The organism is Novosphingobium sediminicola (genome assembly GCF_014196525.1).
Taxonomy (GTDB): domain Bacteria; phylum Pseudomonadota; class Alphaproteobacteria; order Sphingomonadales; family Sphingomonadaceae; genus Novosphingobium; species Novosphingobium sediminicola.
In genome coordinates, this window is the sequence record NZ_JACIDX010000006.1 from 230,687 (window position 1) to 276,743 (window position 46,057).

Consider the following 46,057-nt stretch of genomic DNA (forward strand, 5'->3'; position numbering starts at 1 on the left):
TAACGGGAGCGCGAGGGACGAGTCCCTCGCATCTAAACTTCCCTTCTTAAAACCCCCTCACAACGCCGCATTATTATAGCAATGCCACGTAAAGATCGCCGCCGCTCCGCGATGGGGCCGCCATTCTTCCGCCAAGACCCGCGTCTGCTTCTCGCTGGGCCGCTCCGGCAATCCCAGCAATTTGCCCAGCCCGATCTGCACGGCAAGGTCGCCGGCGGGCCAGATGTCGGGCCGCCCTTCGGCAAACAGCAGATAGATTTCGGCCGACCAGCGCCCGATGCCCTTGATGCGGGTGAGGAGGGCGATGGCTTCCTCGTCGTCGGCGGGCAGGGCGGTGAAATCGAGCTCGCCCGCCAGCACCATTTCGCACAGGGATCGCGCATAGCCTTGTTTCTGGCGCGAGAGGCCGCAGGCGCGCAAAGTGTCGAAATCGGCGGCCAGCAGCGCGGCGGGGTCGGCCTCCTCGCCCACAACGCCCACCATTTTGGCCCACATGGACGAGGCGGCGGCGACCGAAACCTGTTGCCCCACGATGGTGCGCAGCATGGTGGCATGGCCGCGCGCGCGGATGCGCGGTTCGGGCAATCCCACCCGGCCCAGCGCATCGGCAATGCCGGGCGTGGTTTGCGCAATGGCATTCAGCCCCTTTTCAATCGCTTCTGCCGAAAGTCCCATTTGCGCCCGTTTCATGAATGGAAATGACAAATTTTTGCGCAATTCGGCCAGTTGCAAAACCGGCGGCTTGCCGATAGCAGCCTTGCCCAAGCGCATGTTGCGCCGCGCTTTATACAACTGCGCTTCATACAGAGGGATTTGATATGCCGAAGCTGGTGATCGTCAATAGTGCGGGTGAAGAAAAGGAAGTTGAGGCCCAGACCGGCCGCACGGTGATGGAAGTGATTCGTGACGCGGGTTTTGACGATCTGCTGGCGCTGTGCGGGGGCTGCTGCTCTTGCGCGACGTGCCATGTGCATATCGACCCGGCCTTTGCCGACAAGCTGCCTGCGATCAGCGCCGACGAAGACGATCTGCTTGACAGCAGCGACCACCGTGACGGCAATTCGCGCCTGTCGTGCCAGTTGCCCGTGACCGACGCCATCGACGGTATGCGCGTGACGATTGCCGAGGCGGACTAAAAGCCTGACTTTAGGGGTGCCTTGCGCAAATGCATTGCGCGTTGGCCAAGGCCCCCCTACCTAGGGCGCCATGACGAAAGCGCCCGTTTATCAAAACACCCTCGATCTGATTGGCAACACCCCGATGGTCCTGTTGAAAGGGCCAAGCGAGGCGGCAGGTTGCGAGATCTGGGGCAAGTGCGAATTTGCCAATCCGGGGCAGAGCGTGAAGGATCGCGCCGCCTTGTGGATCATCCGCGATGCGGAACGCTCGGGTGCGCTCAAGCCGGGCGGCACGATTGTCGAGGGCACGGCGGGCAATACGGGCATCGGCATTGCGCTGGTGGCCAATGCGTTGGGCTATAAGACGATCATCGTCATGCCCGAAACCCAGAGCCGCGAGAAGATGGACACGCTGCGCGCGCTGCAGGCCGAGCTGGTGCTGGTGCCGGCGGCGCCTTTCAGCAATCCGGGGCATTTCGTGCATACTTCGCGCCGTCTGGCCGAGGAAACCGAGGGCGCGATCTGGGCCAACCAGTTCGACAATACCGCCAACCGCAAGGCCCATATCGAATCGACCGCGCCCGAAATCTGGGCGCAGATGGATGGGCGGCTTGACGGCTTTACCTGCGCTGCGGGTACGGGCGGGACGCTGGCGGGCGTGGGGTTGGGGCTGAAGGCGTTTGATGAAGGTATCACCATCGCGCTGACCGATCCCTATGGCGCGGCGCTCTACAATTATTACGCCCATGGCGAGTTGAAGGCCGAAGGGTCGAGTGTGGCCGAGGGCATCGGGCAGGGGCGGATCACCGCCAATCTGGACGGTGCGCCGATCGACACGCAATTCCGTATGTCGGACGAGGAGGGCCTCGAATGGGTCCGCCGTCTGCTGGCCGAAGAGGGTCTGGCGCTGGGTCTGTCGAGCGGGATCAATGTCGCGGGCGCGGTGGCGCTGGGGCGCAAGCTGGTGGCGCAGGGCAAGAAGGATGCGCGCGTGGCCACGATCCTGTGCGACACCGGGCTGCGCTATCTCTCCACCCTGTATAACAAGGCATGGCTTGAGGCGAAGGGGCTGCCGGTCTTTCCTTGGCTGGCGTGATGGAGTAAGATCCGCGCGATGACGGAGACTTCCAGCCCCAGCGATCCGGCGACCTCGGAATTTGAGCGCACCCCGCGCGAAATTCGCGCGCAAATGGTGCAGCGTTTGCAGGTAGGCCTGTTCGGCCTGTCGTTGATGCTGCTGCTGGTGGGGTTGGCCAATATCATCATGGACAATGCGCGGCGCAACGATGCCGCCGCCGCCAGCGCGCAGGCCAGCACCAGTGCCGGGGGCAGCAGCGATCCTCTGGCCGATATCGGCGTCATTCCTTCGCCCGATGCGGGCAAGGTGCAGGCGGGCGCATCGCCCCGCGTGACGCCCGCCGCGCCGCATTGATCGGCGTTCTTTTCCGCGTACGCTGATCGGCGCGGGAAAACCTGCCACTTTGGGGAAAACCTGCCACCGGCGGGAAACTGTGCCACCTGCGGCAAGGCCTGCCATGGGCGGGAAAATGCGCCACCGGGCGGCGCCCCGGCGCAACATTCGGGCAAAATAACGGGAATCACGCGGGATTTGCGAATCTCTCTAAGCGGGAATCGGCGGGAAGGGCCGTTTTCCACCCGTGGCTAACCTCGGGAAATTACGGAATTGACGTGCTCTCAGGCGTGGTTTGGTAATGATTTGGTAATAAATTGCCGCCGGGTGTAACGAGATATAAACCTGAAAAATAAGGTAAATTTCATTCTTTTCCACAAAGTGGCAGATTTTCCCGCAAAGTCCCTTTCCCGCCCGCAAACTCCGCGATAGAACATGATCATCGGGTAGAGTTTCAGCCGTCCTTTTGTGGGGGTTTGGCGTGGCCATGGCGCTGCGGCAATCGGCGAAGCTTTGCTCAATTCGGTGGGGCTTTCTTCGCAAAGGTAGTGGGTGGGGTGACTGGTTTCCCGGTCATTTATATGGGGCAGGGCTTCTCGCCGAAGGGCGACAAGGAGCGCTTCGTCCTGCCTGCCGACATCCGCAAGATCGTGGCCGAGGCCAGCGACAACATCAACGAGATGCTGGTGGCCCGCCATGAAGAATGGCCCTGTCTGTTTGCCTGCGGCACGTCCTATCGAAACCAGCTTGCCGAGGAAATCCGTGTGAAGCATGCCGCCGATGTGGCCGCCGGTCGCCCTTCTACCCGGGCGCGCGATGCGTTGGTCTTTGGCAATCTGACGCGCGTGGCCTTTGACAATTCGGGCCGCTTCATCCTGCCCGCGCATATGCGGGCGCAGGCCACGATCACGGACGGGCTCTATATCCACGGCACGATGGATTATTTCACGCTGTGGTCGCCCGAAGTGCTGATGGCGATGGCGGGCGATGAATGGATCGGCCCCAAGGCAAGCTGCGAGAGCTATCTGGCCGCAGCGGGCGGGAGGGCGCGCAAATGAGTCTTTTGGCTGCGATCCCGCATGACGCCCCGCATATTCCGGTGCTGCTCGACGAAGTCATCGGCGCGCTTGATCCGGCAGGCTTGCTTGATTTTTCGGGCAAGGTCATCGTCGATGCCACGCTGGGCGCGGGCGGCTATACGCGCGCGCTGTTGGCGGCGGGGGCCACGGTCCATGCGTTTGATCGCGACCCCGATGCAATTGCCGCCGCGCGCGAATGGGGCGCGGGCTATGACCGCCTGATCCTGCATCCGCGCCGCTTTTCCGAGGTGGGCGATGCCTTGGCCGAGGCGGGCGTGAGCGCGATTGACGGTCTGGTGGCCGACATCGGCGTGTCCTCGATGCAGTTGGACCAGCAGGGCCGCGGCTTTGCCTTTTCCAGCGATGGCCCGCTCGACATGCGCATGTCGCAGGAAGGGCCGAGCGCGGCCGATTTCTGCAATGAGGCGGCCGAGGAGGACATCGCCAACGTCCTCTACAATTACGCCGAGGAGCGCCAGTCGCGCCGCATCGCCCGCGCCATCGTTGCCGCGCGCCCGCTGGAAACCACCGGGCAACTGGCCAATGTCGTGCGCCGCGCGCTGGGCTATAAGCAGGGCGCGCCCAAAGACCCGGCCACGCGCAGCTTTCAGGCGATCCGCATCCATGTGAACGATGAGCTGGGCGAGCTGGAGGCTTTGCTGGCCACAGCCGAGAGCCTGCTGGGTCCCGGCGGGCGTCTGGCCATCGTCAGTTTTCACAGCCTTGAGGACCGCATCGTCAAGCAGTTCTTCAAGGATGCCAGCGGCGTGGCCAGCGCCACATCGCGCTATATGCCGGTCGCCGCAAGCGCGGCTCCGGCTGTCTACAGCCATATTTCCAAAGCCATTCGCGCGGGCGAGGTGGAGTTGAACCGCAACCCCCGCGCGCGTTCGGCCACTTTGCGCTTTGCCACGCGCACCGATGTTTCCGCTCGACCTGCTGGCTCCCGGAGGCGCCCGTGAATCTGACCCGTGATCGCATGCACACGATCGGCTGGGGCATGACCCTGGTGATTTGCCTTGCCCTGACGCTGGCGCTGACGTTCCGCGTCAATGCGGTGAAGAGTCAGGTGCGTTTGGCCGAGCGACAGATCACGCAGTTGAAGCAGGAAAAGCTGTTCCTGGAAACCGAGTTCGAGACGCGCGCCAGCCAGCAGCAGCTTAAAGCCTTCAACGATGTCGACTTTGGCTACAGCGCGCCCACCGTCGGGCAATATCTGGAAAGCGAGCGCCAGTTGGCCGCCCTTGGCAAGCCGCGTTCGCCCGATGCGCCCGATCCGATCCGCGTGGCTTCGGCTGATGCGGTCAATGCCTCGGTGCGCACGATGATGGCAGTCGAGGCCAAGCCCTCTTCGCCCTTCGCCGCGCTGGGCATGGGCGCCAAGCCGGAACCGGCCGCGAAGAAGGCCAAGAAATCCGAGGATATCTCCGAGCATCTGGCTCGCTTTTCCGGGCGGGCGGGGCAAAATGCGGGGCATCGTGAATGAGTATACTGGCGGCAGCGGGCATGGCGGATAAAGGCGTCACTTTGCAAGGGCAGGGCCCGGAAAAGGCCCGCGTGCTCAAGAATGTGCGCGCGCTGGCGCTGGCACAGGCGCGGTTTCGCGCGCTCTGGGTGCTGGTGGGCTTTGCCATGCTGCTGCTGCTGGCGTTGCTGCGCATTGCGCATCTGGGCCTGTCCGATCCGGGGCGTCCGGGCGGCGAGGCGATGGCGGGCCTGCCCGACCGGGGCGATATTCTTGATCGCAACGGCGTGCCGCTGGCGCGCGCCTTTCCGGCCTATGCGCTTTGGTTCAATCCTCATGCGATGGGCGAGGGATCGCCGCTGGTGCGTTCGCCCGCCGATCTGGCCGCCGCGCTGGTCAGGATTTTTCCCGATGAGGATGCCGAGGAACTGACCCGGCGCCTCGCCTCGGGCAAGGCGGGTTATCTGCGCCGCCGCATCCTGCCTGAAGAGGCGAACAAGATCCACGCGCTGGGCGAACCGGCGCTGGAATTCCCGCGTGAGGCCGAGCGTTACTATCCCCAAGGCACGATGGCGGCCCATATTCTGGGCTATGTCGACAGCAAGGGGCTGGGTCAGGTCGGCATGGAGGCGGTTTTCCAAAAGCAGTTGACCGATCCGGCGACGCGCGGTGCGCCCGCCGTCCTCTCCATCGACGCGCGGGTTCAGGGCGCGCTGGAGGATGAATTGATGTGGGGTATGACCCGCGCGCAGGCCAAGGGCGCGGCGGGCATCGTGATGGATGTGGACACGGGCGAAGTGATGGCGCTGGCCTCGCTGCCCAGCTTTAACCCCAACGCCTTGCGCCCGCAGGATATTTCCGACAGCGATCCAACCAAGCAGGCCAATATCTTCAACCGCGCCACCAACCAGACCTATGAGCTGGGCAGCGTGATGAAGCCGATCACCGTGGCCAGCGCGATTGATGCGGGCATCATCACCAATCTGGCGCGGCGCTATCCGGCGGACCATCCGCTGGAAATCGCCGGGATCACTGTGCATGACCACGAAAATTACGGCGCCAGCCTGAATATCATCGAGGCGCTGATCCATTCGAGCAATATCGTGCTGGCGCAGGTGGGCGACCAGTTGGGCGCGCAAAGGATGCAGACCACGCTCAAGGCGCTGGGCTTTTCCGAACGGCCCTATATCGAGCTGCCCGCGCGCGGCCGTCCGACCTGGCCGCGCGGCGACCGCAACGGCGTGTGGTCGCGCGTGACCACGGTGACGGCCTCCTATGGCCATGGTTTCTCGATCACCCCGCTGCATCTGGCCAGCGCCTATTCGGCCATGGTCAATGGCGGGATCTGGCGCCCGGCCACGCTGCAAAAGATCGCCTCCGGTCAGGCCCCGGCCGGTCGCCGCGTATGGCAGGCCTCGACCAGCGCGCGGATGCGCCAATTGCTGCGCTCGATCGTGGACGTGGGCACCGGGCGCAGCGCGAACGCTGTGGGTTACCGCGTGGGCGGCAAGACCGGCACCGCCGAAGTGGCCGACGCGCAGGGCTATCACCGCGACCGCGTGGTGGCCACCTTTGCCGCCGCCTTTCCGATGGACCGTCCGCGCTATGTCGTGATCGCCACGCTGGACCAGCCCAAGGCGAACGCCGCCACCAGTTTTCAACGAACCGCCGCATGGAATGCAGCGCCCATCGTGGGCCGGGTGATTCCGCGCATTGGCCCCTTGCTGGGCGTGATGCCCGATGCCACGCGCGACATTGATATCAGCGACATTGCCCCGCTGATCGCCAATGGAGACGGCGAATGAGATTAACCGACCTGATCCTAGGTGGAAACAAGGTGGAAGCCGGTGACATAGACGTCACCGGCTTTGGCGTTGGTGCCGGGAACGCTGTGGGTGACGTTGATGTCACCGGGTTTGCCATTGATAATCGCAAGGTTGCGCCGGGCAATGTGTTCGGCGCATTTGTTGGCGCCACCGTCAATGGCGAGGATTTTATCGCGCAGGCGGTGCGTGCAGGCGCGGTGGCCGTGGTGGCCCGGCCGCAGGCGCGCGGGGCGATCGAGGCGGCGGGCGCGTTGGCGCTGGTGGATGAGAATCCGCGCCGGGCCTTTGCGCGTTTGGCCGCGCCTTTCTATGCGCCTTTGCCCGAAACGCTGGTGGCCGTGACCGGCACCAACGGCAAGACCAGCACGGTCGAAATGCTGCGCCAGATCTGGCGCATGGCCGGACACAGCGCGGCCAGCATCGGCACGCTGGGCATCACCACGGCGGATGAGACGACCTATACCGGTCTGACCACGCCCGACATTGTGACCTTTTTGGCCAATCTGGCGGGATTGGCGCGTGAGGGCGTCAGTCATGTCGCCTATGAGGCGTCGAGCCACGGTCTGTCGCAATATCGCAGCGAGGGGCCGCGCGTGATCGCGGGGGCCTTCACCAACCTGAGCCGCGACCATCTCGATTATCACGCGACGATGGAGGATTATTTCGCCGCCAAGATGCGCCTGTTTGACGAGGTGGTGGTCGATGGCGGATCGGCGGTGGTCTGGGCCGATGATGCGTGGAGCGAGCAGGCCATCGCCCATGTCCGCGCGCGCGGCCTGCGTTTGATCACGGTGGGCGAGGACGGGGAGGCGATCCGCCTGATCCGCCGCGAACCGGGGCCTTTAGGGCAGGTGTTGACGATTGTGCATGAGGGCGTCGAGCGGCGGATCAACCTGCCGCTGATCGGGGCCTATCAGGCGGCCAACGCGCTGGTGGCGGCGGGACTGGCTTTGGCCAGCGGGTTGAACGCGGCGCAGGTGTTTGATGCGCTGGGCCGTCTGGCCCCGGTGCGCGGGCGGCTGGAGCGTGCGGCGATCAATGCGGCGGGCGCGCCGGCCTATGTCGATTATGCCCATACGCCCGATGCGCTGGAGGCCGCGATTGCCGCGCTGCGTCCGCATACAAAGGGGCGGCTGATCGTGGTGTTCGGCGCCGGGGGAGACCGCGATGCGGGCAAGCGCGCACCGATGGGAACCATCGTGGGCGAGCAGGCCGACATCGCCATCGTTACCGACGACAACCCGCGCGGCGAGGACCCGGCGGCCATCCGCAAGGCCGTGATCGCGGGGGCGCCGCAGCGCCTGATCGAGATCGGCGACCGGCGCGAGGCGATTTTTCAGGGGACAGCCCGGGCGAAAAGGGATGACATCCTGCTCATCGCGGGCAAAGGGCATGAGCAGGGACAGATCATCGGGCGCGGGCCTGATGCGCGTGTCCTGCCTTTTGATGATGTGACCGTGGCGCGTGAAGCGGCCGGGGAGAAAGTGTAATGGCGGCAAAAGCGAAACTGCGGGAATGGCCGGTGACGGCAGAGGACGGACAGCCTTTGGCGCTGTGGACTCTGGCCGAGGTGGCGGCGGCCACGGGCGGCGAGGCCTTTGGCGAGGCGCAGATTTCCAATGTCGCCACCGATTCGCGCGAAATCGTGGAAGGCGGCCTGTTCTTTGCCATGCGCGGCGAAGCGATGGACGGCCACAAGTTCCTCGACAAGGCTTTCGAGCTGGGCGCGGTGGCGGCTGTGGTGGAGCAGCCGATTGACCGGCCCCATGTGCTGGTCAAGGACAGCTTTGCCGCGCTTCAGGCTTTGGCGCGGGCGGCGCGGGGTCGCATCCTGCCCGAGGCGCGCGTGATCGGCGTGACGGGTTCGGTGGGCAAGACCAGCGTGAAAGAGGCGATCTTTGCCGCGCTGGAACGATCCAGCCATGGCCGCGCCCATCGTAGCGTCAAAAGCTATAACAATCATGTCGGCGTGCCTTTGAGCATGACGCGGATGCCGCAGCGCACGCTGTACGGCATTTTCGAAATGGGCATGAACCATGCGGGCGAGATCCGCGATCTGACCGCTCTGGCCCGGCCGCATGTTGCGTTGATCACCACGATCGCGCCCGCCCATATCGAAAATCTGGGCAGCGAGGAGGCGATTGCCGACGCCAAGGCCGAGATCTTTGAAGGCCTGCAGGGTTTTGAAGGGCATGAGGGCGGGATTGCGATCATCCCGGCCGATATTCCCCATTACGAACGCCTGCGCGCGGCGGCCATCGCCTGCGGGGCCGAGGTCATGTCCTATGGCCGGGCGCCGCATTCCGACATCCGCCTGCTCGATGCCTTGTCGGGCATGTTGGGCGGCACGCTGGTGACGGTGGATCTGGGCGATTCGCGGCTGTGCTATTCGGTCTCGGTGCCGGGCGACCATTGGGTGATGAACTCGCTGGCCGTGGTGGCGGCGGTGCGCGCGGTGGGCGGCGATCTGGGCGCGACCGGGCTGGCTCTGGCCGAGATGCAGGGGATGGCCGGGCGCGGTCTGCGCAGCGGGATCGAACTGGCCGATGGCGGCAAGGCACTGCTGATCGATGAAAGCTATAATGCCAATCCGGCCTCGATGCGCGCCTCGCTCTCGGTGCTGGGGGGCGAACCGGCCAAGCGGCGGATCGCGGTGCTGGGCGCGATGAAGGAACTGGGCGATTTCGGCCCGGCGCTTCATGCCGCGCTGGTCGAACCGATGGTGGCGGCCAAAGTCGATTATGCGGTGCTGGTGGGCGATGAAATGGCCGCTTTGGCGCAGGAACTGGGGAAATCCGGCCCCGACGCGCTTGGCAAGCCCATCCCCTTCGCCCATTGCAGGAACGCGCAAGAGGCTGGCAAGGCCCTGGCCGACTATGGGTTGGCGCAGGGCGATGCGGTGCTTGTCAAAGGATCAAACTCGGTGGGGCTGGGGTCGCTGGTCGCCACGCTCTGCCAAACCACGAATTGACGGGTCGCCATGCTCTATCTGCTTGCCCAATGGTTTCATTTTCCCGGTCTGGCCAACCTTATCCGCTATCAGACCTTTCGCGCGGGCGCGGCTCTGGCCACGGCGCTGCTGATTGGTCTGGTGATCGGGCCGCGCTTTATCGACATGCTGCGCATGAAGCAGGGCAAGGGGCAGCCGATCCGGGAGGACGGGCCCAAGACCCATCTGGCCAAGCGCGGCACGCCCACGATGGGCGGGCTGATGATCCTGATCGCGCTGATGGGCTCGGTGTTCCTGTGGATGGATCTGTCCAATCCGCTGGTCTGGGCCTGTATCGCGGTGACGGCGGGCTTTGGCCTGATCGGTTTCCTTGACGATTATGACAAGGTCAAGAAGCGTTCGACCGCAGGCGTGTCGAGCAAGGCGCGGCTGATCGGCGAGTTTCTGGTGGCGGGCGTGGCCAGCTGGATCATGGTCGCCCATATCGGCAAGACCGACCTCTATCTGCCTTTCTTCAGCAAGGTCTATGTGCCGCTGGGGCCGATCTATTTCCTGTTTTCCGCCTTTGTCATCGTGGGCGCGGGCAATGCGGTGAACCTGACCGACGGGCTGGACGGGCTGGCCACGATGCCGGTCATCATCGCTGCGGGCACCTTTGCGATCATCGCCTATCTGGTGGGCCGTGTGGACTATGCCGGATATCTGGGCATTCCCCATGTGCCGCGCGCGGGCGATCTGGCGATTTTCTGTGCGGCGATCATGGGGGGCGGTCTGGCCTTTCTGTGGTTCAATGCGCCGCCTGCGGCTGTGTTTATGGGCGATACCGGCTCGCTGGCTCTGGGCGGCGCGCTGGGCGCGATTGCCGTGGCCAGCCATCATGAGATCGTGCTGGGCATCGTGGGCGGGCTCTTCGTGCTGGAGGCGGTCTCGGTCATCGTTCAGGTGTTCTGGTATAAGCGCACCGGGCGCCGCGTGTTCCGCATGGCGCCGATCCACCATCACTTTGAACAAAAGGGCTGGGCCGAGCCTACCGTGGTGATCCGCTTCTGGATCGTGTCGATCGTGCTGGCGCTGATCGGCCTTTCGACGCTGAAGGTGCGATGATTACCGCGCCCGCCTCGACCGGGGCCTTTGCGGGCAAACGCTATGCCTTGCTGGGTCTGGCGCGCAGCGGGCAGGCGGCTTTGGCCTCGCTGCTGGCGGGCGGGGCCGCCGTGATGGCGTGGGACGCCAAGGAGGAGCCGCGCGCGGCCGCCGCCGCCGCCCATCCCGATGCCGTGGAGCAGGGGCGGTTGAGTTTTGCCGATCCGGTCGCGGCCGATCTGAAGGGCTATGACGGCGTGGTCGTTTCGCCCGGCGTGCCGATCAACCGTCATCCGATTGCCGATGCGGCGCGGGCGGGCGGTGCGCCGCTGGTCTGCGACATCGAATTGTTTGCGCAATGCCGCGCATGGCTGCCCGCGCATAAGGTGGTGGGCATCACCGGCACCAACGGCAAATCGACCACCACGGCTCTCACGCGCCATCTGTTTGAAGTGGCGGGCGTGCCGGTGTTGATGGGGGGCAATATCGGCCTGCCGATTCTGGGGCAGGAACCCTTGCCGTCTGGCGGGGTCTATGTGCTCGAACTGTCCTCCTATCAGATCGACCTGACGCAGAGCCTCGATTGCGAGGTGGCCATGTGTCTGAACCTCTCGCCCGACCATCTCGATCGCTATGAGGGCTATGCCGGCTATGTCGCCTCCAAGGCGCGGCTGTTCGGGATGCAGGCGATGGGCCATCTGGCGATCATCGATTATGCCGCCGAGATGGAGGATGACATCCTGCGTTTCGCGCCCGAGGGTCAGCCTTTCCAATTTATCGACGGGGTGGATCTGCCGGGCCAACAGGCCGACTGGCCAAGCCTGCAGGGCCCGCATAACCGCGCCAATGCGCAGGCCGCCGTGGCCGCCGTGCGCGCGCTGGGCGTGGATGACGCCACCATCGAGGCGGGGCTGAAGAGCTTTGTCGGCCTGCCGCACCGCATGGAGCGGGTGGGGCAGGCGGGCGGCGTGCTGTTCATCAACGATTCCAAGGCGACCAACCCGGCCTCGACCGCGCCCGCGCTGGCCGCTTTCCCGCCCGCCGATGGGCATAAGCGCATCCACTGGATCTGCGGCGGATTGCCCAAGGGCGACGATCTGGACGAATGCGCGCCGTGGTTCGGCAATGTCGCCGCGGCCTATACGATAGGCGATGCGGGCGCGCGCTTTGCCGAGATCCTCGACCCCTATATGCCCGTGGCCCGCGCCGAGATGATGTGCGAGGCGATCCGGCTGGCCCGTGAGGCCGCCGCGCCGGGCGATATTGTGCTGCTCTCGCCTGCCTGCGCCAGTTTCGATCAGTTCCGCGACTATGAGGCGCGCGGCGAGGCCTTTCGCCAGATTGTCGAGGTGTTGACGGCCCCTGAAAATGGAGACGGTTGATGGCCAGCCTGCCCCATGAAGATCCGGCCCGCTATGTCCCCGGTTCACGGGGCGGGGCCAAACAGCGCAAGACGCGGCGCACCGACTGGATCGTATGGTGGCGCGAGATCGACCGGGTGCTGCTGGTGCTGGTGCTGGCGCTGATGGCGCTGGGCACGCTGGCGGTGGCGGCGGCAAGTCCCGCCAGCGCGCGGCGCCTGTCGACGGCCAAGGTCAAGCTGGATGATCTCCACTTCTTTGTTCAGCATATCCGCTGGCAATTGCTGGGGCTGGTGGCGATGCTGGGCGCATCGCGGTTGAACCGCGAAATGGCGCGGCGCTGCGGCATCGTGCTGGGCGTGGCGATGATGGTGGGGCTGATGCTGGTGCCGATTGTGGGCACGAGCGTGAATGGTGCGAAACGCTGGCTCAATCTGGGCATTTCGTTGCAGCCTTCCGAATTTCTCAAACCCGCCTTTGCGATCACGCTGGCATGGGTGATCTCGTGGAAGCTGCGCGATCCGCGTATGCCGGTGATGCTGATCTGTACCGGGATCATGGGGCTGGTGGGCGCGCTGTTGATGCTTCAGCCCGATTTCGGATCGGCGGTGCTGTTTGGCGCGGTGTGGTTTGTGATGATGCTGATCGCGGGCCTGCCGGTGCGCTGGGTGCTGGGGGTGATCGGCGGGGGCGTGGCCTTGCTGGGCGCGGCCTATGCGTTTTACGAGAACGGACGCCATCGCATCGACGCCTTCCTTGGCGGCGGTACGGCCTTTGACCAGGTGGACCTTGCGCGCCATACGCTGGTGGCGGGCGGATGGACGGGCAGCGGATTGTGGCTGGGCACCAAGAAGCTGGGCCTGCCCGAGGCGCATACCGACTATATTTTCTCGGTCATCGGCGAGGAGTTCGGGCTGCTTATGTGCGCGCTGGTGGTGGTGCTATATTTCGCGGTGGTGGCGCGGGTGTTGCTGCGGCTGTGGGATGAAGAGGATCTGTTCACTGTGCTGGCGGCAAGCGGGCTTGTCGCGCAATTGGGCGGGCAGGCTTTCATCAACATCCTCGTCAATCTGCAGCTTTTCCCGTCCAAGGGGATGACCCTGCCGCTGATCTCCTATGGCGGGTCCTCGACGCTGGCGCTGTGTCTTAATGTCGGCTTCCTGCTGGCCATTACGCGGCGCAACCCCTATCTGAAACGCGATCCCTTTGCTCCTAAAGGGCATCCTGCGATCCTGAGCCTGTTTAAATGACCCATCAGAACGAACCGAGAGTTTCGCGTCACTATGTGCTGGCCGCCGGGGGAACCGGGGGGCATTTGATCCCGGCCTTTGCGCTGGCGGCCGAATTGCACGCGCGCGGCCATCATGTGGCGCTGATTACCGATGAGCGCGGGGCGACGATCCCCGGCAAGCCCGATTATCTGACCGCCCATGTCCTGCCCGCCGGGCGGCTGCAGGGCAAGAACCCGATCGCCTGGATCAAGGGCCTGCGCGCGATCTGGGCCGGGCGGGCGATGGCGCTGCGTCTGTTTGACAGCTTTGCGCCCGCCTGCGTGATCGGCTTTGGCGGCTATCCGGCGCTGCCCGCGCTGCTTGCTTCCACGTCGGCGGGCATTCCGGCGGTGATCCACGAACAGAATGCGGTGCTGGGGCGGGTCAACCGCTTCCTTGCGGGCCGGGTTCAGGCGATTGCCACGGCTTGCCCTGAAGTGGACCGGCTGGACGAGAAATATGCCGACAAGGTGGCGCTGGTGGGCAATCCGGTGCGTGAGGAAGTGCTGGAGTTGCGCGATCAGCCTTTCCCGGCTTTTGGCGAGGATGGGTTGCTGCGCGTGTTGGTGACGGGCGGGTCGCAGGGCGCGCGGGTGCTGTCAGAGGTGGTGCCCGATGGTCTGGCGATGCTGCCGACCGCGCTGCGCACGCGGCTTCAGGTGATCCAGCAATGTCGGCCTGAGGATATTGACGCGGTGCGCGAGCGCTATCGCGGGCATGATATTCCCGCCGATCTTGCCACCTATTTCGAGAATATGGCCGAGCGTCTGGCCGATGCGCATCTGTTTATCGGGCGCGCCGGGGCCAGCACGATTGCCGAGCTGACGGCGGTGGGGCGTCCGGCGATCCTGATCCCGCTGCCCATTGCCACCGATGACCATCAGGCCGCCAACACGCGCGAGATGGTGGCCGCGGGCGGGGCGCGTTCGATCCGGCAGGAGAAGTTTACCGCCGTCGAATTGGCCAAGCAAATTCAGGCGATTGCCAAGAGCCCCGAGGCGCTGGCCAATGCCGCCCATGCGGCGTGGAATTGCGGGCGGCCGCATGCCGCTACCGATCTGGCCGATCTGGTCGAAGGATTTGGGCAGGCGCCCTTGATGGATGTGATCCGCGTGGGCCACGGTACCGAAGTGAGTTTTAAGGAGCAGACTGCGTGAAGGGTGTAGCCACCGATATTGGTACGATCCACTTTGTCGGCATTGGCGGCATCGGCATGTCGGGCATTGCCGAGGTGATGGCCAATCTGGGCTATAGCGTGCAGGGCTCGGACATTGCCGAAAGCTATGTGGTCGAAGGATTGCGCAAGCGCGGCATCAAGGTGATGATCGGCCATGCGGCGCAAAACGTCGGCGATGCGGCGGTGGTGGTTACCTCCACGGCGGTCAAGCGCGAGAACCCGGAAGTGGTGGCGGCCCTTGAGGCGCGCATTCCGGTGGTGCGTCGGGCCGAAATGCTGGCCGAACTGATGCGTTTGAAGAGCACGGTGGCGATTGCGGGCACGCATGGCAAGACGACGACGACCTCGATGGTGGCCGCGCTGCTCGATGCGGGCGGGGTGGACCCCACGGTCATCAATGGCGGGATCATCAACAGCTACGGCTCGAACGCGCGTCTGGGCGCGAGCGACTGGATGGTGGTCGAGGCGGACGAGAGCGACGGTTCGTTCCTGCGTCTGGACGGCACGATTGCGGTGGTGACCAATATCGACCCGGAGCATCTCGACCATTACGGCTCGTTCGACAAGGTGAAGAGCAGCTTTGTCGAATTTATTGAAAACGTGCCTTTTTATGGCGCGGCGGTGCTGTGCATCGACCATCCGGTGGTGCAGGCGATCATCCCCAAGGTGCGTGACCGCCGGGTCATCACCTATGGTTTTTCGGCCCAAGCCGATGTGCGCGGCGAGGCGGTGACCCCCTATCCGGGCGGCAACCGCTTTACCGCCGTGTTGCGCCAGCGCGATGGTTCGTTCCGCCGGATCGAGGGCATTGAATTGCCGATGCCGGGGCGTCACAATGTCCAGAACGCGCTGGCCGCTGTGGCGGTTGCGGTGGAAATGGGCGTGTCGGAAGAGATCATCCGCACCGGTTTCGCCAAATTCGGCGGGGTCAAGCGGCGCTTCACCAAGGTGGGCGAGGTTGATGGCGTCACCATCATCGACGATTACGGCCACCATCCGGTCGAGATCCGCGCCGTTCTGGCCGCCGCCCGTGAGGGCGTGCAGAACCGCGTGATCGCCGTGGTCCAGCCGCATCGCTTCACGCGCCTGCGCGATCATATGGATGATTTCGCCGCCGCGTTTAACGATGCCGATATTGTCTATGCTGCGCCGGTCTATGCGGCGGGCGAACAGCCGATTGAGGGCGTCGATTCGGGCGCGCTGGTCGCGGGCATCAAGGATCGCGGGCATCGCAGCGCGCATCTGATCGCCGGGGCCGATGCGCTGGCGCTGGCTCTGGCCGCGCAGGTACAGCCGGGCGATATGGTCGTGTGCCTTGGCGCGGGTGATATCACCAAATGGGCGGCGGGCCTTGCCGATGCGATTGCTAAAGCAAAGGCGGGTTGATGTTTCCAGAGGTCGGCCAGATCAAGGTTTCCGGCAAGCTGACGGCGAATGCGCCGCTGGCCCCGTTGGTGTGGTTCAAGAGCGGCGGATCTGCGGAATGGCTGTTTGAGCCCAAGGATACCGCTGATCTTTGTGCTTTCCTTGAGCAATTGCCGCCGCCGGTGCCGGTGATGGCGCTGGGGCTGGGGTCGAACCTGATCGTGCGCGATGGCGGGGTGCCGGGCGTGGTGATCCGGCTGGGCAAGGCCTTTGCGCGGGTAGCAGAGGTTGCGCCGCTGACGCTGGAATGCGGCGGCGGGGCCAGCGGCATTCTGGTGTCCAGCACCGCGCGCGATTGCGGGATTGCGGGGCTTGAATTTCTGCGCAGCATCCCCGGTACGGTGGGCGGCTTTGTCCGCATGAACGGCGGGGCCTATGGGCGCGAGGTCAAGGATATCCTCGTCGACTGCGATGTGGTGATCCGCAGCGGCGAGATCGCGACCCTGCCGTTGAGCGAGTTGGGTTATACTTATCGCCATTCCGATCTGGTCGATGGCTGCATCGTCGTGGCGGCGCGGTTTCGCGGTGTGCCGGGCGAGGCGCAGGCCATTCAGGCCGAGATGGACCGCATCAGCGCATCGCGTGAGGCCAGCCAACCCCTGCGCAGCAAGACCGGGGGCAGCACGTTCAAGAACCCCGACGGCGCGCGGGCTTGGGAACTGGTCGACAAGGCCGGTTGCCGGGGCCTGATGCTGGGCGGGGCGCAGGTGTCGGAAAAGCATACCAATTTCCTTATCAACACCGGCGAGGCCACCAGCGCGGAGATCGAAGCGCTGGGCGAGGAAGTGCGCCGCCGGGTCAAGGAACAGTCGGGCGTGAGCCTGGAATGGGAAATCAAGCGAGTGGGTAACGAAAAGTGAGCATCCCAAAACTTCATGTCGCGGTCCTGATGGGCGGTTGGTCGTCGGAACGCCCCGTCTCGCTGATGAGCGGCGAGGGCGTGGCCAAGGCGCTTGAGGCGCGCGGGCATCGCGTGACGCGGGTGGATATGGGCCGCGATGTGGCGCAGGTTCTGTCCGCCGCCGCGCCCGATGTGGTGTTCAATGCTCTCCACGGCACGCCGGGCGAGGATGGCACGGTGCAGGGGATGATGGACCTGCTGGGCCTGACCTATACGCATTCGGGCCTGACCACTTCGGCCATCGCGATTGATAAGGAACTGACCAAGCAGTTCCTCGTGCCGCATGGCATTCCGATGCCGGGCGGGCGGATTGTGAAGTCCGCGCAATTGCATGAGGCCGATCCTTTGCCGCGCCCCTATGTGCTCAAACCTGCCGCCGAGGGCAGCAGCGTGGGCGTGGCCATCGTCACCGGCACCGGCAATTACGGCAATCCGATTGCGCGCGAGGCGCAAGGCCCGTGGCAGCATTTTGACGAGCTGATGGCCGAGCCTTTCATTCGCGGGCTGGAGCTGACGACGGCTGTGATGGGAGATCGGGCGCTGTGCGTGACCGAGTTGAAGCCCAAGACCGGCTTTTATGATTTCGACGCCAAATATACCGATGGGTTGACCGAGCATGTCTGCCCCGCGCAGATCCCCGATGAAATCGCGGAAAAGTGCAAGGAACTGGCGCTGCGCGCGCATCAGATCCTTGGCTGCAAGGGCACCAGCCGAAGCGATTTCCGCTGGGACGATGAGAAGGGGCTCGATGGCCTCTATCTGCTGGAAATCAACACCCAGCCGGGGATGACGCCGCTCTCCCTCGTGCCCGAACAGGCGCGCTATCTGGGCATGGATTATGAAACCTTGGTGGAAGCGATTATCGAAGAAGCCCTGAAGGACGCCGGAAAGCTTTAAGCCATGAGCCAGACCATCCGCCGGGGCGGCTCCAGCGCCCGCAAGGTGGCCGCCAAGGCCCAATCCGCCCGCAAGGTGGAGGCCGCCCGCGCGCGCACCGGATCGCTGATGGATCAGGTGATGGCGATGCTGCCCATTTCCGAGGCGCAGCTTCACAAGATCTTCCTTGTGCTGATTCTGGCGGCGGCGGGGGTCTTGCTCTGGGTGGTGGCGGGGCTGGCGGGGGTGCCTTCGCTGGCCGAACAGCGCGCGGCCAGTCTGGCCACGCAGGCCGGGTTTGCGGTGCGGCGGGTGGAAATCCATGGCGTCAAAAAGCTGAACGAGCAGAAGGTTTACGAGCGCGTGCTGGGCTCGCAGGGGCGTCAGTCGATGACGCGGATCGACCTTGAGGGCATCCGGCAGGATCTGCTGACGCTGAGCTGGGTCGAGGATGCGCGGATCTCGCGGCAATTGCCCGATACGCTGATCGTCGACATTACCGAGCGCAAGGCGCAGGCGGTGCTCAAGCAGCATAATGAGGATGGCAGCGACAGTTTCGTGCTGATCGACGCCACCGGCCATGAATTGCAGGGCATCAGCCAGGGCCGCATCGGCGGCCTGCTGGTGCTGGCGGGCGCGGGGGCCGAGGGGCAGATGGCGGCGCTGGAAAGCCTGCTGGAGGCCGCGCCTGCGCTGCGCGGGCAGGTGGCCGAGGCCGAATGGGTCGGCCATCGCCGCTGGAACCTGACCTTCAAGAGCGGCCAGACGCTGGCTCTGCCCGAGGGCGTGGAGGCGGGGGCCAAGGCGCTTCAGGCCTTTGCGCGGATGGATGGCACGAACCAGTTGATCGGGGGCCGCGTGCTGGCCTTTGACATGCGCACGGGCGACCGGATGTATATGCGGATGCGCGGCGATGCGGACCCGGCCAATCCGGGCGCTTCGCTGGCCACGGGCAGCGCGCCGGTGGCGGCGGCTGTGAGCGTTGCTGCGGCTGTTGCGGCCAAGGCGGTGGCGGTCAAGAGCGAAGCGCCCAAGGTGGAAGCCGCCAAAGAGCCTGTGAAAGAGCCTGTCAAACCGGCGGCTAAGCCGACCGCTAAGCCTGCGGCCAAAGCCGGGCCCAAGGCTTTGCTGCACAAGGAGGCTGCCAAGCCTGCGACGGCGCATAAGGAGGTGGCCAAGCCTGCTGCTAAACCCGCCGCCAAGCCTGTGGCGAAGGAAGCGCATAAGGACCCGGTGAAAGCGATCATCAAGGGGGCGGTCCATAAGGAAGCGGTCCATAAGGAAGCCGCTAAGCTTGCGCACAAAGAGCCGGTGAAAGTGGTTCACAAGGAAGCGGCCAAAACGCCTGCCAAAACTGCCGCCAAACCACACGCCAAGACCGGGGAGAAGCGCTGATGCCCGGTCCGCGCATCGCCCGCGTGTTTGGCGCGGTCAATATCGGCTCTTTCCGCATTTCGGCGCTGATCGCGGGCCGGGCGGAAAATGGCGATTTGATGGTGCTGGGCAGCGCGCATCGCGCGGCGCAGGGGGTGAAGCGCGGCTATGTCGTCGATATGCCTGCTGCCACCTATGCCGTGCGCGACGCCATCGAGCGGGCCGAGAAAATGGCCAATACCAGCGTCTCGGGCGTGTGGGTTGGCTGTTCGGGCGCAGGGCTGGCCAGCAGGATCGCCCATGTCGAAAATGAGATCGGCGGGCGGCGGATCGAGGCGGATGATATTCAGTCGTTGCTGATCGGCGCGCGCGAGGTGATCCAGCCCGAGGGCCGGATGGTGCTGCATGCCAGCCCGGCGCATTACACGCTGGACGGGGCGCATGGCGTGACCAACCCCAAGGGGCTGCATGCCGAGCGTCTGGGCGTGGATATTCATGTGATGCTGGCCGATGGCGCGCCGGTGCGCAATCTGACCGAGTCGGTGCAGAACGCGCATCTGGATGTGGAGGCGGTGGTGGCCAGCCCGATGGCGACCGCGCTGGCCTGTCTGTCGCCCGAAGAGCGCGAGCTGGGCGTGGCTTTGGTCGAATTTGGCGGCGAGGTGACGACCGTTTCGGTGCATATTGCCGGGATGCTGCTGGAATTGCGTACGATTCCGATGGGTTCGGGCGATATTACCGATGCCATCGCCGGGGCGCTGGGCATCCGCCGGTTCCAGGCCGAGCGCCTCAAATGCGTCAACGGTTCGGCCATCGCCAGCCCGGCCGACCACCGAGAGATGATTCCCGTTCACGGTCCGGGCGAGGAATTCACCGGCCAACTGGCGCGTCATGCCGATGAGAAAAACCGCATCCCGCGCGCCGAACTCATCAGCATCATCACCGCCCAGCTTTCAACATTGATGGATGAGATTTCCAAAGTCCTCAAACAAATGGGCTTTTCCGGAGTAAAGGGCGCGCAGGTGGTCTTTACCGGCGGGGGTGCCGAACTGGCGGGGCTGGCCGACTTTGCGCAAGGGGCGCTGGGGCGGCCGGTGCGTATCGGGCGGCCCACCAACGGCTTGCTCAAGGGCCTGCCCGAGGCCCATGCCACGCCCGGTTTTTCGACGCTGGCGGGCCTTGCGCTCTATGCCGCATCCGATCCGCAGGACATCCGCACCATCGGCCCCGCGCGCGGGGGACGGGGCGGGGGCGCGGGTCTGGGCGTGCTGACCCGGTTTTTCCACGCGATGCGGGACTATTTCTGATAGGGAAGGCCTGCAAAACGTCGCAGTTCTGTGGACAAATGGCGCAAACGCTTTGCTTCGCGGCTTGGATATGTGCAATTTCGCTCGATACGGTGCCGATCCTTTAAATTGGATTATGCACCCGGCAGGAGAAGGCAATGAGCATCAATATTGGCCCCGCCACCGTTGAGGAACTGCGTCCCCGGATCACCGTGATCGGGGTGGGCGGCGCCGGTGGCAACGCCATCGCCAACATGATCCGCGCCGAGATTGAAGGCGTGGATTTCGTGGTGGCCAATACCGACGCCCAGGCGTTGAACAATTCCATCGCCGAGCATCGTATCCAGTTGGGCCCCGACATCACGCAGGGCCTTGGCGCCGGTTCGCGCCCCGAGGTGGGCCGCGCGGCGGCTGAGGAAACGCTGGCTGAAATCGACCGTCTGCTGGACGGCGTGCATATGGTGTTCATCGCGGCCGGCATGGGCGGCGGCACCGGCACCGGGGCGGCCCCTGTGATTGCCGAGGCGGCGCGCAAGAAGGGCGTGCTGACGGTGGGCGTGGTGACCAAGCCGTTCCTGTTTGAAGGCACGCGCCGCATGCGCAGCGCCGAAAGCGGCATCGAAGAGCTGCAAAAACATGTCGATACGCTGATCGTCATCCCCAACCAGAACCTGTTCCTGGTGGCCAAGGCCGAGACGACCTTCAAGGAAGCGTTCCAGCTGGCCGATGAAGTGTTGCAGCAGGGTGTGCGCTCGATCACCGACCTGATGGTGATGCCGGGCCTGATCAACCTCGACTTTGCCGACGTGCGTTCGGTGATGGCCGAAATGGGCAAGGCGATGATGGGGACGGGCGAGGGCGAAGGCCCGAACCGCGCTCTGGAAGCCGCCGAAAAGGCGATCGCCAACCCGCTGCTCGATGGCGTTTCGATGCAGGGCGCCAAGGGTGTCATCATCTCGATCATCGGCGGCGACGACATGAAGCTGCTCGAAGTGGACGAGGCTGCGAACCACATTCGCGAGCTGGTCGATCCCAATGCCAACATCATCTGGGGCAGCGCGTTCAACCCTGATCTTCAGGGCAAGATCCGCGTCTCGGTGGTGGCCACCGGCATCGAACAGACCGCGACTCAGGCCGAGGAAGCCTCGCGCCCGTTCAGCCTTCAGGCCGCACGCGGCCCGGCGCGCCCCGGCTTTGCCCCGACGCAGGCCGTTCCGGTTCAGGCCCAGCCGGTGCATCAGGCACAGCCCGCAACCTATGCCGCACCGGCACAGCCCGCCGTGTTCACCCCGATTGCGCCCGCCCCGGTGGCCGCACCCGCCGATCCGGTGAGCTTTGCCCCGCTGGTTCAGGAGCCGGTTCCCTTCGCGTCTGCCCCGTCGCAGGAACCGCTTGATCTGGGCGCGCTGGGCAATGCAGAGGTTCCGGGTCAGGCTCCGGCTGCGCCCAAGCGCGACGAACTGCTGCTGGATGCAAGCCGTCTGGTCGATGAGGACGAGGCGCCGGTGGCGCGCCGCCGTCAGATCGTGCCCGAGGCGCCCGAACCCACCCCTGCGCCGCGTTCGGCCGGGACCTTGTTCGAGCGTATGGCCAATCTGTCGGCCCGCCGCCGCGATGACAATGAAGATGGCGGCGATGAAGGCGGTTCGATCAACATTCCGCGCTTCCTTGGGCGTCAGAACAACCAGTGATGAAAGGCACCGGGCAGGCTTTGTCTGTCCGGTGGATAGGGCGCGGCGAGATGAGCGCAGTTTGGCCTGAGCCGCGAAAGTTGCGGGCGGGATTGGCCTGTGTGTTGCTGGCCGGGGCCTCGGCGCTGGCCGCGCCGGGCGCATGGGCGCAAACCCCATCAACAAGCACCCCCGTGGTTCAGGGCGAGGGCATGGACGCCAATCGCGCCATGTCGGCGGCGCTGGCCCGGCTGGGGCGGAATCCGCGCGATATCGAGGCTTTGCTGCAGGCGGGCGAATCGGCGCTGGCGCTGGGCGATACGCAGGCGGCCATCGGTTTTCTCAGCCGCGCTGATCGGTTGCAGCCCTATCAGCCGCGCGTGATGGCCAGTCTGGCCTCGGCGCGGATGCGGATGCAGGACCCGGTGACCGCGCTGGGTCTGTTCGAGGATGCGGCCAAGGCGGGGACTTTGACCGGCGAGCAGATCGCCGATCGCGGGCTGGCCTATGATCTGGTGTCCGACAATGTGACGGCGCAGCGCTATTACCGCGAGGCTTTGGCCGCAGGCGCGGGGGATGAGGCGGCGCGGCGTCTGGCGCTGAGTCTGGCGATCATGGGCGACCGGCGCGCGGTGGAAACCGTGCTGGCGCCCTTGCTGCAAAAGCAGGATCGCGGGGCGTGGCGCATCCGGGCCTTTGCCTTTGCGATCATGGGGCGCGAGGAAGAAGCGGTGGCGATCACCAATTCGACCATGCCGCCCGAAATGGCCAGCGCGATGGCGCCCTATCTGCGCTATATGCGCAAGCTGACCCCGGCGCAGCAGGCGGCGGCCGCCAATCTGGGCTTTTTCCCGCAGCCTTCGCAGATCGGGCAGGAAAACGCCCGTATCGCCGATTATATCGCCGGACAGCATTTGAAGCGCCCCAGCTTTGCAGGGCAGGGCGCGGTGGATCAGGGGCTGGTGCCGGCAGGCGCGCCTTTGGGTACGCGACTTGCGCAGGCCGAGGTCGCGCCCAAGGCCGCCCGACGCGGGGCGAGCGAGGAATTGCCGCCGCGCGGCGAGCCGGCGCCGCCCGAACCGATGCCTTCGCGGGTCGATGCGCCCGCCGTGCCGGTTGAGCTGGCGGCGGCCACGTCTGTGCCGCGCCCGGTGCCGCGTGTGGTCGAAGCCCGGCCTGCGGCGACTTTGGCCAGCACGCCTGCGGCCGTGTCGAGCTTTGACCTGTCGCGCAGCGCCGCCCGCGCGCCGCAGGTGGCAACGGTCGATGGCGATCTTGATCCTGCGCCAAGGCCGGCGGTGGTCGTCGCCGAAACCAGGCCTCAGCCGGTCAAAGCCCAGCCTGTCGCGCCCGCGCCGATCAAGGCGCAGCCTGTAGCTCCTGCCCCCGTCAAGCTGGCCGTGGCCAAGGTGGCGGCCAAGTCTGCGCCGGGCAAGAAGCCCAGCTTTGCCGAATTGTTCGAGGATTTCGGCAAGGTCTCGACCGTGACAACCCCGGCCAGCGGCGCGGTGGACATTCGCAAGATCCAGCCTGCGCATAATGCGCCTGCCCCTGCGCCGACCCCCACGGCGACGCCGACGCCCGCCCCGGTGGTGTTGAGCGCCAAGGAAAAGGCGGCGGAGAAAGCCAGGGAAAAGAAGCTGGCCGACAAGGCGGAGAAGGTCGAAAAGGCTGAAAAGGTCAAGGAGATGGCGCCGCCACAGCACCCCAGTCGCATCTGGGTGCAGATCGCCGCCGGGCGCGATAATGAGCGCATTCTTTATGACTGGCGCAAATTGCAGCGCGCCGAGGCTGAGTTGTTCAAGGGGCAGAAGCCCTCGATTTCGGACTGGGGGCGCACCGGCCGCGTGTTGGTGGGCCCGTTTGAAACCGAAGCGGCGGCCAAAGCGTTTAATGAAAAGGCACATAAGGCGGGCCATGACGGCAGTTTCGTCTGGATCAGTCCTGCGGGCCAAGTTGTTGATTCTCTGTAAAGCGGAACTGTATTGTTTCAAAATGAGCCGAAGAAAGCGTCTTTTCCACAAGCTGTGAACAGGCTTATGGAGTTATGCGCAGGGCTTGATCGAATGGCGGCTTGTGCTTGGGGTGAAGAGTGCCCCATGCAAGCTGCGTATCACTAGGCCTCCCGCGCTCCTTGTCTGATGCTTGGGTCTGGGGCGCGCCGCATCGGGTTCTTGAGACTGGAATGAGCATGATGAGGACTGGCGAGGGCGATTTGGGGCGGCACGACGATTGCGCGCCGGTCGAGATGCTCGGACAATTGTTCGAAGCGCGCGGGTGGCATTACGAATTCGTCAGCGATGACGAAATCACCGGCGAGGTGCAGGGCAGTTGGGCGACCTATCAGTTGCGCGCGGTCTGGCGGGCCGAGGACAATGTCCTGCAATTGCTGTGCCTGCCCGACATCCGCGTTCCTGATGACAAGCGCCCCGCGATGTTCGAGGTGCTGGGCCTGATCAACGAACAGCTCTGGCTGGGCCATTTCGACATCTGGTCGAACAACACGATGCTGCTCTATCGTCACGGCCTGTTGCTCAGCGATGATGGGCTGCTCAGCCTGTCTCAGGCGCAGATGCTGGTCGAGGTAGCGGTTGAGGAATGCGACCGGTTCTATCCGGCGTTCCAGTTCATCCTGTGGGGCGACAAGAGCCCGGCGGACGCTTTGGCCAGCGCGCTGGTCGATGCGGCGGGGGAGGCGTGATCATGTGGCCTGCCAACGTGCTGTTCATCGGCTGCGGCAATATGGGCGGGGCGATGTTGGCCGGATGGCTGCGCGGCGGCGTGGCGGCCGAGCGTTTCACCGTTTACGATCCGTTTCTGGAAGCCGCGCCCGAGGGCGTTGAGCTGCTGCGTGAATTGCCGGAAGGGCGGGTGTTCGACCTGCTGATCTTGGGTGTTAAGCCGCAGATGCTTGATGGCGTGGCGGGCGCGCTGACGGCGCTGGCCGGGCGCGATACGGTGGTGCTGTCCATGCTGGCAGGCGTGGAAATGGCCAGCCTGTCGCTGCGCTTTCCCGATGCGCGTGGGTTGGTGCGGGTGATGCCGAACCTGTCGGCGGCGCTGGGCAAATCGCCGATGGGCGTGGCGGCGATGGGGCTGGATCATGAGGCGCGCGAATGCGTGATGGCATGGCTGGCTCCGCTGGGCGCGCCCGAATGGGTGGATGAGAGCCTGTTTGATGCGGTAACGGCGCTGGCCGGTTCCGGTCCGGCTTATGTCTATCGCTTTATCGACGCGCTGGCGCAGGGCGGGGCCGCCTTGGGCCTCGATCCCGAACAGTCGCTGCGTCTGGCGCTGGCAACGGTTGATGGGGCGGCGGCTTTGGCCTCTGGCTCCGACGTGGGGCCGGGGGAACTGGCGCGGCGCGTGTCCTCGCCGGGCGGATCGACGCTGGCGGGCCTGTCGGTGCTGGATGCGGGCGATGCGCTGGGCGCGCTGGTGCTGGGTACGCTGACGGCGGCGCGGGACCGGAATGTGGAATTGGGCGCGATGGCGCGGGCGGCTGGGAAGTAAGGGTTGAATGCGAGGGTCTAGACCCTCGCGCTCCCGTTACTGTCTGCGTTGTGTTTCTGGTTCGGCGTTGAGTGTCGGACGCGATGTTTGAAATTGGAAAACCTGCGGCGCAGAAATTTGGCGCCGCAGGCTTTCAAACCTTCTGAGCGCTTCCTCGCAAACCGCTCACTACCCCAAAAATGGGATTGCAAAGGGACGAGTCCCTTTGCCCGCCGGAGGCAAATTTCCGACTTTTTGCCCCAGAGCAACACTTTGATACCAAATTTAGCCCATACCCCGCTTGAAAGCCGCGGGCGTAGGGGCGATATTCCCTCTATGCGCCGCAGGTTTTGCTGATCGGCGCTTTATGGAGTGAATGACATGGCCATCTGGAATGACCCCCAGCCCACTCAGACGGGCTTTGGCGCGTCTTCGAGGATGAATGCTGGGTATGTTGACGCAGCCGCCCTCGATGCGGGTCTGCGCAAATATATGCTGTCGATTTACAATCACATGACTTCGGCCGTACTGCTTTCGGGCATCGTCGCGCTGTTGTTCGTGCAGAGCGGGCTGGCCGCGCAGGTGTTTGTGACGCCTTTGCGCTGGCTGGTGGTGCTGGCGCCTCTGGGCTTTGTTTTCGCGATGAGCGCGGGCATGGGCCGGATGCAGAGCAGCACGCTTAAGGCCTGTTTCTGGGGCTTTGCCGTGGCGATGGGGCTGTCGATCTCGTCGATCTTTCTGGTTTACACCGGTTCGTCGATCGCGCTGACCTTCTTTGCCACCGCCGGTTCTTTCGCCGGCCTCAGCCTGGTGGGTTACACCACCAAGAAGAATCTGTCGGGCATGGGCAGCTTTTTGATCATGGGCCTGTTTGGCCTGATCATCGCTTCGCTGATCTCGATGTTCTTCAACGTGCCGGGCATGGCTTTTGCGATCTCGGTGCTGGGCGTGCTGATCTTTGCGGGTCTGACCGCCTATGACACCCAGCAGCTCAAGATGAGCTATGTGCAGGTTGCGGGTACGCCCTATGCCGAGCGCGTGGCGATCATGGGCGCGCTGACGCTGTATCTCGACTTTATCAACATGTTCCAGTTCCTGCTCAGCTTTCTGGGCGATCGCCGCTAAGCGGCAGGCTCTGAAAGGCTCGAATGACGGGCGGACTATCGTGTCCGGGGTGCCATTTGGCGCCTCGGGCATTTTCTTTGCATCCCGTATCGGTTAAACAGGCGCGACAGGGCGCCGCGCTATGGGACGTGGTGTGTAAAATGAGGTGGCAGGTGAATCGTATCCGGTTGGCATTGATGGGTCTGGGTCTGGCCGTTCTGGGGGCCTGCGCTGCGCCTCCCCCGCCGCCTCCGCCGCCTCCGCCTCCCCCGCCGCCGCCCAAGGTGGTGGTGATTCCGCCCCGGCCGCGCGCGCCTTTGGGGGCCGCGGGCAATGTGGCGATCCCCGCCAGGGGCGCCGATGGTGTGCGTCACACGATTCTGGTCGATTCGGTCGATGCGCAATTGGTGTGGAATTTGCGCGCGGCCTATAATGTCGCCGCGCTCAACTGCAACGGCCCGGCCTATGTTGAAATCGCCGACAATTACCGCGCCTTTTTGAAGAGCCATGCCAAGCCGCTGGCCCGCGCCAATGCGGGCGTGGATGCCACGTTCAAGGCCAAGTATGGCGCCAAGGATTTCATCCGCACCCGCGAAACCTATATGACGCAGGTCTATAATTACTTCGCCTATCCGCCCACGCTGACCCATTTCTGCGACGCGGCGCTGATGATGAGCCGTGAGAGCGCGAGCGTGAAACCGGCCGACCTGCCTGATTTCTCCAAGCGCAGCTTTGCCAGCTTTGCCCGGGTCTATGAGGATTTCTATCGCGCCTATGAGACCTACCGGGTCGAACTGGCCGAATGGGAGGCCAAGTATGGTACGCCGGGCGCGCCCCAGCAGCCCGCCGGAACCCAGTAAATCAGGCGGTAAATCAGGCTGGGCAGGGGGAAGCGCGACGCGGAGAAATCCATGGCCGGAAAATTTCATCCTATATGAAATTCCCCCTTCCCACCCCGATAAGCATTCGCTAAGGGGACGCCTCCTAAGGGGAATTTCTCCAAAGGATTTGCACTGGAACGGGGCCGTAGCTCAGATGGGAGAGCGCGTCGTTCGCAATGACGAGGTCAGGGGTTCGATCCCCCTCGGCTCCACCAGATGCAGGATTTAAGCGAAATGGGCCGTCGGCTTTGGTGCCAGACGGCCCTTTTCGCATTGAAATTTCACATGTTGTTTACGCCGGAACCCTGCCCATGCATTTTCTCGACCAGGCCAAGATCTTCGTCCGCTCAGGCAGCGGTGGCGGCGGTGCGGTCAGCTTTCGCCGCGAAAAGTATGAGGAATATGGCGGCCCCAACGGCGGCAATGGCGGCAAGGGCGGCGATATCATTTTCGAGGCGGTGCCGGGCCTCAACACGCTGATCGACTTTCGCTATACCCAGCACTTCAAGGCCCAGCGCGGCGGCGGCGGCGCGGGCAGCAACCGCACGGGCGCAGGCGGCGAGGATCTGGTCATCAAGGTGCCGGTGGGCACGCAGATCCTTGACGATACCCGCGAGACGGTGCTGCTGGATATGACCCATGCGGGCCAGCGCGAGGTGTTTCTGCGCGGCGGCGATGGCGGGCGGGGCAATGCTTCGTACAAGTCCTCGACCAACCGGGCCCCGCGTCAGCATGGTCCGGGCTGGCCGGGCGAGGAAATGTATGTCTGGCTGCGGCTCAAGCTGCTGGCGGATGTGGGGCTGCTGGGCCTGCCCAATGCTGGCAAATCGACCTTCATCAACGCGGTGTCGAACACCAATGCCAAGGTCGGCGCTTATGCCTTCACCACCTTGCGCCCGCAATTGGGCGTGGTGCGACACAAGAATCGCGAATTCGTGCTAGCCGACATCCCGGGCCTGATCGCGGGCGCGGCTGAGGGCGCGGGGATCGGTGATCGCTTTCTGGGCCATGTCGAGCGTTGCCGCGTGCTGATCCATCTGATCGATATTGCCGGGGTCGATAAGGACGGCAAACCCGTCGAACCGGTCGAGGCGATGCATATCGTCGAGGACGAGCTGGAAGCTTACGGCGCCGGTCTGGACGAGAAGGCGCGTCTGGTCGTGCTGAACAAGATCGATCAGGCCGATGACGAGCTGGTCGCGGCCTATCGCAAGGAATTGCTCGAAGCGGGGGCCGACGAGGTTTTCGCCATTTCGGGCGCCAGCGGTGCGGGTATCGACAAGCTGCTCGACGCGGTGATTTCCTATCTGCCCGCCGCCACGATCACCGAACGCCCCGTGGGCGAGCGCGAAGAGATCGACGACACGCCCTGGTCACCTTTGGGGTAATTGAGGCTCGAAAGGGCTGGCCGTTAAAGCCAGCCCTCGCGCCGATACCATTCCGCCGTTCCCGTCAGCCCGCCGCGCGTTTCGATCAACGCGCGCCACAATTCGGGCGGCGGCGCGGCATCGGGGCTGACCACCCAGTCTGGATGAGTCATATAGCCCACACGGTCGGGCGTCAGCTTGGCTTTGGCCCCACGCAGCATCCCGTCGATCCGGGCGCCCAGCCGCAAAAAGCCGGGCCTCAGCGAAATCACCCAGGGCCGCTTGCCCAGCGCCGCGCCGATTGCGCGGGCCATATCGACATGGCTCCATCCGCCGGGCACGCCATCGTCCGGCTCGAACGTATGGCCATTGACCGCCATGCCGCCCGGAATCAGCGCAAGCAGCAGCCGGGCCAGATCCTCGACATGGATCATGCTGGCGCGGCCCCCGGCGGGCACGGGCACCACGCCCCATTTGGCCGCACGGAACAGCTCGAACATTTCGGCATCGCGCGGGCCATAGACGGCGGGCGGGCGGACGATCGTCCAGTCCAGCCCGCTGGCCTTGACCAGCATTTCGGCCCGCGCCTTGCTGGCGCCATAGGCCGAGAGATCAGGCTCGCGCGCCGACAGCGATGAGACGAAGATGAAGCGCGGCACGCCTGCGGCGCGCGCGGCCTCGATCATGTTCATCGTGCCCAGCACATTGGCGCGTTCGAATTCCTGCGGATCGGCGGCGTTGACGAGGCCCGCGACATGGATCACCGCCTCGGTCCCGCGCACCAGATCGTCCAGAGCGCCACGGGTGGACAGATCGCCCGCCACCCATGCCACATGGTCCTGCGGCGCCTGTGCGCGACGGGCCAGCGCCTGAACCGCAATCCCGCGCGAACGGGCCAGTTCCAGCACCATCTGCCCCACAAAACCCGTGCCGCCGGTCAGCGCGACCAGCGCTCGATCCTTGCGCACCATCAGACCATCACCAGTTGATCGCGATGGACCACGGCTGGGCGGGGGGCATAGCCGAGGATTTCGGCGTGATCGGCCGACTGGCGGCCCATCAGCGCGGCGCATTCGCCCGCGTCATATTCGACCAGCCCATGCGCCAACACCGCGCCCACGTCATCGCGGATGGTCACCGCATCGCCGCGCGTGAAAGGGCCATCGACCGCGACGATCCCGGCGGCCAGCAGGCTGGCGCCCTGACGCAGGGCTTTTACCGCGCCCGCATCCACGGTCAGCGAGCCTTTGAGCCGCAACCGCCCGCCCAGCCATGCCTTGCGCGCAGGCTTGCGCGAGCGCGGCAGGAACAGCGTGCCCACGCCCTGTTCCATGATACGGCGCAGCGGGCTTTCCACCGTGCCATTGCCGATCACCAGCGCGATGCCCGCCATTTCGGCGATTTCCACCGCCTGCAATTTCGAGATCATGCCGCCCGAACCCATGCCGCTGCCCGAGAGGGGGCTGGCCATGGCGCGGATTTCGGGGGTGATGCCTTTTACCAGCGGCAGCAATTGCGCGCCCGGTTCCTTGGGGTGGCGGTCATAGAGGCCGTCTATGTCGGAGAGCAGCAGCACCGCATCGGCGCGCGCGGCCTGCGCCACGCGGGCGGCAAGGCGGTCATTGTCGCCAAAGCGGATTTCCTGGGTGGCGACCGAATCGTTTTCATTGATGACCGGCACCGCGCCAGCATCCAGCAGGCGGGTCAGCGTGGCCGTGGCGTTGAGGTAACGGCGGCGATCCTCCAGATCCTCCAGCGTGAGCAGCAATTGCGCGGCCGTCAGACCATGCGCGCCCAGCAGTTCGGCCCACAGACCCGAAAGCGCGATCTGGCCCACGGCGGCGGCGGCCTGCGCATCGGCCAGCGAACCGCGCCCGCCCTTTTCCAGCCCCAGCCGCCGCGCACCCAGCGCAATCGCGCCCGAGGACACCACGATCACATCCTGACCGCGCGATTTTGCCGCCGCGATTTCCGATACCAGCGCGGTCAGCCATTCGCGCCGCGCGCCTGCATCATCAACCAGCAGGGATGAGCCCACCTTGAGCACAAGGCGAGGGGTCAGTGCGGGATCGGCAAGGTCGGAGAGCTGGGTTATGAGAGACATAGCCGCAGCGGATAGGGCAAAGCGGGCGGGGGAACAAGGCCCCGCCGCCCGCTATTGGTCCGGTTAAAACGCCGGTTCATACCCCGGCGGCAGGTCGCTGATATTGCTGGCCGCACCCTCGACATGGATGCCACATTCGGTCTTGTCCCAGCCGCGCCAGCGGCCCGAGCGCGGGTCTTCGCCCGGCGCGACCTTGCTAGTGCAGGGCATGCAGCCGATGGAGGGATAACCCTGCGCCACCAGCGGATGACGGGGCAGGTCATGCTCGTCCATATAGGCGGCCAGACGGGTTGCGTTCCAGTCGATCAGCGGGTTGATCTTGAGCCGTCCGGCCGCATCGGTCGTGTCGAGTTCAAAGATCGGCAGGCCCGCGCGGGTTTCGGCCTGAAACCCTTTGCGACCCGTCACCGAGGCGTCATACCCGGCCAAAGCCTTGGCCAGCGGAATGACCTTGCGGATCTCGCAGCAGCCGTCCGGGTCATAGGACCAGCGCAGGCCCGCATCGTCCTTCTTGGCCAGCACTTCGGCGTCCGGCGTCAGGTTGATGACGCCGGTCAGCCCCAGATGCGCGATCAGCGTGTCGCGATAGGCCAGAGTTTCGGGGAAATGCTTGCCGGTTTCGAGGAACAGCACCGGGGCATCGGGCGCGATGCCCGACACCAGATGGAGCAGCACCGCGCTTTCCGCGCCAAAGCTGGAAACCAGCGCAGCGCGGCCCGCCACGCCCTCGACCAGCACCGCGCGCAGCACATCCGCCGTGCTGGCATCGGCATAGCGGGCGTTGAGCGCGGCAACGTCTTCGGCGGTGAAAGCCGCCGAAGTGTCGATGCGGTCGATGGGGCGTGCGGCCATGTTACAGGCCGTGCCTCAAGGCCCAGATCGGTTTGCGGCCATCGACCACGGTGGCCTGATAGACCTGCGGCCAGACCTTGAGCGCGGTTTCGGCCTGGGCCAGATCGAGCGGAGCGTTGGGCGCGATGGCGTCAAAGCCGCAGCGGTGCAGGTGGCTGAGCATATCGACGCCAATGTCGCCGCTGGCGCGCAATTCGCCGGTATAGCCCGCCTCGCGCAGGATGCGGGCCGAAGAGAAGCCGCGTCCGTCGGTGAAGGCGGGGAAGGTGACTTCGACCAGCGAGAGGCGGTCGAGATGGGGGATCAGCGCGCGCGCATCCTCACCCGGCTCGATCACCACGGCGGTGGCATTGGTATCTTCGGCAAAGGCCGAGAGCGCGACGGTGGGGGCGCTGACGGCCTCTTCACCTTCGCGGAACAGGAACTGGACGTCAGCCATAGATCGCTTCCTTGAACGGGTTCATGCCGATGCGGCGATAGGTGTCGAGGAAGCGTTCCTCGCCTTCCTTGTTGGCCAGATAGACCTGCGTGGCCTTTTCAACCGCGCCCACGATGCCGTCTTCGTCAAAGCCGGGGCCGATGATCTTGCCCAGCGAGGTGTCCGCGCCTTCGCAGCCGCCGAGCAGGAGCTGGTAATTTTCCAGACCCTTGCGATCCACACCCAGAATGCCGATGTGGCCCGCGTGGTGGTGGCCGCAGGCGTTGATGCAGCCGGAAATCTTCAGCTTCAGCTCACCGATTTCCTCGGCCTTGTCGGCCATGCGCTCGGCAATCTTCTGCGCGACGGGGATCGAGCGGGCATTGGCCAGCGTGCAATAATCAAGGCCGGGGCAGGCGATGATGTCGGTGATCTTGTCGAGGTTGGCCTCGGCCAATTCGGCGGCGACCAGCTTTTCCCAAACCGTGAACAGATCGGCCTTGCGCACATGGGGCAGGACGATGTTCTGGGTATGGGTCACGCGCAGCTCGTCAAAGCTGTAGGTCTTGGCCAGATCGGCCATGATGCGGATCTGTTCGCCCGTGGCGTCGCCCGGAATGCCCGCTTCCTTGGTCCCATCGGCCAGCACCTTCACCGGCTTGAGGCTGATGTTGACGATGGCATAGCCCGGCGTCTTGTGCGCGGCGGTGTTGTTCTTGACCCATGCGGCAAAAGCCGGGTTCGACAGGTCGAGATCGTCCGACAGGCCGGTTTCATAGGCCGGATCGGCAAAGAACGTCTTGATGCGTTCGAGTTCGGCCAGCGGCGGTTCGATGTTCAGCGTTTGCAGATGGGCAAACTCTTCCTCGACCTGACGGCTGTATTCCTCAAGGCCCAGTTCGTGGACGAGGATCTTGATACGCGCCTTGTACTTGTTGTCGCGGCGGCCATAGCGGTTGTAGACGCGCAGGCAGGCCTCGGAATAGGTGATCAGTTCGTCGAGCGGCACGAAGGCCTTGACCAGCGGTGCGATGATCGGGGTGCGGCCCATGCCGCCGCCCACGTAAAACGCAGCGCCGATTTCGCCCGCTTCATTCTTCACGATCTGGATGCCGATATCGTGCAGACGCATGGCCGCGCGGTCGGTGTCGGAGGCGATCACGCAGATCTTGAACTTGCGCGGAAGGGCGAGGAATTCCGGGTGGAAGCTCGACCACTGACGCAGCAGTTCGGCATAGGGGCGCGGGTCGATCAGTTCGTCGGCGGTGGCGCCGGCATACTGGTCGGCGCTGATATTGCGGATGCAATTACCCGAGGTCTGGATCGCGTGCATTTCCACACTGGCCAGATCGGCCAGAATGTCGGGCGTGTCTTCCAGCTTGATCCAGTTGTACTGGATGTTCTGGCGCGTGGTGAAGTGGCCGTAACCGCGGTCATACTTGTCCGCAATATCGCCCAGCATCTTCATCTGAGAGCCCGAGAGCGTGCCATAGGGCACGGCCACGCGCAGCATATAGGCGTGAAGCTGGAGATAGAGGCCGTTCTGCAGGCGCAGCGGGCGGAACTTTTCTTCCGACAGCGTGCCTTCGATGCGGCGGCGGGTCTGGTCGCGGAATTCAGCGACGCGGGCATCCACCATCGCCTGATCATAATGGTCGTAGAGATACATCAGAGCACCTTGTCGGGGGTCGCGGTGGGATCGAGGCTGAGATCAAGGCGGACCGTGGGGCCCAGCGCGCGGATGCGCTCCTTGATGTGAGCGGGACGGATGCCATCGGCGGTCTGTTCCGCCTCGATGACATAGGCGCCATTGACGCGTCGGGCGGCTTCCTCGGCGGCGATCACGGCGGCGGCTTCATCGCCCATATCCGCCGCATCGTTGACATGGAGCGACCATGCCGCACCATTCCACCAGGTCACCGCCCCGGATTTCAGGTCATTGCCCGTGATAATCTTCACTTTATTGCCTCCAGCGCCACGCGGGCTAGTTCGGACGGGGCGCGCGCGGTCACGGCGCCGATGATGATAAGGGCAGGGCTTTGCACCCTCTCACGCTCCACCAGATCGGCCAGAGCCGCCAGCGGGGAACGCAGCACGCGCATATCGGGCCGCGTGGCATTTTCAACCACCGCCAGCGGGGTTTCCGGGGAAAGCCCGTCAGCGATCAGCTTTTCGGCAATCTGCGCGGCCGTCGCCAGCCCCATATAGATGACCAGCGTGCGCCCGATGCCCGCAAGGCCAGCCCAGTTCTGGTCGGTAAGGCCCTTGCACTGGCCCGAGACAAAGCTGACCACGCTGGCCGCGTCGCGGTGGGTCAGGGGCAGGAGCGCCGCAGCGCCCGCGCCGACCGCCGCCGAAATGCCCGGCACGACCTCGACCGGAACGCCCGCTGCGATGCAGGCTTCGGCCTCTTCGCCGCCGCGCCCGAAGATGAAGGGATCGCCGCCCTTCAAACGCAGCACATCGCCCCCGGCCAGCGCCTCGCGCACCAGCAGGGCGTTGATGTCGTCCTGCGGCATCGAATGGCGGCTGCGGCGCTTGGCCACGCTGATCAGACGCGCACCCGCAGGCGCCATGGCCAGAATGCGCGGATCGACCAGCCCGTCATGCACGACCAGCCGCGCCGACATGATCAGCCGCGCCGCGCGCAGCGTCAGCAGATCGGGATCGCCCGGCCCCGCGCCGACCAGCCAGACTTTGCCCATAGGGGCATTCGGGCCGGACATGCCAGAAGAGGTGGTTTCATTCATGGTCGCCCCCATGGGCCCATGCGCGCAAGGATGAAAGGCAGAATGGCTTTGGCCGGGGGAAGGGAAACTTTTGTCCGTGGTCATGGCTCGCCTGATCGAGGGTTTAGCTGCTTGACCAAGGGCAAATGCGGAATTGCGGCGAGAAGGGGAATTAACGACGATTGACTAGTTTTCGTACATAATTGTCAGGGGCGGAGGCGGATTTGAAGCATCACCTTATTCTGGTCGTGGATGATGATGTTCTCTCGCAGGGGCTGGTTTGCGGGATCATCGCGGCGGCCAAGCCCAATTCGCGCAGCATCATCGCCGCCAATGGGCATCAGGCGCTGGAAATGTGCCGCGAACAGGAAATCGACTGTGTGCTGGTCGATTATGAAATGCCCGATATGGACGGGCTGACGCTGGTGCGGTTGCTGCGTGAACAATATCCGTTTTTGCCGATCATTCTGTGCACCGGGGCGGGCGATGAATTGCTGGCCGCCGAAACGCTGAAAAGCGGGGCGACCGACTATTTCCCGAAAAACCGCATGTCGCCCGTGGCGCTGCGCCGCGCGGTCAACAATGCCATCGAGATTAACGAGCGGATGAAGATCATCCACGACCAGCAGCTCGACATCGAAGCCTTTGGCTTTGCGCTGGCCCATGATTTCAAACAGCCTGTGCGCCAGATCATCACCTTTTCCGACATGATCGCGCAGGAGACGAAAAGGCTGAAAGGCGAACGTCTGCCCCAGATGCTCAAATTCATGGGCGATGCCGCGCGCAGGCTCGACTCGCTGGTCGATGTGATGGTGCAGTATACTTTGCTGCAACAGACGCCTGAACTGAAGCTCTGTGTTTTTTCCGCCATTTTGAAGGAAACGATTGCATCTCTTCAGGATTATATCACCTCAAGAAATGCCACAGTGAATTTTACCGGCGATGCGCTGGTTCTGGTTAATGCCTCTTTCCTGTCACAAGTTCTCCAGAACCTGATTATCAACGGTATCAAGTATAACAAAAGCGAACAGCCGGTGATTGATATATCGGCGGTACAGAATGGCGATATTGCGCTGATCAATGTTACCGACAATGGCATCGGTATCGAGAAGCAATATCTCGAACATGTCTTCAAACCGCTGACCCGTCTGCACAATCGTTCGGAATATGAAGGGTCGGGGCTGGGGCTGACGCTGGCGCGCAAGGCGGTTTCGGCGATGCGCGGCGATATAAAGTGTGAATCCACCCCCGGCGTCGGTAGCACTTTCTCGCTGAAATTGAAAACCGCGTCGGCGCAGGACGCGGCGGCCTGACAAGCGTATAAAAGAACCATAGTGGATTATTGTCCGGGGGCTTTTGGTTAATCGCCGGTTTGACGTCAATACTTATTGGCCTTTAAGATAAATTCCATGGCGACTGTCGAGAGTGAGGGCGATGAGGAGGGTTCAACTGGGACGGAGGATGAAGAAAGCGAATTGATCGAAGGAAGATTTCGACATGAACAACAAGAATTCTTCATGGGGATTGCGGCCCGCGCATCGGGCCGTCTGCGCCTTGCGTGATACCGCGCAACGAGCGCCGGAGGCCTCGCGGCCATGATGGAACAACCCGCAACCATGCCTTTTCAGGCGGCCGATATGGACAGCGCGTTTCGCGCCCTGTTCGACTCCTCGCCCTGCGGATTGATCCTGCTGGATGAAGCCGGACGGATTGTTCATGTAAACCAGCGGCTTCAGGACATTTTCGACTATGATGCGTCCGAAATGCTGGGGCAACCGGTCGAGATGCTGCTGCCCCATCGCGACCGGGCCCAGCATGTGGGGCTGCGCGATGGCTTTATCAAAAGCCCGTCGGTGCGGCCGATGGGGCTGGGGCGCGATCTGTCGGGGCGGCGCAAGGACGGGATGGAAATCCCGGTCGAAATCGCGCTGACCTTTGTCGATCTGCCCCAGGGGCGGATGACCTGCGCGCTGGTGATCGACATCACGCTGCGCAAACGGGCCGAACTGCGCCTGCGCGAGGCCAATGTGCAGCTTGAAGAATTTACCCATGTGGCCTCGCATGATCTGCGCAGCCCCCTGCGCGGGATCGCCAATCTGATCGAATTCATCGAGGAGGATTATGGCGAGAGCGCCCCGCCCGAGGTGCGCCGCAACCTTGGCCGGATGGCCGATAGGATCAGCGCGATGGAGCGGCTGATCGATGACTTGCTGACCTATGCCCGCGCGGGGCGGCGCACGCTGAAAACCGAGGCGATCGACCTTGGCTCTATCGTGGATGAAGTGATCGCGCTGGAGGCGCCGGGGCCGGGGGTTCACATCGACGTCGATATTGCGCTGGAGCCTTTCGAAGGTGTGCGCGTGCCCATCTCCACCGTGCTGCGCAATCTTGTCTCCAATGCTGTGAAGCATCATGATCTCGACGAAAAACACATTCTCGTGCGCGCCAGAGCCGAAGGCATCATGTGCGTGATTGATGTGCGCGACGATGGTCCGGGAATCGCGCAGGCGGCTCAGGGACGCGCCTTTCGGCTTTTTCAGACAGTATCAAGTTCCGGGCGCAACAATGCCGGGCTTGGCCTTGCGGTGACCAAAAGGTTGGTGGAAGCGCATGGCGGCAATATCGAATTGATGAGCGATGATGGCCAGAGGGGCTGTCATTTCCGGGTTTACTGGCCCCGATTTGCTAGGAGCGATCTCGATGACTGCTAGGCTCAATGTCCTGATTGTCGATGATGATGACCTTACCGCCGAAATTGTATCCAGGTCGTTGAAAAAATCAGGGATCGATTTCAAGGTCATCCATGCCAGCGATGGTCAGGAAGGCCTTGAAATCATGCGGGGCCAATCAGAAAAGAGGATTGATCAGCCCTTTGTGACTTTGCTTGACCTGAACATGCCGAGGATGAACGGCTTTGAATTTCTTCAGGCAGTGCGGGCCGATCCGGGGCTTTCTTCTGCGGTCATTTTTGTGCTGTCCACGTCCGACTCCGACTCCGATCTGGTCCGCGCCTATCGGGACCAGATTGCAGGCTATTTGCTGAAATCGGCGGTTGGGCCGCAAATGATACGCCTGACAACCTTGCTTGGCGATTACGCCCATTCGGTGCGTCTGCCTCCACTTCCGCATTGATACGCCATGACCGAGATCGCCCCCCAAGCCATCCTGCTGGTTGATGACGATGATGTGGACCGCGAGGTGTTCATCCGCGCGCTCGACCGGATGGGGATGTTTTCGACCATAGCCGAGGCCAATTGCCTGGATTCGGCGCGCGAACAATTGCGCAGGCACAAGTTTGACTGCGTGCTGCTCGATTACCATCTGGGCGGCGAATTGGGCACCGATCTTGTGCCCGATATCCATGCCCACCGCGATGAGCCTTGCCCGGTCATTCTGGTCACTTTGCGCGATGCCGAAGAGGTGTTGGCCGATTCGATGCGGCGCGGGGTTTCCGATTATGTGGCGAAGGCCACGGTCAGCCCAGAACGCCTGCGCGAGGTCATCATCAGCGCGATCCGCCGGGCTGAGCTGGAACATGCCACATGGCTGGCCGATGAACGCCTGCGTCAGGCCACCGAGGCGCTGCGCGACGAGCATGAGCGATCCTTGCAGCGCGCACTGGACGAGGCGCAATCGGCCAATCGCGCGAAAAGCATGTTCGTGGCCAATATGAGCCATGAAATCCGCACGCCGTTGAACGCGATCATCGGGCTGAGCTATCTGTTGGAGCGGACCAAGCTGGACCAGCAGCAGGGCGACCTGCTGGGCAAGATCAAGGCGGCGAGCCGGGCCTTGCTGGGCATCGTCAACGATGTGCTGGATATATCCAAGATCGAGGCGAACCAGATCGATCTGGCCGTTGCCCCGTTCAGCCTGAACGAGGTGCTGCGCAGCATCGAGGGGCTGGCTCTGGTCCAGATCGGCAGCCGCAAATTGCGCTTCACCCTGCGGCGAGGGAGCAGCTTGCCCGATATGGTCGTGGGCGATGGCGGGCGGTTGCACCAGATCCTGCTCAACCTTGTCACCAATGCGATCAAATTCACCGAGACGGGCGAGGTCAGCCTGAGCGTCTCGGTCAAGAACCGTAATGACGCGATGGCGCATCTGCGCTTTCAGGTGGATGACACCGGCATCGGCATCGAACCGGAGCATATCAGCCGCCTGTTCCACCCCTTTGAACAGGGCGATGTGTCCACCACCCGGCGGTTTGGCGGAACGGGGCTGGGCCTGTCGATTTCGCGCGATCTGGCCGTTCTGATGGGCGGCCATATCGATGCCGCCAGCGAGCCGGGCAAAGGGAGTCATTTCTGGGTAGATCTGCCCTTCGAACTGGCCTCGGACGATCTGGTCGTGGCCGATGATCCGGGCGATGAGGTGGGCGCCCCCCGGCTCAAGGGCGTGCGCGTGCTGATCGTGGATGACAGCGAGATCAATCTGGAAGTGGCCCGCCATGTGCTGGAACTGGAAAGCGCGATTGTCACCACGGCGGAAAATGGCGCGCGGGCGGTGGAAAAGGTGATCGCTGAAAGAGGCGGATTTGACGTTATCCTGATGGATATCCAGATGCCGGTGATGGATGGCTATGAGGCCTTTCGCCAGATCGAATGGACGCTGGGTTCGGCTCGGCCCGCCGTGGTGGCATTGACGGCGGGTGCGGCCCATTGCGACGATCGCGACGCCACGCTGGTAAGGATGGACGGGCTGATCACCAAACCTTTTGATGCCAAGACGCTGATCGAGGTGATCCGGCAAAAGGTGGCCGCAGGGCACCCCGAACCCGAAATGGGCCGCCCGGGCGATGCGGCAGGCCATGCCGACGAATGGCCGGTGATCGACGGCATCGATGTTGACGATGCACGCGAAAGGCTGGCCGATAACAAGGCGCTGTTCCTCAATTCGCTGCAACGCTTTCTGGACGAAAACGAACAGATCGCGGCGGTTGAAGAATCCGCCTCGCCGATGATGAAGCGGTTGCACAGGATGAAGGGGAACGCGGGCCTTTTGGGCATGCAGCGTATCCGCATCATGGCGCAAAGGGCCGAAACCGCGCTGGGCCGCAACGAAGGGCCGATGGCAAAGCGATTGCTGGGCGAGTTGGACGCCGAGTTGAAGGCGGTCGCGGCGGGGTTGCAGGCCTATCGGTTGAAGCAGGCGGGGTAGAGAGATGCCTCCGGCGGGTTAAGGGCGGGGGCCCTTAACAATCCCGTTATGAGGTGACGCATGGTTGGCGTGTATGATGGATATAAAGCCTGCGGCGCAGACGGGTATGACTTTGCCGCGCCGCAGGCTTTCAACCCATGCCGCAAACACATCCATGCCAACCAAGCGCCACCCCATTAATGGGATTGCAAAGGGACGAGTCCTTTTGCCCGCCGGAGGCATCCTTCCTAAAAAAACCTGGCTCCCCATCAACCGTCTGGCCAATGGCGGAGCATTCGCTAAAGTGGGGGTATGAAACGCATTGCAGTCTATTGTGGCTCTGCCACTCCCGCCGATCCCCGTTACATCGAACTGGCCCAGGAAGTGGGCACCGAGCTGGCAAGGCGCGGGATCGGGCTTGTGTATGGTGGCGGTCGGCTGGGCCTGATGGGCGCGGTGGCCGATGCGGCGATGGCGGCGGGGGGCGAGGTGATCGGGGTGATCCCGGTGGCGCTGGCCCATGTCGAGGTCGAGCATACGGGGCTGACAGAGCTGATCACGGTTGAGACGATGCATGAGCGCAAGGCGCAGTTTGAGCGGCTTTCGGATGGTTTCCTGACCCTGCCGGGCGGGGTGGGCACGATGGACGAGCTGTGGGAGGCGGTGAGCTGGGCGCAGCTTGGCTATCACCAGAAGCCGGTGGGCCTGCTCAACGCTTATGGTTTTTACGATGGCTTGCTGGCGTTTAACCGGCACATGGGCGAGGTTGGCTTTATCCGCCCCGCGCATCAGGGCATCATTCTGGCCGAGCGCGAGCTGGACCTGTTGCTGGACCGCATGGCCGCGCATGAGCCGGGCGAGCAGATCATCCGTATGGACCCCAAGACGCTGTGACCCTTGACCGGGGGGCTTTGGTGGAGGCCGCGCGCGAGAGTATTGCGCGCGGATCGAAGAGCTTTGCCGCTGCCTCGAAACTGTTCGATGCGGCCACGCGGGAACGGGTCTGGCTGCTCTATGCCTGGTGCCGGGCTTGCGATGATCTGGCCGATGATCAGGATCATGGCGGGGCGTTAGGGGCGCAGGCCGGTGCGGCCGAGCGGCTGGAGCAGATCCGCCGCCTGACCGCGCGGGCGCTGGGCGGGGATGCAACCGGGCATTTCGCCTTTGATGCGCTGGGCGTGGTGGCGGCGGAATGCGGGATCAATGCGGTGCATACCGGCGATGTGATTGCCGGATTTGCGCTGGATGCGGCCGGGTGGAGGCCCCGGACCGAGCTGGATATGCTGGGCTATTGCTATCACGTGGCGGGCGCGGTGGGCGTGCTGATGGCGCTGGTGATGGGCGTGGACCCGGAGGATGGCGATACGCTTAACAGGGCCTGCGATCTGGGGATTGCGTTCCAATTGGGCAATATTGCCCGCGACATTGCCGAGGATCATGCGGCGGGGCGGTGCTATCTGCCTGCGGAATGGCTGACGCAGGCGGGAGTGGAGGAAGGCGAGCTGATGGCGCCCCGGAACCTGCCTGCTCTGGCCGCGATGGCGGGGCGCATGGCGGGCATGGCGCAGGTCTATGAGGCCAGCGCGCGGGCAGGGGCGGCGCGTTTGCCGTTTCGCTGCCGCTGGGCGGTCTTGTCGGCGGCGGGGATCTATGGCGCGATTGCGCGCAAGGTGGCCGCGCGCGGGCCGCGCGCGTGGGAGAGCCGGGTCTCCACCAGCGGCATGGAAAAATTGCGTTTTCTGGGCGGCGGCCTGATCGGGGCGATGGCGGGGGCGCCTGAGCAGGTGCCTCTGGTGCCCTATCGCCGGGGCGAACTGGCGAAGGCAGTAGAGCGAATTTAACCGAAACGGTCCACGTTGATGCGGAAAAAGCCCCGCCGTTTCCGACGGGGCTTTCGTGTTTTTTTGACCCGTTATTATATTTATCAGCAGGCCGAAATGGCCACGCCATGTGACCCGCAGGCATGCGGGTCCGGGTGAGGCAGATGGCGCAGGACGTGCGAAGCGTTGCTGTAGAACTTTTCGCGCGCCCATTCGGTTCCGACCGGATGATTCCTCCCGGCCGGACCGGTATTCGACGAACTGGCCTTACCTTCGATCTTGGGCAATGCCTGTGTCGAACGAACCGTATCGGTTGCCGGTGTCGCGACCAGTCCTGAAGCTGCCAGAATCAGGATAATATTAGCGCTCATACCTGTGACCCCTGTTCTGTTTTGGGCGAAAATGCCGTTTAAACAGAGGTTAAATATCTGGAATTTTGCGTTATTTTTTATTTAAGGCTGCGGGTTAAGCTGAAATCAACCATCTTTCTCGCATCCAATATGGTACGCGCCGCCCAGCCTGACGATTGGGAGGATCGACAGGCTTTTGCAAAATGCAAATCGGCATCAACGTCACGCAATGGGATAGGTTGTGCCCGGAGGATTGCGGCGGCGGAACAATTCGCCCTTCTCGCTGTAGAGAATCAGCGCCAGACAGCCGCAGCCCGCCGTCAGCAGCGCCGCCGCCAAAGGCCGCGCCGTGCCGTCAAAGGCCTGCCCGATCATCGCGCCCAGCCAAGAGGCCAGCACCATGCGGATAAACGCCTGCGCCGAAGAGGCCGCCCCTGCCTTGCGGGCAAAGGGCTGGAGCGCGATGGAGGAGAAATTGGCCCCCAGAAAGCCCAGCAGGCACATATTCAGCGTCATCATCGGCACGAATTGCCACAGCGTCTCATCCGGCCGCGTGGCCATATAGAATTGCAGCGCGCTGGTGGCGATATAGACGACCAGCGCGGTATGGCTGACCCGGCGGGCGCCGAAACGCATGACGATGCGCGAATTGATGAAATTGGTGCAGGCCATCACCATCGCCATGCCCGCAAAGATCAGCGGAAAGCGCGTTCCGGCCCCGAAATGCTCGCCCACAAGCTGTTGGCACGAGTTGATATAGCCGAACATGGCCGACTGGATCAGCGCCATGCCGAACACATAGCCCAGCGCCGCGCGGGTGGTGGTCACCTCGATCATCGAGCGGCCGATGTTGGGCAGGCTGATCGGCTGGCGATATTCGCGGCGCAGCGTTTCGGGCAGGCGCAGCGAAATCCAGATCGCCAGCGCCGTGCCCATCAGCGCCATCACGCCAAAGATCCAGCGCCAACTGGCCATCAGCAGGATCGCCTGACCCACGCTGGGCGCGATCATCGGGACGATCATGAAGACCATCGAGACGGTCGATTGCATCCGCGCCATGCGGTCGCCTTCGTGCAGATCGCGGATGATCGCGGCGGGCAGCACCGCCAGCCCCGCGCAGGCGAAGCCCACCATCGCGCGCAGCACCAGCAATTGTGTGAAATTCTGCACCAGTCCGCAGGCCGTGGAGCAGATCACATAGGCCGCGATACAGCCCAGCAGCACCGGGCGGCGGCCAAAGCGATCCGCCAGCGCGCCGGGCACCAGACAGCCAAGCCCGCTGAAAATCAGGAAAACGCCCACGACAAGCTGACGCTCGTTAGGATCGCGGGAACCCAGTTCGCGCGCCATTTCGCCAAGTGCGGGCAGCATCGAGTCCACGGCCAGCGCCTGAAGCGCTTGTACCAGACCCATGAGGAGAATGAATTCCAGCCCGCCGATCTTCTTGTCGGCAGGCTCGGGGGAGGGAGAAGTCATGGATTCACCATGGCCGTATGGCGCCGAAATGGCCAGCCCCCAGTATGAACAAATGATGTGGTGAAAATTACGCCTATAAATGGCATTATATGCTTATTGATCTGGAATTTTCAAGAGGTGTCTTGGGGTGAAAAGTCATAAATATCAGAATTAAAGTAATTTTTTAAAATTGGCACGGCCTCTGCAATCCTTCTGGCATCCGGCCGAGCCGGTTTGAACCACGCAAACGAACCACCAGAAGGATACCGACCATGTCCATCTTCCGCACCACTGCTCTCAGTTTCGCCACCACCGCCGCTTTGGGCCTTGCCACTTTCACCTTCGTCATGCCCGCCCATGCCGCCACGCCGGCTGCTCCGGCCACCTTCGAAAAGCTGGAAGGCGATGCTCCGGCGATCCGCGTTTCCTATGCCGATCTCAACCTGTCGACGCAGGAGGGCCGCCATGTGATGCGCAAGCGCCTGGCCGCCGCCGCGCATATGGTGTGCGATGAGGCTTCCGATCTGCCCGACCGGCTCAAGGCCCGCGCGCTGTATGAAACCTGCCGCGAAGAAGCGCTGGACAATGCCACCACCCATTTCGCCGCCAAGCTGAAGGAAAAGCAACTGGCCCAGCGTTGATTTGTTCTTTTTATGTTCAAATCCCGTGATGCCCCGGTGCCAAATGCGCGCCGGGGCATTATCGTGTCGCCCATGGAATCGAACGCGACACAGGATGAAGAGATCAGCGCGCCCGGCCTGCGCAAGATCATCCATGTCGATATGGATGCCTTCTTTGCCAGTGTCGAGCAGCGCGATGATCCTTCGCTGCGCGGCCTGCCCGTGGCCGTGGGCGGCAGCCGCGAGCGCGGCGTGGTGGCTGCGGCCAGCTATGAGGCGCGCAAATTCGGCGTTCGCTCGGCCCAGCCCAGCGTGGTGGCGGCGCGATTGTGCCCGGCGCTGATTTTCAAACCGCCGCGTTTCGAGGCCTATCGCGCAGTTTCGCAGCAGATCAGGGCGATTTTCCGCGAATACACGCCGCTGGTCGAGCCATTGGCGATGGACGAGGCCTATCTGGACGTGACGCAGGATATAAAAGGCATCGGCAGCGCGACGCGCATTGCCGAGCTGATCCGCGCGCGCATCCGCGCCGAAACCGGCCTGACCGCCAGTGCGGGGGTCAGCTACAACAAATTCCTCGCCAAAATCGCCAGCGATCAGAACAAGCCCGACGGATTATGCGTGATCCGGCCGGGCGAGGGGGCCGAATTTGTCGCTTCTCTGCCGGTGCGGCGGTTTCATGGCGTGGGGCCGCGCGGGGCGGAAAAGATGGCCGCGCTGGGGATCGAGACGGGGGCGGATCTGCGCGCGCGCGACATTGCGTTTTTGCGCGAGCATTTCGGATCGCTGGCCGATTACCTCTATCGCGCGGCGCGGGCGATCGATCTGCGCGCGGTCAAGCCCAATCGGCCGCGCAAATCCCTTGGCGGCGAGCGGACCTTTGACCGCGACATTTCCACCGGGCCGGGCCTGCGGCAAGTGCTGGAAGGGATCATCGAGATGGTCTGGCAAGACATTGAAAAGGCAAAGGCCCAAGGGCGGACGGTGACGCTCAAGTTGCGTCTCTCCGATTTCTCGATCCGCACCCATTCGCGTACGCTGGACCGCTTTGTCGAGGGGCGCGAGGAATTTGCCGGTATCGCGCGGGAATTGCTCGATGATCTGTTGCCGCTGCCTTTGGCGGTGCGGTTGATGGGGGTGACGCTGTCGGGGTTCGAGGCGGCGGAGGCGCCGCCGCCGGTTGAGGGGGGGGGGCAGATGGTGTTGTTTTAAGAGGAAGGTTGAATGCGAGGGACTCGTCCCTCGCGCTCCCCATACTGTCTATGTTGTGTTTGTAATTTTGCCGATGGGTGTCGGACGCGCGATCAGAATTTTGAAAGCCTGCGGCGCTTTTTAGCTTGGGTTCGCCGCGCCGCAGGGGGAGTGTCAGGAATTCCGTGTACGGGGCGGCATAATGGGTAGAAAGATCCCCAATTATGGCACGACGCAAAGCCCCTTCGATCCCCGATGACCT

General features: G+C 63.8%; 44 protein-coding genes and 1 tRNA gene. 35 read left to right on the top strand and 10 right to left on the bottom strand.

Going from position 1 to position 46,057, the window contains the following annotated elements:
• Positions 1-57 precede the first annotated feature (57 nt).
• On the bottom strand, positions 58-675 hold the full coding sequence (locus GGR38_RS09695) for a DNA-3-methyladenine glycosylase family protein (RefSeq protein ID WP_183624940.1): 618 nt from the start codon (positions 673-675) through the stop codon (positions 58-60).
• A gap of 143 nt (positions 676-818) precedes the next feature.
• On the opposite strand from GGR38_RS09695, the gene GGR38_RS09700 reads away from it, so the two are divergent.
• From GGR38_RS09700 to cgtA, 26 genes are all read left to right on the top strand, one after another.
• Positions 819-1,136 (top strand): 2Fe-2S iron-sulfur cluster-binding protein, encoded by a 318-nt coding sequence (locus GGR38_RS09700; RefSeq protein ID WP_172339069.1) that lies wholly within the window; start codon positions 819-821, stop codon positions 1,134-1,136.
• Positions 1,137-1,206: 70 nt separating this feature from the next.
• Entirely contained in the window at positions 1,207-2,214 is a 1,008-nt protein-coding gene (locus tag GGR38_RS09705; protein ID WP_183624942.1) for a cysteine synthase A, read from the top strand.
• A gap of 18 nt (positions 2,215-2,232) precedes the next feature.
• Complete coding sequence (locus GGR38_RS09710; protein WP_183624944.1) at positions 2,233-2,550, top strand: hypothetical protein; 318 nt, start codon at positions 2,233-2,235, stop codon at positions 2,548-2,550.
• 536 nt (positions 2,551-3,086) lie between these two features.
• Positions 3,087-3,587, top strand: coding sequence for a division/cell wall cluster transcriptional repressor MraZ (locus GGR38_RS24405; protein ID WP_183624946.1), 501 nt, complete (start codon positions 3,087-3,089; stop codon positions 3,585-3,587).
• A complete protein-coding gene (gene rsmH / locus GGR38_RS09720) occupies positions 3,584-4,570 on the top strand; it encodes a 16S rRNA (cytosine(1402)-N(4))-methyltransferase RsmH (protein WP_183624948.1) in 987 nt (328 codons plus the stop codon). Before GGR38_RS24405 ends, rsmH begins: the two co-directional genes overlap by 4 nt.
• Positions 4,567-5,094 carry a hypothetical protein gene (locus GGR38_RS09725; protein WP_183624950.1) on the top strand — a complete coding sequence of 176 codons (528 nt, stop codon included), beginning with the start codon at positions 4,567-4,569 and terminating at the stop codon, positions 5,092-5,094. Before rsmH ends, GGR38_RS09725 begins: the two co-directional genes overlap by 4 nt.
• A 20-nt stretch (positions 5,095-5,114) precedes the next feature.
• A complete protein-coding gene (locus GGR38_RS09730; protein ID WP_183625048.1) occupies positions 5,115-6,878 on the top strand; it encodes a peptidoglycan D,D-transpeptidase FtsI family protein in 1,764 nt (587 codons plus the stop codon).
• Positions 6,875-8,389: a UDP-N-acetylmuramoyl-L-alanyl-D-glutamate--2,6-diaminopimelate ligase gene (locus GGR38_RS09735; RefSeq protein WP_183624952.1), complete on the top strand. Its 1,515-nt coding sequence runs from the start codon at positions 6,875-6,877 to the stop codon at positions 8,387-8,389. Before GGR38_RS09730 ends, GGR38_RS09735 begins: the two co-directional genes overlap by 4 nt.
• The gene (locus tag GGR38_RS09740; RefSeq protein WP_183624954.1) at positions 8,389-9,870 is read left to right on the top strand and encodes a UDP-N-acetylmuramoyl-tripeptide--D-alanyl-D-alanine ligase; all 1,482 of its coding nucleotides are present in this window, start codon (positions 8,389-8,391) and stop codon (positions 9,868-9,870) included. Before GGR38_RS09735 ends, GGR38_RS09740 begins: the two co-directional genes overlap by 1 nt.
• Before the next feature lie 9 nt (positions 9,871-9,879).
• Positions 9,880-10,953 (top strand): phospho-N-acetylmuramoyl-pentapeptide-transferase, encoded by a 1,074-nt coding sequence (mraY, locus tag GGR38_RS09745; RefSeq protein WP_168602256.1) that lies wholly within the window; start codon positions 9,880-9,882, stop codon positions 10,951-10,953.
• Positions 10,950-12,314, top strand: coding sequence for a UDP-N-acetylmuramoyl-L-alanine--D-glutamate ligase (murD, locus tag GGR38_RS09750; protein ID WP_183624956.1), 1,365 nt, complete (start codon positions 10,950-10,952; stop codon positions 12,312-12,314). Before mraY ends, murD begins: the two co-directional genes overlap by 4 nt.
• Positions 12,314-13,543: an FtsW/RodA/SpoVE family cell cycle protein gene (locus tag GGR38_RS09755; protein WP_183624958.1), complete on the top strand. Its 1,230-nt coding sequence runs from the start codon at positions 12,314-12,316 to the stop codon at positions 13,541-13,543. Before murD ends, GGR38_RS09755 begins: the two co-directional genes overlap by 1 nt.
• Positions 13,540-14,721 (top strand): undecaprenyldiphospho-muramoylpentapeptide beta-N-acetylglucosaminyltransferase, encoded by a 1,182-nt coding sequence (gene murG, locus GGR38_RS09760; protein WP_183624960.1) that lies wholly within the window; start codon positions 13,540-13,542, stop codon positions 14,719-14,721. Before GGR38_RS09755 ends, murG begins: the two co-directional genes overlap by 4 nt.
• A complete protein-coding gene (murC, locus tag GGR38_RS09765; protein ID WP_183624961.1) occupies positions 14,718-16,127 on the top strand; it encodes a UDP-N-acetylmuramate--L-alanine ligase in 1,410 nt (469 codons plus the stop codon). The genes murG and murC overlap by 4 nt, the downstream gene beginning before the upstream one ends.
• A complete protein-coding gene (gene murB, locus GGR38_RS09770; RefSeq protein ID WP_183624963.1) occupies positions 16,127-17,026 on the top strand; it encodes a UDP-N-acetylmuramate dehydrogenase in 900 nt (299 codons plus the stop codon). The genes murC and murB overlap by 1 nt, the downstream gene beginning before the upstream one ends.
• The gene (locus GGR38_RS09775; protein WP_183624965.1) at positions 17,023-17,964 is read left to right on the top strand and encodes a D-alanine--D-alanine ligase; all 942 of its coding nucleotides are present in this window, start codon (positions 17,023-17,025) and stop codon (positions 17,962-17,964) included. Before murB ends, GGR38_RS09775 begins: the two co-directional genes overlap by 4 nt.
• A gap of 3 nt (positions 17,965-17,967) precedes the next feature.
• Positions 17,968-19,338, top strand: a complete 1,371-nt coding sequence (locus tag GGR38_RS24410) for a cell division protein FtsQ/DivIB (RefSeq protein WP_281379388.1) — start codon at positions 17,968-17,970, stop codon at positions 19,336-19,338.
• A complete protein-coding gene (gene ftsA, locus GGR38_RS09785; protein ID WP_183624967.1) occupies positions 19,338-20,624 on the top strand; it encodes a cell division protein FtsA in 1,287 nt (428 codons plus the stop codon). Before GGR38_RS24410 ends, ftsA begins: the two co-directional genes overlap by 1 nt.
• 137 nt (positions 20,625-20,761) lie before the next feature.
• Positions 20,762-22,294 carry a cell division protein FtsZ gene (gene ftsZ, locus GGR38_RS09790; RefSeq protein ID WP_183624969.1) on the top strand — a complete coding sequence of 511 codons (1,533 nt, stop codon included), beginning with the start codon at positions 20,762-20,764 and terminating at the stop codon, positions 22,292-22,294.
• 50 nt (positions 22,295-22,344) lie between these two features.
• Positions 22,345-24,246, top strand: coding sequence for an SPOR domain-containing protein (locus GGR38_RS09795; protein ID WP_183624971.1), 1,902 nt, complete (start codon positions 22,345-22,347; stop codon positions 24,244-24,246).
• Positions 24,247-24,467: 221 nt separating this feature from the next.
• Entirely contained in the window at positions 24,468-24,974 is a 507-nt protein-coding gene (locus GGR38_RS09800; protein WP_371815625.1) for a type III secretion system chaperone family protein, read from the top strand.
• 2 nt (positions 24,975-24,976) lie between these two features.
• Positions 24,977-25,786: a pyrroline-5-carboxylate reductase family protein gene (locus GGR38_RS09805; protein WP_183624973.1), complete on the top strand. Its 810-nt coding sequence runs from the start codon at positions 24,977-24,979 to the stop codon at positions 25,784-25,786.
• Between the two features lie 360 nt (positions 25,787-26,146).
• Positions 26,147-26,890: a Bax inhibitor-1/YccA family protein gene (locus tag GGR38_RS09810; RefSeq protein WP_183624975.1), complete on the top strand. Its 744-nt coding sequence runs from the start codon at positions 26,147-26,149 to the stop codon at positions 26,888-26,890.
• Positions 26,891-27,042: 152 nt separating this feature from the next.
• Entirely contained in the window at positions 27,043-27,729 is a 687-nt protein-coding gene (locus GGR38_RS09815) for a hypothetical protein (protein WP_183624977.1), read from the top strand.
• A gap of 160 nt (positions 27,730-27,889) precedes the next feature.
• Positions 27,890-27,965, top strand: a tRNA-Ala gene (locus tag GGR38_RS09820).
• Between the two features lie 96 nt (positions 27,966-28,061).
• Positions 28,062-29,138 (top strand): Obg family GTPase CgtA, encoded by a 1,077-nt coding sequence (gene cgtA / locus GGR38_RS09825; protein ID WP_183624979.1) that lies wholly within the window; start codon positions 28,062-28,064, stop codon positions 29,136-29,138.
• A 23-nt stretch (positions 29,139-29,161) separates the two neighbouring features.
• On the opposite strand, the gene GGR38_RS09830 is transcribed toward cgtA, so the two are convergent.
• From GGR38_RS09830 to cobA, 7 genes are all read right to left on the bottom strand, one after another.
• On the bottom strand, positions 29,162-30,088 hold the full coding sequence (locus GGR38_RS09830; RefSeq protein WP_183624981.1) for an NAD-dependent epimerase/dehydratase family protein: 927 nt from the start codon (positions 30,086-30,088) through the stop codon (positions 29,162-29,164).
• On the bottom strand, positions 30,088-31,221 hold the full coding sequence (proB, locus tag GGR38_RS09835) for a glutamate 5-kinase (RefSeq protein ID WP_183624983.1): 1,134 nt from the start codon (positions 31,219-31,221) through the stop codon (positions 30,088-30,090). Before proB ends, GGR38_RS09830 begins: the two co-directional genes overlap by 1 nt.
• A 63-nt stretch (positions 31,222-31,284) precedes the next feature.
• Positions 31,285-32,073, bottom strand: a complete 789-nt coding sequence (locus GGR38_RS09840; RefSeq protein WP_183624985.1) for a phosphoadenylyl-sulfate reductase — start codon at positions 32,071-32,073, stop codon at positions 31,285-31,287.
• A gap of 1 nt (position 32,074) precedes the next feature.
• Entirely contained in the window at positions 32,075-32,512 is a 438-nt protein-coding gene (locus GGR38_RS09845; protein WP_183624987.1) for a DUF934 domain-containing protein, read from the bottom strand.
• Positions 32,505-34,160, bottom strand: a complete 1,656-nt coding sequence (locus tag GGR38_RS09850) for a nitrite/sulfite reductase (RefSeq protein WP_183624989.1) — start codon at positions 34,158-34,160, stop codon at positions 32,505-32,507. Before GGR38_RS09850 ends, GGR38_RS09845 begins: the two co-directional genes overlap by 8 nt.
• On the bottom strand, positions 34,160-34,450 hold the full coding sequence (locus tag GGR38_RS09855; protein ID WP_183624991.1) for a DUF2849 domain-containing protein: 291 nt from the start codon (positions 34,448-34,450) through the stop codon (positions 34,160-34,162). The genes GGR38_RS09850 and GGR38_RS09855 overlap by 1 nt, the downstream gene beginning before the upstream one ends.
• Entirely contained in the window at positions 34,447-35,241 is a 795-nt protein-coding gene (gene cobA, locus GGR38_RS09860; RefSeq protein WP_246404417.1) for a uroporphyrinogen-III C-methyltransferase, read from the bottom strand. The genes GGR38_RS09855 and cobA overlap by 4 nt, the downstream gene beginning before the upstream one ends.
• Positions 35,242-35,444: 203 nt before the next feature.
• On the opposite strand from cobA, the gene GGR38_RS09865 reads away from it, so the two are divergent.
• From GGR38_RS09865 to GGR38_RS09895, 7 genes are all read left to right on the top strand, one after another.
• Positions 35,445-36,533, top strand: a complete 1,089-nt coding sequence (locus tag GGR38_RS09865; RefSeq protein WP_183624992.1) for a hybrid sensor histidine kinase/response regulator — start codon at positions 35,445-35,447, stop codon at positions 36,531-36,533.
• Positions 36,534-36,629: 96 nt separating this feature from the next.
• Positions 36,630-36,782, top strand: coding sequence for a hypothetical protein (locus GGR38_RS09870; protein ID WP_183624993.1), 153 nt, complete (start codon positions 36,630-36,632; stop codon positions 36,780-36,782).
• 33 nt (positions 36,783-36,815) lie between these two features.
• Positions 36,816-37,931, top strand: coding sequence for a sensor histidine kinase (locus GGR38_RS09875; RefSeq protein WP_183624994.1), 1,116 nt, complete (start codon positions 36,816-36,818; stop codon positions 37,929-37,931).
• Positions 37,921-38,352, top strand: coding sequence for a response regulator (locus GGR38_RS09880; protein WP_183624995.1), 432 nt, complete (start codon positions 37,921-37,923; stop codon positions 38,350-38,352). Before GGR38_RS09875 ends, GGR38_RS09880 begins: the two co-directional genes overlap by 11 nt.
• A gap of 6 nt (positions 38,353-38,358) precedes the next feature.
• Positions 38,359-40,380 (top strand): response regulator, encoded by a 2,022-nt coding sequence (locus GGR38_RS09885; protein WP_183624996.1) that lies wholly within the window; start codon positions 38,359-38,361, stop codon positions 40,378-40,380.
• Positions 40,381-40,671: 291 nt separating this feature from the next.
• Complete coding sequence (locus GGR38_RS09890; RefSeq protein ID WP_168602281.1) at positions 40,672-41,253, top strand: LOG family protein; 582 nt, start codon at positions 40,672-40,674, stop codon at positions 41,251-41,253.
• Positions 41,250-42,200: a squalene/phytoene synthase family protein gene (locus tag GGR38_RS09895; protein ID WP_183624998.1), complete on the top strand. Its 951-nt coding sequence runs from the start codon at positions 41,250-41,252 to the stop codon at positions 42,198-42,200. Before GGR38_RS09890 ends, GGR38_RS09895 begins: the two co-directional genes overlap by 4 nt.
• 83 nt (positions 42,201-42,283) lie before the next feature.
• On the opposite strand, the gene GGR38_RS09900 is transcribed toward GGR38_RS09895, so the two are convergent.
• Together GGR38_RS09900 and GGR38_RS09905 are read right to left on the bottom strand one after the other, a co-directional pair.
• Positions 42,284-42,550 carry a hypothetical protein gene (locus GGR38_RS09900; protein ID WP_183625000.1) on the bottom strand — a complete coding sequence of 89 codons (267 nt, stop codon included), beginning with the start codon at positions 42,548-42,550 and terminating at the stop codon, positions 42,284-42,286.
• A 201-nt stretch (positions 42,551-42,751) separates the two neighbouring features.
• Positions 42,752-44,005, bottom strand: a complete 1,254-nt coding sequence (locus GGR38_RS09905) for a multidrug effflux MFS transporter (protein WP_183625002.1) — start codon at positions 44,003-44,005, stop codon at positions 42,752-42,754.
• A gap of 251 nt (positions 44,006-44,256) precedes the next feature.
• Here GGR38_RS09905 and GGR38_RS09910 point away from each other — a divergent pair, with 251 nt between their 5' ends.
• Positions 44,257-44,625, top strand: coding sequence for a UrcA family protein (locus tag GGR38_RS09910; RefSeq protein ID WP_183625005.1), 369 nt, complete (start codon positions 44,257-44,259; stop codon positions 44,623-44,625).
• Between the two features lie 72 nt (positions 44,626-44,697).
• A complete protein-coding gene (gene dinB / locus GGR38_RS09915) occupies positions 44,698-45,816 on the top strand; it encodes a DNA polymerase IV (protein ID WP_183625052.1) in 1,119 nt (372 codons plus the stop codon).
• The last annotated feature ends 241 nt before the right edge of the window (positions 45,817-46,057 follow it).

Bases quoted from the DNA above. Each gene is read 5' to 3' on its own strand.
- GGR38_RS09695 (WP_183624940.1), bottom strand. From the start codon at position 675: ATGGGACTTTCGGCAGAAGCGATTGAAAAGGGGCTGAATGCCATTGCG.
- GGR38_RS09700 (WP_172339069.1), top strand. From the start codon at position 819: ATGCCGAAGCTGGTGATCGTCAATAGTGCGGGTGAAGAAAAGGAAGTT.
- GGR38_RS09705 (WP_183624942.1), top strand. From the start codon at position 1,207: ATGACGAAAGCGCCCGTTTATCAAAACACCCTCGATCTGATTGGCAAC.
- GGR38_RS09710 (WP_183624944.1), top strand. From the start codon at position 2,233: ATGACGGAGACTTCCAGCCCCAGCGATCCGGCGACCTCGGAATTTGAG.
- rsmH (WP_183624948.1), top strand. From the start codon at position 3,584: ATGAGTCTTTTGGCTGCGATCCCGCATGACGCCCCGCATATTCCGGTG.
- GGR38_RS09730 (WP_183625048.1), top strand. From the start codon at position 5,115: ATGGCGGATAAAGGCGTCACTTTGCAAGGGCAGGGCCCGGAAAAGGCC.
- GGR38_RS09735 (WP_183624952.1), top strand. From the start codon at position 6,875: ATGAGATTAACCGACCTGATCCTAGGTGGAAACAAGGTGGAAGCCGGT.
- GGR38_RS09740 (WP_183624954.1), top strand. From the start codon at position 8,389: ATGGCGGCAAAAGCGAAACTGCGGGAATGGCCGGTGACGGCAGAGGAC.
- mraY (WP_168602256.1), top strand. From the start codon at position 9,880: ATGCTCTATCTGCTTGCCCAATGGTTTCATTTTCCCGGTCTGGCCAAC.
- murD (WP_183624956.1), top strand. From the start codon at position 10,950: ATGATTACCGCGCCCGCCTCGACCGGGGCCTTTGCGGGCAAACGCTAT.
- GGR38_RS09755 (WP_183624958.1), top strand. From the start codon at position 12,314: ATGGCCAGCCTGCCCCATGAAGATCCGGCCCGCTATGTCCCCGGTTCA.
- murG (WP_183624960.1), top strand. From the start codon at position 13,540: ATGACCCATCAGAACGAACCGAGAGTTTCGCGTCACTATGTGCTGGCC.
- murB (WP_183624963.1), top strand. From the start codon at position 16,127: ATGTTTCCAGAGGTCGGCCAGATCAAGGTTTCCGGCAAGCTGACGGCG.
- GGR38_RS24410 (WP_281379388.1), top strand. From the start codon at position 17,968: ATGAGCCAGACCATCCGCCGGGGCGGCTCCAGCGCCCGCAAGGTGGCC.
- ftsA (WP_183624967.1), top strand. From the start codon at position 19,338: ATGCCCGGTCCGCGCATCGCCCGCGTGTTTGGCGCGGTCAATATCGGC.
- ftsZ (WP_183624969.1), top strand. From the start codon at position 20,762: ATGAGCATCAATATTGGCCCCGCCACCGTTGAGGAACTGCGTCCCCGG.
- GGR38_RS09795 (WP_183624971.1), top strand. From the start codon at position 22,345: ATGAGCGCAGTTTGGCCTGAGCCGCGAAAGTTGCGGGCGGGATTGGCC.
- GGR38_RS09800 (WP_371815625.1), top strand. From the start codon at position 24,468: ATGAGGACTGGCGAGGGCGATTTGGGGCGGCACGACGATTGCGCGCCG.
- GGR38_RS09805 (WP_183624973.1), top strand. From the start codon at position 24,977: ATGTGGCCTGCCAACGTGCTGTTCATCGGCTGCGGCAATATGGGCGGG.
- GGR38_RS09810 (WP_183624975.1), top strand. From the start codon at position 26,147: ATGGCCATCTGGAATGACCCCCAGCCCACTCAGACGGGCTTTGGCGCG.
- cgtA (WP_183624979.1), top strand. From the start codon at position 28,062: ATGCATTTTCTCGACCAGGCCAAGATCTTCGTCCGCTCAGGCAGCGGT.
- GGR38_RS09830 (WP_183624981.1), bottom strand. From the start codon at position 30,088: ATGGTGCGCAAGGATCGAGCGCTGGTCGCGCTGACCGGCGGCACGGGT.
- proB (WP_183624983.1), bottom strand. From the start codon at position 31,221: ATGTCTCTCATAACCCAGCTCTCCGACCTTGCCGATCCCGCACTGACC.
- GGR38_RS09840 (WP_183624985.1), bottom strand. From the start codon at position 32,073: ATGGCCGCACGCCCCATCGACCGCATCGACACTTCGGCGGCTTTCACC.
- GGR38_RS09845 (WP_183624987.1), bottom strand. From the start codon at position 32,512: ATGGCTGACGTCCAGTTCCTGTTCCGCGAAGGTGAAGAGGCCGTCAGC.
- GGR38_RS09850 (WP_183624989.1), bottom strand. From the start codon at position 34,160: ATGTATCTCTACGACCATTATGATCAGGCGATGGTGGATGCCCGCGTC.
- cobA (WP_246404417.1), bottom strand. From the start codon at position 35,241: ATGAATGAAACCACCTCTTCTGGCATGTCCGGCCCGAATGCCCCTATG.
- GGR38_RS09870 (WP_183624993.1), top strand. From the start codon at position 36,630: ATGGCGACTGTCGAGAGTGAGGGCGATGAGGAGGGTTCAACTGGGACG.
- GGR38_RS09875 (WP_183624994.1), top strand. From the start codon at position 36,816: ATGATGGAACAACCCGCAACCATGCCTTTTCAGGCGGCCGATATGGAC.
- GGR38_RS09880 (WP_183624995.1), top strand. From the start codon at position 37,921: ATGACTGCTAGGCTCAATGTCCTGATTGTCGATGATGATGACCTTACC.
- GGR38_RS09885 (WP_183624996.1), top strand. From the start codon at position 38,359: ATGACCGAGATCGCCCCCCAAGCCATCCTGCTGGTTGATGACGATGAT.
- GGR38_RS09890 (WP_168602281.1), top strand. From the start codon at position 40,672: ATGAAACGCATTGCAGTCTATTGTGGCTCTGCCACTCCCGCCGATCCC.
- GGR38_RS09900 (WP_183625000.1), bottom strand. From the start codon at position 42,550: ATGAGCGCTAATATTATCCTGATTCTGGCAGCTTCAGGACTGGTCGCG.
- GGR38_RS09905 (WP_183625002.1), bottom strand. From the start codon at position 44,005: ATGACTTCTCCCTCCCCCGAGCCTGCCGACAAGAAGATCGGCGGGCTG.
- GGR38_RS09910 (WP_183625005.1), top strand. From the start codon at position 44,257: ATGTCCATCTTCCGCACCACTGCTCTCAGTTTCGCCACCACCGCCGCT.
- dinB (WP_183625052.1), top strand. From the start codon at position 44,698: ATGGAATCGAACGCGACACAGGATGAAGAGATCAGCGCGCCCGGCCTG.